We start from the raw sequence: 42,852 nt of genomic DNA on the forward strand, positions 1-42,852 counted from the left end.
GGATCTGATTAACTTCGTCATTACCAATGTCAGGGCCGAGAATGTCTTCAACGCTGCCGCGGACATCAAATGGACCACTTCGGAGGCGGCTACCAGCACTGTCTATTATGACACCCTCACCTCGGTCGGAAAGAAGACTACGGATGCGGATCAGGATATTCCCGCCGGCGAAGTGAAGAGCCACGTCATAACCCTGAAGGGCCTGACGCCCAACCGCCTCTATTATTACGACGTGGAATCCAAGGACCATGCGGGCAATATAGTCCGGGATAACAACGGCGGCCGGCATTATACCTTTACCACTACCAACAACTGGGACGTGCTTTATGTGGACGGCTCCGGCTATCCCGTTGACGTCAGACCGGCTTATCAGAATGCGCTGGCCAAGTTTAGTTGGGGATATGACTCCTGGCTTTCCGGAAGATCTGCCGGCGGCCAGCCCGATACCGCCTATATGAACAAATTCAAATGCGTGATCTGGAGCGCCGGCTGGTATCTGGATCCGGAGGATACCGCTACGGTGAAGAATTATATGAACGGCCCGAAGGCCCTGTTGGGGATGTTTACCCAGGACACGCCCTGGTATTATGGTTCTGGCGACTACTATGGCGCGGCATTCAAAACATATCTAGAAAACGTCCTGCACACGATCTACCGCAGCGATCCGGTCAGCATAGCCCGTAAATATTACCGGGGCTATGCCTCTGACCCCATCTCCGACAAGTGGTCCGGAACCAAGGACAGCATGTATATCTATTGCAACGACGGCATGGGCGGCAACGGGGGGAATAAGGAATGGGGCGACTTCATCAAGGCCAATACCAACGGAGTAGGCTTTATGTGCCAGGATTCCTCCAGTTCCAAGAGGGACACCTGCGGCATCCGCTGGACCAGCGGCGGCGACCGATTGTTCCTGTCTACGGCCGAGTTTGCCAACATGAACGACACTTCCTCTACCGGCCCCTGGCAGAGCGCGGATCGGGATACCTTTATGAACAAAGCCGTGCTGTGGCTTTTGGGCCGCACCGAGGTTAAGCCGGTGATCTCTATTTCCGTGCCGGCCGGAGGTAACACCTATACCAGCAGCCCGATTTCCATAACCTGGAGCGTAACCTATGGCGGCAGCCTGGCCCAGGACTCCACCTTCATTTATTACAGCGACAATAACGGCGACGCCTGGTACTTGATTACCAAGGGCGTCCTGACCTCGCCCTACGCTTGGGATATCACCGCCCGTTTGAACGGCGCCAAGTATAAGATAAAAGTGGTGGTCCGGGATAACGGAACGCCAAAGCTTACCGGCGAGACGGCCACCGGCGCTTTTACCATCAACCGTTCGGGCAACGATACCAAGGGGCCGGTGATGGTCCGGCATTCAATGAAGACGGACAAAAATCCGGTTCCGGGAGGCGCCAAGTTCAGGATTGACTGCACTGCCAGCGATTCCTTATTCGGCCTGTCCAACATTCAGGCAGTCAAGTGTTCTCTTACCGGCAGCACCGTGACTGCTCCGGTGGTGCAGAATATGAAGGCGACCGATGGAACCTTTAACGCCATCATAGAGCAAGCTTTCGACTCCATTGCCACCGAAACCGGCAGCTGGTCCTTATCTTACAGGATTTACTTCAGGGCCCAGGACGCTTCGGCGGCCAAGGGGGGAAAGTCGGCCAATAACTGGGGCGGATTGGATAGCAATGATGTGGTGATTGCCGGCGGTAAAATTCCCAATGCCCAGCCATTAGCGGTAACTTTAACCTTGTTTACCGCCCAAACGGCTCAACCCGGGGTGGTATTAACCTGGACCACGGCTTCCGAAATCAATTCCTTAAGCTGGCAGGTAGAACGCAGCCTGACGGCAGACGGGGATTACCAGAAGATCGCCGAAATGCCGGCGGCCGGAAACTCCAACCAGGTTACAGAATACACCTATACCGACCTAACGGCCCTGCCTAACCAGGGATACTATTACAAGTTAGTGAACATCAGCAAGGACGAACCGCAATCGCGGGTGGTATACGGCCCCATCCACGCTACGGCCGGCGGAATTGCGGCTCCGAAGTTTTTTGCCCTGCAGGAGGCCAGGCCCAATCCCTTCGGCGGCATGGTGGACATCGGCTACCAGTTGCCGGAGAAGGCCCAGGTTTCGCTTAAGATCTACAACATCGCCGGGCAAGTGGTCCGCACCTTTGAAGAAGGCTTAAAGGATGCCGATTATTACACGGTCGTTTGGAACGGCAAAGACGACAACGGTAAGATATTGTCCAACGGCGTCTATATCTACCGGTTAAGCGCTAATACCATAAGCGGCCGGCAATACCAGACGGCCAAAAAGGTTACCTTGCTGAAATAGTTTCAGCGGAAACCTAAGTGCTTAGTCCTTAGCCCCGCCCTTAAGGGCGGGGCTAAGGATTTTTAGTATAACTTTTTGAATGGAGAGGGCCAAATAAAAAATAATGAAATGAAAAGATTCATCCCTCAGGCAATGATGTTGGCCGCGGTTTCGGCCGGTCTCGCAATCTCAGCCGGGGCCGAGGTGCCGGACACAACCAGGACGCCGATATTCCGAATGCGGGGGATAGTGGTTACGGCCAGCCGCACGCCTGAAGAAATCGCCAAGGCCCCGGCCGCGGTAACGGTAGTTACGGCCCCTGAGCTTGCCCGGCGCCAGCCCCGCGCCACGGCCGAAGTCTTGCGGGAGGAAACGGGAATTACCGTCCAGAAGACCAACCACAATGGCGGGTCGCCGGTCATCAGAGGAATGATGGGAAATCAGATCCTCCTTCTGGTGGATGGGATTCGGTTGAATAATGCCATATACCGTTACGGGCCAAACCAGTATCTGAATACCATAGGAGCCGCCGGGCTCAAACGCATTGAGGTGGTGCGGGGCCCAGGCTCGGCATACTACGGTTCGGACGCCATGGGCGGAGTGGTCAATGCCCTTACCAAAGAGCCCCGGTTCAGTTCCTCGGGGTTATGCCTTGGCGGCCGAGCGGAAGGGCGATGGAGCTCCACGGATAGGGGAAGCCTTTTTGGCGGCGAGGTTTCCGTGGCCGGCTCCAAAATCGCTCTGGCTTTTGGCGGAACCCATAAGGAGGTGGGCGACTTTACGGCCGGCCGCGGATTCCAGAGAAGGGATTCCAGCTCCCAGGTCTCTCCCTCCTCGTGGCGGGAGAAAACCTTTGACGCCAAGCTGGCGCTGATTCCTTTAATGAAGCATCGGCTGGTCGCGGCTTTGCAGGATGTCCGCCAGCGCAATGTGGAGTTTTACCACACTCCGGACCGTCTGGATCCCTATCAGGACCGGACGCTGGCTTATGTCAAGTGGACCTGGGAAAATCCCCTTTCTTTCCTGGCTCAACTTGAGGCCCGGGCTTCTTGGCAGGTTCAAAAGGAGAAATGGACCCGGAAGAAATCCGACCCGGATTATAGTCTTATTTACGGTTCAGCCAATGAGGTTGGAACCCCCGGCGCTTCCTTTCGGACACAAACCAAACCCTGGAAAAGCGTGGAGTTCACATTGGGGGTGGAGTCCTACCGGGATAAAGTTACCAGTTCCGGTTTTCGGGACAGCACGGTTCTGACCGCCGGCGCCGTGAACCGGCGGAGTGCGCGCGGAGACTATAGTAATGCCGTTTTGGAAAACAGGGGAGGCTTTTTCCTATCCCGGGCGCAACCCTTTTCCAAACTTGCTCTTTTTTCCGGAATTCGCTACGACAGGTTCAAACTTAGTTCTTCCCCGGACTCTTTGGCGGTGCCGTTTGGGATAGTCCAAAAAAACTCCGCGCTTACGGGCGGCGGCGGAATGCGCTGGGAAATCAAAGGCCCGCTGGCCCTGGCGGCCAATATCGCCACCGCTTTTAGGGCGCCCAATGTGGATGATGTCCTCCGTTTCGGCCCGGTGGAGAGAACTTGGTTTGAAGTGCCCAATCCCGGCCTCAAGCCGGAGAAGAGCGCCACCGTGGACTATGGCCTGCGCTGGGACGGCCCGGCGCTCGCTTTAAGCCTGACCTTCTACCATGCCGGCTTGCGGGACCTGATTGACCGCCGGCCTGCAAGTTACAACGGAGATACGCTCTACTCCGGCCGCAGGGTTCAGCGCCGGGAGAATGTAATCCGGGCGAGAATTGATGGCCTGGAGGCCGAGGTTGAAGTTTTGCTGACCAACGAAGTTAATTTTCGCGGCGGGCTTTCCAGCGCCTATGGTCAGGATCTGACCGCCGGCGTCCCCTTGCGGCGCATCCCGCCGCTTTCGGGATATGTTGCCTGTCAGATCGCCAAGCCAGATGGACGGCTTTGGGCCGAAGCCACCGCGCGCCTGGCAGGGGAACAGTCCCGCTATGCCCCGGGAGACCGTTCGGACCTGGATATGCAGCCCGCGCCGGGACGCTATGTGACACCCGGTTACGCGATTCTCAACTTCCGTTTCGGCTCCAAAGTTACAAGATTTCTCGAGGCCACCCTGGGAATCGAGAATATCGCCAACCGCAATTACTGGGAGCACGGCTCGCGGGTTCCGGCCAGCGGAACGAATGTAACCCTTGGGCTGGCGCTATCCGGAGATAGGAATTTCTGAAGGCGAAAGGGGAGTGCCTGCGCTGTAGTGTAGCTTCTCGGCGCTTCCTGCCCGCCGGCAGGCGGGGAAGACGCTGCTCTTGTGAAGCGAAAGCGGTGGCGCGCCCGGCGCCTTCGGCATGACGGCAACTTCAATGACGGCTATGAATTTTATATATTTTTTTGATTTTTTTCTTGACAAATAATTTTGGAACTGTTAAACTACTGAGGAGCCATAATTATATGCAAAAACAAATATACGAGGAGACATATCATGGGTTTAGTGAATGCTACAATTATTTTAAGAAATCCGAAAGAAGATGAAATTAAAGAAATGGAGGTTGAAGCGTTAGTAGATTCAGGAGCATTGCATCTTTGCATTCCAGAGAAAGTTGCTATTCAATTGAATTTGAAAGAATTATGTAAAAGAGATGTTACTACTGCGGATGGGAAGGAACATTTATGCTCCTATGTTGGTCCTATTGAAGTAAAATTTGAGAATAGAGGTTGTTTTACCGGAGCGCTTATATTGGGAGACGAAATTTTACTTGGCGCAGTTCCAATGGAAGATATGGATGTTTTAATTTCTCCGACGCAGAAAAAACTAATTGTTAATCCCAAAAGTCCGAATATTGCATCTTCAATAGCAAAAGGATTAAAGAAATTAAAAACATCTAATAAGTCAATGAAGCTGACCGCTTAACTGCACCCGCTAATTTTGTGGTATTTAGAGCATTAGTGATGAGTTCACTGTAAAAAGTCTTATTTCAAAAAATCGAGCATTGGAAATCCAATAAGTTACAACACCCCAAAATGACAAAAGTAAACTCAGGGATGCTTTCAACATTATGTGCCAGTTCCACTACGCGGCAGTTTCTCTCTATCGTTCAACGTCAACATTAACGTCAACATTTAAGGAGGGATTACCATGAAACATCAAAGAATGCGGGCAGCTATAACGGGAACACTCGTCTTAACATTCCTTATTTCAGCCGTTCCTTTGGCCGGACAACGGTTGGGCTACAATTCCTTTAATGCCGGAAATATTTCATCTTTGTTTTACAATAACGGTTTTATCGGGGATTCCACCAACGCCCTTCCTTCCGGTTGGTGGCCCAGCAACGCCAAAAACTCGTATTTCAGCCGAGGCGGATTGTGGATCGGCGCCAGCAAAAATGGCGGGGACACTTATTCCGTTTCCACCGGTTGTCCGGGAGAATTTTTTCCTACGGCAGATTGTTCAACCATGGTTTCTATCCGTCCCGGCAGCCGGGCGACTCAAGAGTTATGGGCCAGGTTTGACGACGCTAATCCGCTTTACAATCAGGGCGCGATTCTCAATGCGCAAGTGACGATGCGCGGTTATCAGTGGAGTTTTTCGCCGGTGGACAATTTTTACATCACCGAGTATCAGGTAAAAAATAACGGCAGCAATTATTTATCCGGCGTCTATGCCGGCTTTTATTATGACGGGGATGTGGTTACGACCCCAGCTGCTGATTCTAAGACCACAAATTACACCGACTTTGATGTTTCTCCCGACGACAGCACCGGCCAGCCCCGCAACTTAGTGTGGATGACCGGTGACTCTGCCTGGGCCCAAAGCGTGGTTGGCTTTCCGGTGGGGTATTTGGGAATGCGCCTTTTGGAAGCCCGCAAACCCAATGGCAGCGCCATCGGCGTCTCATCGGCCAGAAGTTGGAAAATCACGGCGGATCCCGCCAGCGATGCCAATGCGCTGGATCTCTATAATCGCTATCGGTATTTATCCGCCAACGTTACCGATGCCGACGCCAAGCGGGTGATAAACGATTTTAGAATGACCACGGATTCGATTCACCTCAAAATACCCGCCTACCTTATTAAAAATATTGAGGGGGTTTATCGAATAAACGACATCTTGCACGGGGGCACGAACTATTTTACCGGAGGCAGTTTTAATCGGGCCGGCTGGATTACTTTGGGAAAACCGGCTCCGGATGTGATAAAGGAAGCGTATAATCAATCCACGGACGATATTCAGACCAATGGCGCAGGAGATACCGTTACCGCGGTTCATGTTTCCAGCGTCCCGCTTGATTCAGTGGCCGGGGTTTGGCTGGCAAATGACGCCTCTCATACCGGCACAAATTATTATACCGGAGGGAGTTTTACATCCGACGGCTGGATTTATTTGGGAACGCCCATTGAACTCGCTATACTTACGGATTATCCGATTGCCTGGTGGTTTTATAAGGATAATAATGTTACGGTTTCATTCTGGAATCGGTATTGGAACGAGTCGGATTCCCCCAGCGACAATACCCATGTAACAGTAGGGATGACCACCAATTTCGACGAGGTGGAAGGCGTATATCTTCAAACAGACAGCCTTCATACCGGAACAAATTATTATACCGGCGGCAGTTTTGACAAAGCCACCGGCGCGATTACTCTGGGGACAGCCCTTCCAACTTTAGACCCGGTGTGGGTTTGTTATCGCACCTATGCTATCGCCGACTATAAGATGCTTCTTAACGCCGGTCCCTTTGCCTTGGCTCCCAATGATTCTATAAAAGCGGTCTACGCTACTGTAGCCGGCCAGACATTAGCCGAGCTTCGGAAAAATTCCGATCTGGCCCAGTATATGTGGGATCATCCGGGCTATGTTCCCGCCTCCACCTATGGCTCAATATCGGGAAGAATAAAAAGGACCGACGACGTTACCGGCATTGAAAATGCTTTGGTCAAAATTTTTCAAGCGGGCCTGGCAAAAGACAGCGCCTGGAGCGCGGTTGACGGCGGATATGCTTTAAACAGCCTGGAGGCGGGCAGCTATGATTCTCTGAGGGCAGCGCGCGCCGCTTATGCGGACAGCAACATTACCGGCCCCATTTCGGTAATCGGCTCGAAGGACAGCCTGGGATTTGATCTGGCCTTAAGGTATCAATATGCCACGATTAAGGGCAAGGTTACCAGAACCGATGGCGTTACCCCCTTGGCCGGCGTTTACCTCGAATTAAAAGGCTCCCAATATCAAAGCGCTTACAGCGATAATGAAGGCGGATATATATTTCAATCTGTAAATCCGGCCGTGGGCGATTCGATCGTGGCCTCTTTGTCGGACTATCAGGGGAAGATAGTCCCGGGCGTAGTAACGGCCAACGACTCGGTGACCGTGGTAAATGTTCAAATGCAGTATTTGTATGCCAACATCACCGGAAAGATAACCGGCACCGATGGTCTAACGCCGGTGGCCGGGGCTTCGGTGACGGCCAGCGGAAATAATTCCTACAATACCCTGGCCAATTTCGAGGGTTTTTATGACGTCAAAGGAATGGCGGCGGACACCTATAAAGTGATTGTTTCGGCCTGGGGATTTGGTTCCGACTCGGCGATGGCCGTAATCGCAAAAGTCGATTCGATATCCCGGATTGATTTTTCTTTGCATCAAGCTTCAGCCGACGGCTCGATGCGCTGGGCGGATAAAACATCGCTGTCAACCAAACGTTATGGGCTGGGTTCGGCAGCGGTTGGGGGAAAGATTTACGTCATTGGAGGAATGGGCGAGAATGAGGCGGTATTAGTCACAGTTGAAGAATATGATCCGCTTGCCGATACGGTAAACGGCCTGCCCTGGTCAACCAAGGCTTCCATGCCCGCACCCCGCTATGGTTTGGCCTGTGTCTCTTTAGGCGATTCTATTATCTATGCCATCGGCGGATATGATGCCTTGGAAAACGCTTTAAGCACAGTTGAGGCTTACAAACCTAAAACCAATACTTGGCTTGCCGGATTTGCGCCCATGCCTACGCCCCGGGCATATTTGGGGATTGGAGTTCTCAACGACACCATCTATGCCGTGGGCGGGGAGAATAATAGCATCGCCGGCCTGGATACCGTAGAAGCTTATGACCCGATAAGCAATTCCTGGACGACGAAGAAATCGCTTTTAGGAGGACCGAATTCTGGCCGTTCCGGCTTAACCTGCGCTACTCCCGATAGCGCCGGAATTATCAGGCTCCACGTTGTTGATGGTAAAAAGGTTGACGGAACTTATATGCAGACGCATCAGAAATATAACCAGGCTGCCAATACTTGGGTTGCCCGAATGGCGCCGCCGACGCCTCCCATGGCATTTTTAGCCAGCGATGTGATTTACGATAGCATCTATTGTTTGGGAGGGCGAGACCTTTCCGGCTATTATAACTCCGCCGTTACCTATAACCCTTACAGCAACACTTGGCGGACTGAAACTCCCCTGCCCAGTCCCAAAGCATATTTTGGAGCAAGGGCAATTGAAGGCAATGGCATTTATGTCATGGGGGGAAAATCCGATGATGTAACCATAGTGGGGACGGTAAGAAAGGGCTATAGATATGGCTCTATTTCCGGAACAGCAACAGTCAAAATTTCAGGCGCCGCCATCGCCGGGGCGTTGGTGGAATGCGTCCAAGGAGGAAAGACTGCCGGCAGCGATTATACCGATAACAACGGTTTTTATGTTCTCTCAAACCTTGAACCGGGGCTTTATAATGTCCGCTTTTATAAGACCGGCGATGTTGATAGTACGATTAACAATGTGAATGTGCTTTGGGGGCAGAATACCGTTTTAGATTTTGTCGGCGTGGCAGGTAATAGGCCTACCGAACTTTCCGCTTTAATCTTTGCGTTATATCCTGCCTACCCAAATCCAGTACGGAACCAGGCCGTTATTGGCTATCAAATTCCGGCCAAGGCATTGGTGAATTTATCGGTTTACAACGTGCTGGGTCAAAAGGTAAAAACCCTGGTCAACGGCAGTCAGAATGCGGGATGGCATTCGGTGACCTGGAACGGACGGGATAACGGGGGCCGCAAGGTAGCCAGCGGCATTTACCTGTATCGCCTGACCACCGGCTCCGAAAATGCGGTTAAAAAACTAGTGGTGATAAGGTAGTCGCAGCTTAAACTGAAATGGCACGGCCAGAACCTTTTGTTTTGGCCGTGCCGAATTTCTTAATTATTTGTTGCTTTATCTCTTGACAAATGCCGGTTTGTATGTTAAGATACGGTAAATAAGAGGAGACGAAATTAGCGCCCGGTACATGTAAGTAAAACAGTTCGGAAACTAAAACTAAGCCGCCAAGGGCGGGGCTGTTTTATAGCAATGATGCCGGTCGTTTACCCTTCGGACCAGAGCCAACCTGGCTGGCATCATTTTTAAAAATGATGCCAGTTTTTTATTTAAGGAGGTTTTGTCATGCGTAAATTTATTATTTTAGCCCTGGCTTTGGCCGGGCACGCTTGGGCCCAGCAATGGTCGCCCGCCATCAATCTTATGCCCGGGGATCCCGGATCCTCCTGGACCGCCTCAAACCAAGCCCACAGCCTGGCGGTTCGGGGAGATACAATTTATCTGGTCTGGTACAATTCAACCTGGGGACCGGTAAATATGGGACATCAAATATATTATAAAAAGTTTGATGGAACCGCCTGGGGCCCGGTCAATATACTAGTAAACGACACCTTAAACTGGCGGAGGCACAGCTGGTATCCCTCGTGCGCGCTGGATGTTGCCGGTAATCTGCATGTAGTTTGGGAGTCTAACGACTTTGGTCAAATCTCCAGTTACGATATCGCCTACCGAAAGTTGAGCAGTAACGGTTCCTGGAGCGGAATAACCAGGGTTACTTCCAACAGCTCCCAGGGATATTCCTGGCGGCCGGTGATCGCCTGCGGTACGGATAACCTGATCCACATAGCCTGGCAGGACAACCGGCAGGGAACTTATAAAATATTTTACAAATCTTCGACCGGCGGCGGCAGCTGGGGCAATGATCTGTGCCTCAGCCCCCAGGGGGTTTATGCCGGGTTTCCCAGCATCGCCCTGTCCGGCAGCGAGCCGGCTGTAGCCTGGCAGGATTTCCGGGACGGCGTCCACCAGATATATTTTAAGAAATATTCAGGATCCAGCTGGGGAACAGACAGCGCCATCAGCCAGAGTTCTTACGGAGCCTTTGCCCCGTGCCTGGCCGGGGACCAGGCCGGCAACCTGCATGCAGCCTGGGAAGATCTGAGAGACGGCAATTACGAGATATATTACCGTAAGTTCACCAGCCAGACCCAAAGCTGGGGTAATGTCATCAGGCTGACAAAAGATCCCTATTATTCCCGCCAGCCGTTTTTACTGTGTCAGGGCGACAGCACGGTAAATCTTTTTTGGTCGGATGACCGCGACGGCAGTTATGAGATATATCGCCGTCAGTCGGTTAACAATGTCTGGCAGCCCGAAACCACCCTTACCAACTTTGACGGCTCGGCCTCGATGTGTCCTTCGGCCGCGGTAGATTATCTGGGCAATCTGCATCTGGTCTGGTCGGATTTCGGCGTTTCCTACCAGGCCCCGGATATATTTTACATGTCGGGCGTCTACTCTAAAAAATCATTGTCAGGAAATCAGGCGGCCATTCCTGGATCAGCAGGCTTGGCCATGCTTCCGGCCATGCCCAACCCCATGCGCGACCGGACTAAAATTGCAATGATGATTATTCAAAGCGGCTGGGCCAGGGTCAGGGTCTATAATATTGCCGGACAATTGGTGAAGGAATTGTATCAGGGTCACTTGGCCGGCGGGTTGCATGAATTTGATTGGGACGCTAAAGACGGGAACGGCGCCAGGGTCAGCAACGGACTGTATCTTACCCGGGCGGAATGTTCGGGAAGCTCAGCTACCGGGAAAATAATGGTGGTGAGGTGAAGATGAGATATAAAATCATCATACCGCTTTTTTGGGCGCTGGTTACGGCCCCGAATACAGTCTGGGCCGGAGTCAAGGTGTCGGAATCCACCGACCAAGGGATAGTATTGGAGCTTTCCTGTCCCCAGCCCCAATTTGAAAAGGTTCTAATAAAGGGGACGGAATACTTCAGGGTCACGGCCGCCGGCTGTCCTGGCCTGACCGAACCCGGCCGTCCGGCCTTGCCGGTAATTGGCGCCATGATACTGGTGCCGCCCAACGCCATTCCAGAGATAGTATCAGCCGAGCCGGCCGAGACCGTGAACTATAAAAAAATACCGGCTCCGGCTCCCGAAATACTGCTGGACAAGGAAACCGTTCCCGATCCGGTTGTTTACCGGGGAGGCCAGGTTTATCCGGCAAACCTGGTCAGCCTTTCCCGGCCGGTCAGGGCCGGCCTCCACAAGATGGCTTTCATTTCCTTTAACCCGGTGCGGTTTTATCCGGCCGGCGGTAATTTATCCTATGTAAAAAGCATCAAGGTCCGGGTTCGATTCAAACCGTCCGGCTTGGGCGACCAGCCGCTGGCACCGGGGAAAGCCGATCAGCTGACCGCCGGGATCGGGATGATCGCCGCCAAGAGCGCCGCCAATCCAACTCAGATGGCCGGCTGGGCCTCCCGTCCCGCTTCCGGCAAAAAAACAAAGTCAAGCGTCTGGGCCGATACCCTGCCCTATAAAATATTGATAGAGGAAGAAGGCATTTATAAAATCGGCTATTATGATTTGTTGCAGGCCGGACTCAATCCCGGCTGGTTCGATCCCCGCAGTTATAAATTGTTCAACCAGGGCCGGGAAGTCCCGATTTATTTCAAAGGCCAGGCTGACGGCGTATTTGACCAGGACGATTATTTTGAATTCTACGGACAGCGCCTGAAAGGCGACAGCAGTTATTATCACCCTTATTCCCGGGATAACGTTTACTGGCTGGGGGCCGGCGGCAGTTTTGGGGCCAGGATGATCGAGGAGGATGGAAGCCCGTTAAATCAAAACTATGTCCTGCCAGGCTCCTGCCGGTATAAAATGCATTTGGAAAAGGACAGCCTTTTTTACCGGCTGAACAGTCCTTCCAGCGATCAAACCGATCGCTGGTTCTGGCAGCGGATAGATAAAAGCGACAGCATGGTTCTAAGTTTTTCTCTGCCCGGCCTTGATAGCGGAGCCATTGACAGCGTCAATCTAACCATAGGCCTGCACGGCTACACAGAACTTGACGAAGACTCTTTTCCTGGAAACGATCATTGGGCTATAATCACTTTGAACGGCAAATCATTAGATAATTACGTGCGCTGGGACGGCCAGACTCCGCATATATTTGAAACGAAGTTAGATCCAGATAGGTTGGTTGAGGGCCAAAACCGGCTGGTGCTTAAACACGGTCCGCTGGGCACCAGCGACACTTATTTCTTCAACTGGATGGAGGTGGAATATTCCCGGCGCTATGTTGCCAACGGCGGAAGCGTGGCTTTCAAGGCTCCTTCCCAGGGCTCGGACAGCTTGTTCCGTTATGAAATAAAGGGATTTGAGAATCAGAGCATAGACCTGTATAAGCTGGGGGTCAGTAAAATTACCGGAACCGTGGTGGAGCGCGATCCTGACGGAATAACCTACCGGCTGACTTTTGAAGACCGGGCCTCCTCCCAAACCGGTTATTATGCCGTGCAAAACGATGACCGGCACAAGCTGAAACCCAAGGCCATTGTGGCCAATCATATCCCGGCCCAGGCCCTGACCGATCCCTCCCAGTCCGCCCAATATCTGATAATAACCACGGAAGAATTTTTGGCGCCGGCCGCAAGGTTGGCCGCCATCCGGGGAACCCAATTTAACGGGTCTAAGGTTGTTCTGGCTTCGGATATTTACGATGCTTTTAATTACGGAATACCCCAGGACCGGCCGATCAAGGAATTTTTGCGCCAGGCTTTTATGACCGGGCAGGTTCCGCCGGCCTATGTCTTGCTGTTGGGAGGAGGAAGCTGGGATCCCCGCAACCTGTCGGGGCATTCTTATTCCGATAAAATTCCGGCGCATTTGACCCGGACCTCTGATTTTGGCCCGACCGCGGACGACAATTATTATGCCGACATATTGGACGACGATCAATTTCCCTCGCTGCCGGATATCGCGGTGGGCAGGATCCCGGTAAATAACGCTAACGATTGTCAGATCTGGGAAACCAAACAATTGTCCTACGAGCAACAGCCGCTGCTTGATCAGTGGCAGCGTGATTTTATGCTGATAGCCGGAAGGAATGTGAATTCCGGGGACAATTTCGACGGGGAAAGCAATCTGCTGGCGGCCTCATTAGATACCAGATACACTGTTTCAAAGGTCTACCACAGCAATCCCGCCACCACCCAGGATTTGATAGATCAGTTCAACGAGGGTTCTGTGCTGGCAGGATTTAACGGGCACGGTGGCGGTCAGGTATGGTCCCACGACAGTTTTTTCAGACTTGACGAGGTGGCTATGTTCAATAACTGGGGCCGCTGGCCGTTGGTGGGTTCATTCACCTGTCACAGCGGCGCTTTCGACATTCCTGATACGGTGTCCCTGTCCCAGGCCATGCTATTAAAGACCTATAGCGGTGCAGTAGGGGTATTTGCCAGTTCAGGGCCATCCTGGGAGAGCGTTATAGAACAGGCATTTTTTGGGGCGGTCGATGATTATGATCTTACAAGATTTGGCGATATTTTGATCAGCTCCAAGTTTGAACTGGCCGCTAAGACAGGTATGTCGGTACATGCCGGAGAGATGATAACCAGCTATAATCTGCTCGGGGACCCGGGCATGCGCCTGGCTGTTTCCCACCGAAATATTGAAATGACGCTGATCCCGGCTTCGCTTTTGCCGGGAGATTCCCTGACGGTTACCATCAGAGGCGGCTTCAAAGCTGGGAGCATCACTTTGCTCTCGCTGTGCGACTCCGTCGGCAATCCGGTTGTTAATTCTTCGCTGTTCTCCGACACGGTCGGCAAAGTTGCAGCCAGGGTGAAGGTTCCGGACTCCATGTCGACTGGAAAAGCGCTGATGAAGGCCTTTGTCAAAGATGCCGACAGCAGTTGGATTGCCTGCGGGGAGATGGGAATTAACCGGCCGGTTATTTACGGCATAACCGCCACGCCGGCCCGGCCGGTCAATCTGGTTGACAGCGTTGATATAGTTGCCGGAGCTTCCAGCCTGTGGGGAATAGACAGCGTCTGGTGCGAATGGCGCACCTCAACAATCAGGTCTGATACCGGACTTCTCCAGAGCACATTGATGGACAGTTCCGCGCCCGGTTGGTTCAAATTACGAACGAAAATCATCAATGTCGGGCCTTCCGACACTGTGCTCAATTACCGGATCTGCCTTTCCGGGCCAGCCGCAGCCAAGTTGGTAAGCAGTTGGAAACATCATCATCTTTTGACCCGCCCCGACCTGACCCCGAGGGAAAAGATAAACAGTAACGATAACTCATATTTTGGCGGGAAAAGGCGGCTGACCATTTTTACTGATATCTATAATAATGGAGAAACCAGGGCCGACAGTATCCCCCTTCATTTTTACCGCTATAACAACGAACTTCCTCCGAAGGATTCAGTAACCGTGATGCTGGATTCAATTTTACCGGGAACTAAGGCGGTGGCGGCTGTTCCCTGGACCCTGGATCCGGGAAAAGAGGCAGATACAATCAAACTGTCCATAGACCCGTATGCCAAATCCTGGCCGCCGGAACAGGATACCAGCAATAACCATTTTGCCTCAAACTCTTATGATCTGCCAAAGTACCCGGACGAAAAAGTATACCGCCAGCTGGGCCTGCTGGGAAGCGTTGACACTGTTTCCTTGTCCAAATATCCGGTCAGGTATTTCCTGCCCGACTCCAGCCTTTTAGACAGTGCCGTGGCGGTAGTGGGGTATGAACCAGTCAATCAAACTTCGCCCTTAAATCCCGTCCGCCAGCCGGGCCTTAAGCTGATCGGCGACCAACTGCGGGATGTTTATTTTATGACCATTACCGATTCAACCCGTGGCTTGTCCAATGGAAAAAAATTATGGATCAGCCTGGATTGGCCCCAGTTGGATGAAATCAGCGATCTGAGCCTGGTCAACCTTTACCGTTTTAATACCCGCCAGGGTTTATGGCAAAAAGTTCCCGGAGAAGCTGATACGGTTAAAGTATGGGGTTTCTCGGATTCGCTGGGCACTTTCATGCCCCTGATCGGAACCGACACCACGGCGCCTTTAATCACCGCCCGACTGGAACAGCAGGCCACGGGTTGGGGGCAAACAGTCAAAGTATCCCGCCCCCAATACTCGGTATTGATTGAGGACCCCAACGGCATCAATCTGGATTCGGTCTGGGTTAAAAAAGACGTGGCGCTGGTCCCCCGCAATGAGTATAATTTGCCGACCCAGCCCCAGGATCATACCAGCGTGCCCCTGGCCTATGCCCCGTATCTGACCGACGGCCAGCATACTTTGGAATTCGGGGCCTGCGATAATCTGGGCAACAGCTCGGCGGTCTCGGTTCAATTGACGGTGGCTGCCGAGTTTGGGCTTTATTACCTGGCCTGTTATCCTACTCCCGTCGACGGGAACTATGCCACTTTTTACTTTTTTGTGGGCGATCATGCCGATCAGTATGAGCTTAAAATATATACCGTGGCCGGAAGGCTGATCAAGACCTTCAAAGGCGGGTATGTCCCGGGCGAAAAGCGGCTGAACTGGAATGTTGATGATGATTCGGGACAAAGGGTGGCCAACGGGGTTTATTTTTATACCGTAGAAGTCTGGTCCGACGGAAGATACCAGAAAAAGACCGAAAAACTGGCCGTTTTACGATAAGGAGAGAAGATGAAAAAGATATTATTCATAATGCTGGGATTGGCAATAGCGGCCTCGGTCAGGGCTGAAAGTTACGGCGGGGAGTTTTTGAATCTAGGTGTGGGGGCCCGGGCCCAGGGTATGGGAGGGGCATACGGACCTTTGGCGAATGATGCCAGCGCCATTTACTGGAATCCGGCCGGGCTGTCAGGAATAATCCGTCCGGAAATAATGTTCTGCCACACCCAGCTCTTTGGCGGGCTGGCCAATCATGATTTTCTTGGCCTGGCCTGGCCTTTGAACAAACGACTTAGCCTGGGACTGGGTTGGATCCGGCTGGGGGTGGACGATATTCCCCGTTTTTCCTACAATGTGGGAACCATGCCTGAAGGCAGTTTTGGCGACAATGAGAACGCCGTCTACGTCTCGGCTGCTTTCCAAAGAGAAGTCGCTCCTTGGGGCAAGCCATTAAAACTTTCGGCCGGCGGAAGCGTCAAGCTGATATATAATAAGCTTGATGACCGTCAGGCCAGCGGGCTGGGGCTGGATTTCGGCCTGCAGGCCAAGCTCTGGCTGGCTGAGTGGCTGGCCGTAAGATCCGCCAACCAGGTGATCGTCGGCATGGAGCCGGCCGTGGTGGAACGGTCAAACTGGGGGACCATAGGGATTAGCCTGGCAGCCCAGGATATAGGCGGGACCAGCATTTCATGGAATACTTCAAGCCAGCATAACGATATTAAGCCGGCCGGATATAAGGCCGGAATATCGTATGCCCAGCCAATTTTTCCCTGGCGCAGTCAGATTATCTTATCTGCCGAAGTCGCAAGCCAAAGCTACCAAAAAGGCCGGCTGGGATTAGAGGTTGACTATCGCAATCTGCTGACGGCCCGGCTGGGCCGGGATCAAAAGGATCTGGTCTGGGGCGGAGGTGTGACCGTGTGGAGGTTGAAATTCGATTGGGCCTACGCACCCCACCAATTGGGAAGCACTCATCGGGTGGGCTGCAGCTTTAAACTCTGATGCCGGTCATCGGAAGGTTTTGGCTCAAAGCGCCGCCTTAGGAGGCGGCGCCTTTTTATGTTTTATGCTTGCAAGCAAAAATTTAGTATGATAAAATGTCCGATGCCTACAGAAACCGGGACCACCGGTCCTAAAACATTGAGCATTAATAAAATGAACGCCAAAGAACAACTGCAGACCATAAAACGGGGAGCCCTGCATCTGATGCCGGAGGACGCCCTGCTGTCAAAATTGGAGAGGGCCATAAAAGAATCCCGGCCTTTGGTTATCAAATACGGAGCCGACCCATCGGCTCCGGACCTGCACCTGGGGCACGCGGCCTGCTTTAAAAAACTGAAGGAATTTCAGGAGCTGGGGCATCAGGTGATTTTCGTGATCGGCGACTTTACCGCCATGATCGGCGACCCCACCGGGCTGTCCGAGACCCGCAAGCCGTTGTCGCGGGAACAGGTCAGGGATAACGCGGCCACTTACATGGAACAGGTGTATTTGCTGTTGGACAAGGACAAGACCAAGGTGGTTTTCAATCACGACTGGCTGTCAAAGCTGAACCTGGCCGAAGTCATCAAACTCAGTTCCAAGTTCACCGTGGCCCGGATGCTGGAGCGCGACGACTTCAGCAAGCGCCATAAAAGCCAGGCCTCCATCGGGGTGCATGAGTTCCTTTACCCGGTGATGGTGGCCTACGACTCGGTCCACCTCCACGCCGACGTGGAGGCCGGGGGTAACGACCAACTGTTCAACTTTCTGGCCGGCCGGGAACTGATGCAGGAACTGGGGATGGAGCCCCAGGCGGTTTTGACCATGCCGATCCTGGTGGGGACCGACGGCTTCAACAAGATGAGCAAGTCGCTAGGAAACTACATTGCCATCAAGGACACTCCCAAGGAGATGTTCGGGAAAACCATGTCCATCCCCGATTCCGCAATTTTAACGTACGCTCAGTTGGCGGCCTTTTACAACGACGGCCAGCTTAATAAAATAAAGGAACGGCTGGAAGCCCAGGAAAATCCCAGAAACATCAAGTTCCAAATCGCCCGGGATATCACGGCCATCTATCACGGGACCCAAAAGGCGGATAAAGCCTCGGCGGAGTTTGACCGGATGTTCAAAAATGGCGGGTTCCCGGAAAACCTGCCGGAATATGATCCCGGAGCCGATAAAATATGGATTGTCAAGCTGGTGACAGGATCAGGCTGCGCCAAAAACAGTTCCGAAGCCCGGCGGTTGATAGGGCAGGGCGGGGTCCATCTGGACGGAGAAAAAATCACCAGCGTTGAAGCCGAGGTGGAAATAAAAGACGGAGCCATCCTTAAGGTGGGAAAGAGAAATTTTGTGAAGCTAAAAAGATGAAATTATCCGACGTTAAAAAATCAGCCTTGAATCGTTTTAGACCGGCGGCATTTATAGACCGGGACGGGACCATCAACTACGATACCAACTACGTCAACCGGCCCGATCAGCTGAAACTGTTGCCCGGGGCGGCCGCGGGGATCCAGCTGCTGAACCAGAATAATATCTTGACGGTGGCGGCCAGCAACCAGTCCGGGGTGGCCCGGGGGTATCTGACCCTCAAGACGCTGGAGTTAATCCACCGCAAGCTGGTCCGCCTTTTGCCGGTATCGGGATGGCCTTGGCGGCGCAAAAAGATCTGGGGATAGACCTTTCTCGCTCCTACATGGTAGGGGACAGCCAAAGCGACATGGAATTCGCCCGCAACCTGGGGGCTAAAAAAGTGCTAGTCTTAAGCGGCAAATCAAACGGCCGGGAGGCCTGGGTTAAAAAGATCAAAGTTGACTGCCTGGCCCAGGACCTGCTGGGGGCGGCCTGGTGGATAGTAGATGACCTGAAATCTAAAAAGGCCGGCCGAAGTATAAGGCTTCAGGCCGCCGGATGCAAACTGGCAGGCAGAAAGTCAAACCCTGAATGATTATAGATAACCAGAGCCAGAAAAGTAGAGGTTTCTGGCTCTGGTATTATTGTTGCCGACGGCGGTAAATATTTCAGGAGGAGCAAAGAGATGAAGATCTCGGCCACGGTAATTACTAAAAACGAGGAAGTTAATATCGAGCGCTGTTTGAAATCCCTCAGTTTTGCCGACGAGATAGTGCTAGTGGATTCCCAAAGCAGCGATCAAACAGTCCGGCTGGCCGAAGCCTATGCTTCCCGTGTCATCACCAACCCCTGGCCGGGGCACATCCAGCAGAAAAACTTTGCCATCGGGCAGGCCGCCGGGGACTGGATCCTGTCCCTGGACGCCGATGAAGAAATTACTCCGGAGCTCAAAAACGAAATACTGCAGGCCAAACAGAACGGTTTTTACGGCCGGGCCGGGTTTTATTTCCCCCGGCAATCCATGTTCCTGGGACGGTGGATGAAACACGGAGGATGGTATCCCGATTATCACCTGCGGCTGTTTAAAAAAGAATCCGGGCGTTTTGGCGGGATGAATCCTCACGATAAGGTAATTCTGAACGGCCGGGCCGGTCATTTCAAAAATCATCTGCTCCATTATACCTATCCATCTTTAGAATCGTATTTCAGCCGCTTCAATTCCTATACCGGGATCGCGGCCCGGGAACTGTTCAACCACGGCCGCCGGCCCTCGCTGGCCCAACTTTTATTCTCGCCGCCGGCCGCCTTTGTTAAGATGTATCTGTTAAAACTGGGATTTTTGGATGGACTAGAAGGCCTGATGCTGAGCGTCTTTTCGGCCTGCTATGTGCTGGTGAAGGACCTGAAACTTTGGGAACTGGAAAAAAGCGAAGGCAACGGTTAAGAATGGGAAAAGAACCAAATAATATATTAGTCATCAAAATGCTGGGAGTGGGTGACGTGGTCTGGACCACGCCCCTGCTGAGCAATCTGCGGCAGGGTTTCCCTAAGGCTAAAATATCCTTCTTGTGCCGGAGTTTTTGCGCCCCGGTTCTGGCCAACAACCCCGACCTGAACGAGGTCATTCCCTTTAGTTCCGGGAGCCGCAGGGATCAATTTATGTTCATCAGGGAATTAAGACGTCGGAAGTTTGATCTGGTCATCGATCTTTTCGGATCGCCCCGCACCGCTTTTCTGTCGCGGGCCAGTGGGGCCAGGACAAGGATAGGGTTCGATTTTGGCTACCGCCGGCTGTTTTACAACAAAGTACTTTCGGCCAAAGCGGCCAATCAAGGACACGAAGTAGAGTTCCATCTTTTTGCGCTGAAAACCCTGAGGATCCCCGTCAGATCGAAAGAATTGGTCTTTAATCTAAGACCTGAGGAAACAGCCTTCAAAGAGCGGCTTTGGCGCGAGTGGGGCATTAAAGCGGAAGAAAAAATAGTGGGGTTGGCCGCCACCAGCGGCTGTTCCTGCCGCCGGTGGCCGGAGCAGAATTTTTCGGTTTTGGCCCAAAAGCTGTCCGCTAAGAAAAATATCAGGGTCATACTATTTTGGGGATTGAAATCCGAGCTGGAAAGCGCCCAAAGGATAGCCAAGGGATCAGAAGCCAAAGTCCAAATAATTCCCAAAACCAGCCTGGGACAGATGGCCGCCCTGCTGGCGGGGTGCGACCTGGTGATCGGCAATAATTGCGGCCCGGTGCAGATAGCCACGGCTTTCAAAGTTCCCATAATAAATTTTCACGGGCCCACCCGTCCATTGGGCCAGGGGCCGTGGGGAGTGCCTCATGTAATATTAAGGAATGAAAGCCTGTCCTGCCTGGAGTGCAACAAGACCAACTGTCCTGATCCAAAATGCATGACCGGGATCAGCGTGGGGCAGACCATGGAAGCGTTCAACCGTTTGATGCCGGGCCGGCTTGAAAAATAAAACGCGTACCGATCAAATCAGCCGGGTCCACCGCCGCCTGATAGAATGCTACGGTCTTCCGGCTCCCAAAACATATCACCGGATACTGGACGCCCTGATAGAGACCATCCTTTCCCAGAACACCAGCGACATCAACAGTCACCGGGCTCACCTGTCTCTAAAAAAGCGTTTTCCTGGCTGGAAGGAAGCGGTTTCGGCCAGGCCGCAGGCCATTGCAACAGTCATCAGAACCGGCGGCCTGGCCGGGATAAAATCCCGGCGGATCTCAAAACTGCTGAAATTGATAAACGAAGAGCAGGGCCTGGTATCATTGGAGTATCTTAAGAAACTATCCCCTGAACAGGCTTACCACAAATTATTGTCCTATGACGGAGTGGGGCCTAAGACGGCCGCCTGCACCCTGCTGTTCGGGGCCGGGATGCCGGTGTTCCCGGTGGATACCCACGTTTACCGGGTCTGCCAAAGGCTGGGCTGGGCAAGGCCAAAGGAAAGCGCTGAAAGTTTCCAGGAACGGATTGGGGTGATCATACCGCCAGCCCAGGTATTCAATTTGCATGTGAACCTGATTAGCCACGGAAGGCAGACCTGCCAGCCCCGACTGCCGGACTGCAGCCGGTGCTGCCTCAGAGAATATTGCAAACACCTTAAGGACAGCAAACCAAAGAACCTAATGGAGGAAAGGCCATGAACCTGAAATACCAGTCGCTTGCCATCTTGCTTTTTGCCGCCCTTTCTTTATGGGGCTGCCAGGCAAAACCCCCGGATGAATTCAAGAACAAAGCCCAAAAACCCATCAGTGTTAAGGCTGACAGCGCCGTGGCGGTAAAGCCCGACAGCGCCAGGGTCATACCCATTCCTGCGGGCGTGCAGTTCGGTTTTTCCCTGGAATTCCTGGGGGCCGCCCAGCTTGATTTTTACGACGAAAGCGACCGCCACACCGGGCCGGCCACCAAGGAGGAATATCTTCCCATACTGGAAACAATTCTGGCCCAGCCGGGGTTGCACGAACAGGAGAAGGCCAACCTGGAAGCCCAGAAGCAGAGGATCATCCTGACTGGTAGCGCCGCCGAGTTCTTTATAAGCCGGGGTATACCCAATCTACAGTTCAAATCGTCAGCCGAGAAGAAGGAAGCCGGTTTCAAGGGCGGGGATGAAATAACGATGAACATCAGCAAGACCACGGCCGGCAAATTTTCCCTGACACTCAAGGTCTGGAACCACCAGCAGGCCAAGGAAGCGCAATATGCCATAGAGGCGGGCGACGAGCAAAGCGGAGAGATCAGCATTTCCTCCACCATGGACGATTTTACCCTGGATTGGGACGAGAACAACGACGGCCAGCCGGAGCGGACCATCCAGCCGTTCAAACTTGACAGCATGGCCGTGGTCAAGCCCCCGGTTGCTAAACCTGGGAAATAAGGGCCTGGTCATTTTCATGGAACGCCTGATAGCCCACGTGGATATGGACTGCTTTTACGCGGCGGTGGAGGTCCTGGACGATCCGGGACTTTTGGGGAGGCCTGTGATTGTGGGGTCGGACCCCAAAGGAGGAAAGGGACGGGGCGTGGTCTCGGCCTCATCCTACGCGGCCAGGAAGTTTGGGGTGCATTCAGCCATGCCCATCTCCCAGGCCTTCAGGCTTTGCCCTAATGGAGTATTTCTACCGGGCCGGATGGGCCGCTATGTCGAGGTCTCGGACCAGATCATGGAGATACTTTACGGCTTTACCCCCCAGCTGCAGCAGATCTCGGTAGATGAGGCTTTTCTGGATATGACAGGATGCCGGAGGATCTTCGGCGACCCGGAACAAATAGGGAAAAGGATAAAGCAGGCCATCAGGCAGAAGAGCGGCCTAAGCGCCTCGGTGGGGCTGGGCTCCAACAAGCTGATAGCCAAGATCGCCTCCGACCTCAAAAAACCGGACGGCTTGGTAGTGGTGCCACCCGGCGGCGAAGCTGAATTCCTAAGCCCCCTGCCGCTGCGCAAACTATGGGGCATTGGCCCCAAGATCGAGCAAAGGATCAGATCGCGCTTCAAGGCGGAGACCATCGGGCAGCTGGCGGCCATCCCGGAAAGATCTTTGGCCCAAGAGTTTGCGGTGATGGGAGAATATCTGCACCAGAGGGCCAACGGGGTGGATGACGACCCGGTCTGCGACGAGCGCCAGGCCAAATCCATCAGCCGGGAGAACACCTTTGATGAAGACACCGCCGACAAGGAGATATTGCTTTCCACCCTGCTCTACCTGTGCGACGACGCGGCCGGCAGCTTAAGGAACAGCCAGTTTGAAGGAAGGACCATCACCTTAAAACTTCGTTACTCAAACTTTGAGACCCACACCTACGGCCGCACCTATTCCCGGCTGCCGGCGGCGGCAGGAGAGATCTTCAAGGCGGCCAAGGCGCTTTTCTTAGACAACTGGCGCAAAGGCCAAGCAGTCAGGCTTTTGGGAGTGTCGGTCTCTAACTTCGAACAAAAACCGGAGCAGATGGGGCTGTTCACCGGAGATGGCGCCAATGACAGAAAGGCCGAGAAACTGGAAAAGGCGGTGGATGCGGTGCGTAAAAAATTAGGCAAAAGGTCCATCGTCCGTGGCGGTACGATGGAGCGATAAAACCGGTAATACGGACATTGATAGACACTGATTGTTATTTATGTGCCTGGCAGTTAATTGTCGCAAAGTGTCAATCAGTGCCACAAACATACATGGTTCAGTTTTTACATTTATCAAAAACCCTATGCGAGTACTGCACATAGTCACCGCCTTTCCCCGCCACGAGCAGGATGTAATAACCCCCTGGCTGGTGGAGATGCTTAAGAAGCTCAAAGTCCAGGGCGCCGAGGTCGAGGTGTTCACTTCGTCCTACCAGGGACTGAGCGATCAAACATTGTTCGGAATTCCGGTACATCGGTTTCGGTATTTCTTTTCACCCTGGGAGAACCTGACCCACGAAGAGATGGCCATAGACCGCATGACGCGTTCGCCGCTGTACAAAATACTGCCGGGTTTCTATCTCATCGGCGGTCTGATCGGTGCACTCAAACTGTGCCGCAGGAACAAGTACGATGTGATCCACGTCCACTGGCCCATGCCGCACGCCGTGTTCGGCTGGGCGGCCAAGAAGGCCTGCCGGGCTAGGCTGGTGACCACCTTCTACGGCGCCGAGCTGCGCTGGGTGAAGAACTTACTGCCTTTCCTGAAATGGTTCCTGCGCTGGGCCATAAAAATATCCGACCGGGTGGCGGCCATCTCCACCTTCACCGCTTCCGAGGTCAAGAGCATCTCCGATGTTCCGGTGGAAGTGATACCGTACACTGTGGGCTTCCCCACAAATTCAAAATTCAAAATTCAAAATTCAAAATTCGGGGAACCAGTAATCCTGACGGTGGGGCGGATGGTGGAACGCAAAGGGGTGCGGTACCTGATAGAGGCCATGCAGCAGCTGCCGCAGGCCAGGCTGGAAGTGGTGGGAGGCGGCCCACTGCTGGAAGAGCTTCAATCACTGACAAAACATCTGGGAGTGGCGGACCGGGTGCGCTTTGCCGGCAAGATTTCAGAGCAGGAGCTGATAGACCATTACCGCCGGGCCGCGGTCTATGTCCAGCCGGGCATCATAGACGCGCGGGGCGACACCGAGATGCTGGGGGTGGCGCTGTTAGAGGCCATGAATTATCATGTCCCGGTCATAGGCTCTGACCTGGGCGGGATTACCGACATCATCATCCACGAAAAGACCGGCCTGCTGGTGCCGCAGAAGGACCCGCAGGCTTTGGCCCGGGCCATCCAAAGGATACTCAGCGAGAAGGGGCTAGGAACAAAGCTAGCTGATGAAGCCTACCGGCATCTTACCACCAATTTCAGTTGGGATAATATTGTTTCCAGGTGGATGGCGATTTACCGATCATAAGCAATAAGTAATTCATTGTAAACCTTACTAACCACAAAGGGCACACCCATTAAAAGGCACAAGTCAAGAGGAAAATAGTTTCCCAAGGGTAAACGCTCAGCGCAGTTTATCCCGGCACGTTACGCCAGAGACCGAGTTACCGCTCGCGGCAGACGTTCGATGACTACTGGATGCATCTATAGCGGTGTCAGCCGATTCGACTGCACCATACAAAGGGATATATAATATTTATAATGGCCGGCTTTTTTTGGGGGATAGCTTTTCATGCATTGGCACTGTGGTTTATTTTCAGCGGGTTGAGAGTTCATAGACAACTTAAGTAGGTGCGTTGTGCTTGGTCATCGCGAGAAGGCTGGCGGGGCTGACAGATGAAGCGATCCATGTCTAAAGAAAAACACAAACTGATAAAACAACTTTTCAAAGGAAGCGTTATGCGCTTCCTTTTTAGTTTTTCCTCAATAATATGGTTATTCTGCCAAAAAACGGGATAAAATCCAAGATCACAACTAAAACTTCAATATAATCATATAACTATATGTAAAATAATGACATGGTAATAAAATTCTTAAAAGTTATAATATTTTGTAACACAATGCAACTAACATACCTTGATGCCGTTTAAAGGCTTAAAATCTGCCATAAAAATGTTTTAGTTTGTATGATTTTTCCCTTGACAAACGCCTACATATAGTGGCATAATTAGACCCTTTCTACAAAATAGAGGATATCCCCTAATGAAATGTCCATCCTGCGGTTTCCCCAAAGACAAGGTGATAGATTCCCGTCTCTCAAAAGACGGGCAGGCTATCCGGCGCCGCCGTGAATGCCTGCAGTGCCGCCGCCGCTACACTACCTACGAGTACATCGAGTCCTCCCTGATGATAGTGAAAAAAGACGGACGGCGTGAGTCCTTTGACCGCCAGAAGATCATGTCCGGCCTGCGCAAGGCCTGCGAGAAGCGGCCCATCGGCATCGACCTGCTGGAGCGTCTGGTGGACAATATCGAGAACGAGATCCAGGCCCAGGGCGTCAGCGAGGTCCAGGCCCCGCTGATCGGCGAGATGGTGATGAACGCCCTGCAAAAATTAGACGGGGTGGCCTATGTCCGGTTTGCCTCGGTCTACCGCTCGTTCCGGGAGGCCTCCGATTTCGCCGACGCGGCCAAGAGCTTTGCCCAGAAAAACGAATCCAAGAAAACCTAAAGCCCTATTGAGACACTGAAGACACTGCGGGGCACCTATTGTTAGAAAATATCAGTGTAATTCAGTGTCCAATCAATTGCATAGAATCAACTTGTAACCAACTAAGGAGCGCCATGAACCCGCCCGATGCCGAATTGTCCGCCAAAAGCCAGTCGCCCCAGGATTCCGCCGAGATCCCCAGGTTTTTGATGGTGGAGAATGCCAAGGACAAGCCGATAGACTCCGAACCCATAATGCCGTTCAACGTGGTCCAGAAGCGCAGCGGCGAGATCGTCAATTTTGACCGGCGCAAGATCACCGAAGCTATCTTCAAGGCGGCCCAGGCGGTGGGCGGGGCCGACCATCTGCTGGCCGACGCCCTGGCCGAGCAGGTGGAGCTGCTGCTGCATTCGGCCAAGGGCCAGCATCTGCCCAACGTGGAGGAGATCCAGGACGCGGTGGAGAAGATCCTGATCGAGCGGGGCCATGCCAAGACCGCCAAGGCCTTCATCCTGTACCGCGACCAGCGCTCCAAGCTCCGCCGCCAGAATTTCAACATCCGCCAGGTGCAGATGGGCGAAGTGGTGCGGGATTCCGACGCCACCGACCTGGCCCTGTTCATCCAGACCTCCGAGGATAACGTGGCCCAGTGGGACCGGGAGAAGATAGTCAAAGCCCTTAAAAAAGAGGCCGGGGTGGCCGAGGACACAGCCCAGAAGGTGGCGGTGGAAGTGGAACAGCAGATCGTAGACGCCAAGGTCAAGCGGCTGACTTCGTCCTTAGTGCGCGAGTTGGTGGACGCCAAGCTGATAGAATACGGGCTGGAGGAGGCCCGCAAAAGGCATTCTCGGCTGGGCATGCCGCTGTACGATGTGGAGAAGGTTTTAACCGACCGCAATCGCGAGAACGCCAACATCCCTCACAACCCCGAAGCCACCAACATGACCCTGGCCGAGACTATCAACAAGCAGTTCGCCCTGTTCCGGGTCTTTTCCCCCGACGTGGCCGACGCCCACAGCCGGGGCGACATCCATCTGCACGACCTGGGATTCGTCAACCGGCCGTACTGTTCGGGACAAAGCCTGGAATACGTCAAGAAGTTCGGCCTGTCCCTGCCCAACGCGCTGTCCATAGCCAAGCCGGCCAAGCACGCCGACACCCTTTTGGCCCACATGGTGAAAATGTCAGCCGCGCTGCAGGGGCACTTTGCCGGGGCCATCGGCTGGGACGCGGTCAACGTCTTCTTTGCTCCGTTCCTGGTGGGAATGTCCGAGCGGGAGATCTCCCAGCTGGCCCAGATGATGATCTTCGAATACAGCCAGCAGTCGGTGGCCCGGGGCGGCCAGGCCATATTCTCCGACCTCAACATCTACTGGGAGACCCCCAAGCATTTCGAGCACGTGCCGGCCATCGGGCCGGGCGGCGAGTACACCGGCAAGAAATACGGCGATTACTTGAAGGAATCCCAGCGCTTTGCCTGGGCCCTGTTCGAAGTTTACAAGGGCGGCGACGGCACCGGGCGGCCCTTCTTCTTCCCCAAGCCCCAGGCCCATATCACCGAAAAATTCTTTTTAACCCCGGGGCACCAGGAATACCTGGAGCTGATCTGCTCGGTGGCCGCCGACAAGGGCAACACCTATTTCGTATTCGACCGGGGCGAGACCGCCAAGATCTCGGAGTGCTGCCGGCTGGCCTTCAAATTAGACGACCGGGACCTGATGGACGCCAACACCCCCTGGAAGATGCGCTATTCGGCCCTGCAGAACATCACCGTCAACCTGCCCCGGATCGCCTACCTGGCCAAAGGCGACACCAACCAACTCTACAAAAAAATAGACGAGTTCCTGCACTTGGCGGTGAAAGGCCACCAGCAGAAGCGCAAGTTCATAGAGAAACTGATGGCCTTAAAAGACCAGGGGCCTTTATCCCTTTTGGCCATGGAGAAGGACGGCGAGCCTTATCTTCGGATGGGCCGGGTTACCTTCCTGATCGGGATGCTGGGGCTCAACGAAATGGTGCAGCACCACACCGGACAGGAGATGCACGAAAGCGAAGAAGCCTTCAAGTTCGGGCTGAAGATGATAGCCTACATGCATCTTAAAATCAAGGAACTGGCCAAGGAATACGGCATGAAGTTCGTGCTGGAGCAGACCCCGGCCGAGAGCACCGCCTTCCGCTTTGCCAAGTTAGACCTGCAGCAGTTCCCCAAGGACGCCGAGAAGGCGGTCAAGGGCAGCCTCAAGGAGGGCACCGTCTACTATACCAACTCCACCTACTTAAACGTGGCCTGCCAGATGAACCCCATCGACCGGGTGAAGCAAGAGGGCAAGTTCCACGACATGATAGAGGCCGGGGCCTTGACCCATATCTGGCTGGCGGATTCGCATCCCAAGGCCAGCTCCATCGCCAATTTTGTGGTCAAATCCTTTCGCCAGACCCGCAACGCCCAGATCGCCTTCAGCCCTGAGTTCACCGCTTGCAACAGCTGCGGCAAGGTCTACCGGGGACTCAAAGACGAGTGCCCCAACTGCAGCCGGAAGACGTTCGAGGGGATCAGGAGGATCAAGTAGATTGAAGGCAGGAAGCAAAGGCAGGAAGCAAAGGCAGAAAGCAAAGGCAGAAAGCAAAGGCAGAAAACAAAGGCAGAAAGCAAAGGCAGGAAGCAAAGGCAGGAAGCAAAGGCAGAAAATGGAGCCGGTAGACAGTAGCCGGTAGGTTAGGCCGGAACTCAACCCCAACCCTTCTCTTGGGTAAGAGAAGGGAGCAAGGGATGAGTTCTAAAGGCTATAAAGCAGGAGCAGGCGTTGCTGGGCGCGTTCAGCCCGGCGGTAAGCAAACAAGCCTTGGCAGGTTGTAAACAGGCTACCGCAGGTTAAAAGACGAGTGCCCCAACTGCAGCCGGAAGACGTTCGAGGGGATCAGGAGGATCAAGTAGGAACAATAGAAAAATTGTCACCGCGGTGATATAAAATAATTCTGCGAACTAACAATAAATATCTGCCCAGATTAAAGGTGTACTATGTTAACAGAAGTTAAGACGAGAGCGATAGAACTTGATTTTACCGCCCAAAAAGCTTCAGAAGGCCGGGCAGCCATACACGAGTACCCCGCGATGCTGCATTATCTTTTGGTTGATAATTTACTTTCGCTTTATGCGCCCAAAGATAGTACAGTTTACGATCCCTTTTGCGGCAGCGGCGTTACGATTATTGAAACTCTTAAAACTTCTAGGAAAGTAATTGGTACTGATTTAAACCCATTGGCACTTTTAATAGCCGAAGCCAGGACGCTTAATCTGTATCAGGAAAAAGTTGCAAGTAACCTAAAAAAAATAAAAAACGATTGGGGCAGTAATACTGCCGATGTGCCGGAAATAACGAATATAGAATATTGGTTTAACCCTGACGTAATAGAAGGGCTAGGAAAAATTAGAAAAAGTTTACGGGCAATAGACGATAAAACTTATGGGTTATTTTTCAAAACTGTTTTTTCGCAAACAGTCAGAAATGTTTCAAATAATAAAAAGGGCGAGTTCAAACGCAATCGCATTAACAAAGAAAAATTAGATATATATAGGCCAAGGGTATGGGAAACCTTTGAACGAATAGCTTTAAAATACAGTCAAATTCTGACTGATCCCCTACTTTACAGGGATTTTAAACTGTTTAGACATGATGCAAGGCAACCCCTACCTTTCAACGACAAGGTTGATATTGTGATTACTTCGCCGCCATACGGCGATTCAAAAACCACGGTTGCTTACGGCCAATTTTCCAGTTTTAGCATGGAATGGATTAAAGGTTTGAATCCTTATGGCGACGGCGATTTAACGTTAGATGGCAGGTTGCTTGGCGGCAAAAAGGGCATTTTTGGCGCAACACCTTCGGTATCCTTGAAGCAAACGCTGAATAAGATACAGGATGAAAATCGCAAGGAAGAGGTAAACATCTTTTTTTCGGATCTTTTTTTATCCTGCAATAATATTATAAAGTGTCTTTCCGACCACCCTACGGTTTGCCTCGTGGTCGGCAACAGAACCGTCAACGGAATAACAATTCCAATGGACGAAATTGTAAAGGAATTTTTTGAACATTTTGGTTTAAAGCATTTAAAAACATTAGTAAGAAAAATTAATAACAAGCGGATGCCCGCTTTGAATTCGCCATCAAACGTTAAGGGCTATTTATCACCAACAATGACGGCCGAATATATAGTTATAATGAAAGGATGAGATGACTTTACAAGAAATTACAAGAAGACTTATTACTTTGAATGAACGAGGCTTTATCTCGTCATTGCGGAAGGGATCAACTGGTGTCGGACATACTTTTGAACATGAAATGGGTTTACAAGAAACCAACATACCGGTGCCTGATATTGGGGGTAGAGTAGAAATAAAAACAACGAGAAGAGAATCCAAATCGTTAATTACTTTGTTTTGCTTTAATAGGGGCGTTTGGCAAATAACGCCACGCCAATTAATTGAAAGATATGGTTATTTAGATGAAAAAGGCAGGAGAGCGTTAAAAAATACAATTTTTTTAGGCGGTGAAAGTTCACAAGGCTTAAATCTGCGCACAAATGAAAACAATACCATTAGCCTTGTTGATAGAAGCGGCAATATATTGGCAATCTGGGATGTATTTATTTTAGTCGGGAAGCTAATGACAAAATTAACCAGGGTGCTTTTTGTTATTGCCGATAGAAGATACAATGAAGGACATGAAGAATTTCATTATAATGAAGCGATGATTTTAACAGAACCGCAGCATAGGAACTTTATTGAAGCTTTCAATGCCGGAATAGTGGGAATAGATTTAAGAATGCATTTAAAGGAAAATGGTGCGGTTAGAAATCGAGGCACAGCTTTTAGGATCAGGGAAATAGACATGATAAACTTGTATTCAAATGTGAGAAAGCTTGAAATTTAAAAACAGCCGATAAATTTTGCGGCAATTAAACAATTTTACACTCTCTAAATAAGCCCTGGCGATGAGCAAACAAGCCTTGACAGGTTATAAACAGGCTTCCGCGGGTTCTGAACTGACACCCGCAGAGTTTGAATAAGCATCCGAAAGTTCTGAACTGACATCCGCAGGGTTTAAATAGGCTTCCGTGGGTTCTGAACAGTCTACCGGAAAGTTTGAACAGCCTACCGGAGAGTTTGAATAGCCTACCGGAGAGTTTGAACTGGCATCCGCGGGTTGTAAATAAGCCTTCGTAACACGTAATGGCCGAATTTATCGGCCCCAACAGTAAGGACACGGCACGCCGTGTCCCAACAGGATATAAAGCCTTAAAAACTAAAGTAAGGACATGGCACGCCATGTCCCGACAATACAGTAAGAGCCGATCTGTCGGCCCCAACAGGTATAAAGACTCAATAACCAACGTAATGGCCGATTTATCGGCCCCAACCAAAGGAGATGGAAAACATGGAACTGCAGGAACTGAAGGACAAGCTGACCTCGGAGAAACAGTCCTACGAATTCAACGAAGAGGACGGCGGGGTCTACATCCGCAACAAACGCTACGACACCAAGATCCACGCTACTTACGATGCCATCGCCAAACACGAATGGAACACCATCAAGGCCCAGTCCGTGGGCGGCCGCGACGTCAACCACATCACCCGGGTAACCGGCTACTTTACCATCGTGGAAGGATGGAACAAGGGCAAGATCGGGGAACTGCGGGACCGGTATAAGTCGCAGGTGAAGTAGGGACTGGAAGTTGTCATTCTGAGCAGGGCATCGTGCTTGGCAGGTCGAAGAATCCACTTTTAACTGAAGGGATCCTTCGGTTTGTAAAGCAAGCAAGGCTTCTCAGAGCCTGCACTGAGATTGGCTATTATTTTGCACCGAAGTGATGACACCGTCAAAAGTATGAAACTATTAAGAGGGTAATAATGCAAATAAAAGTATTCGGGCGGCCCAGCTGCCAGGTCTGCAAACAGGCCATCGAAAAAGTAGGCTATTTTTTGGACAAATGGAAATACACGGAACAGGTGCCGGTCAACTATTTCGACATGGATACGCTGGACGGCCTGACCGAGGGAGCCTTTTACGAGGTTTCCGACATTCCCACGGTGGTGCTGGAATATAAGAAAGAGGAGTTGGACCGCTGGGTCAAGCGGCCGCCGCTTTCCAAAGAGCTCAAGCCCCATCTGGACAAGGCCTTTAAAGGTGAGGCCGGCCCGGACGAGGAAGACTGATTACGGTTGTGATGCAATAGGGACTACAATTGGTACACAATTGTTTGGCCAATAGTATCACCACCGTATAACCACTGTATGGACTATTGCCGGACATGCATTAATGCTTCGTAAGGTAAGATGGAAATAAAAGGTTTCATAGAGACATCGCTGATTGACTGGGACGGCAGGCTGGTCTCAGTCTTTTTTTTGCCCGGCTGCAATTTTCGCTGTCCCTTTTGTCACAACCACCGGTTGTGGAAGGAGCCGCAGAAGATCGCGACCGTTCCCTGGCAGAGGGTCAGCGATTTCCTTAAAGGCAAGAAAGGCTGGATCGACGGAGCGGTGATCACCGGAGGCGAGCCCACCGTCCATGACGACCTGCCCCAGTTCATCCAATCCATCCGGGAGCTGGGTCTTCTGATAAAACTGGACACCAACGGCGCCAATCCCGAAATGCTGCAATTGCTGTTGGACAAGAAATTAGTGGACTATGTGGCCATGGACCTGAAGGCTACCCTGGATCCGATATACAGCCAGGCGGCCGGGACCAAGGTCAACCTGGACGACATCAGACGCTCGATAAAAATACTGATGACCGGCAAAACGGATTACGAATTCCGCACGACTTTAGTGCCCGTGTTTCACAGATTAGAGAACGTCAAACAGATGGGCAAAAGCATCAAGGGGGCCCAAAAGTGGGCGCTGCAGCAGTTCGTGCCCCAAAACTCGGAGCAGGAGACGCTCAGGAACATCTGGCCCTATGCCGAGGAGTACCTGGTGAAAATGCAGCAGGAGGGAAGCAAATGGGTGGAAAGCTGCATTTTGCGGGGGATAAGCGAGATCGCCGCCGAACAGTTCTAATTTCCTTCCTCCGCTTTCTCTTTGAAGAGAAAGCTTCAAAGTCCTCCACGGGCGGATCCGCTCGTGCCAAAGGCAGACCAGCCTATATGGTTTTACTTGCCCACGGCCCCGCTGTAAGCGGAGCCTCGCCGTCCTCCTTCGTTCCCACTACGGGGGGCAGGTCGGCGGGGCGTGGTGGTGGCCGGCTATAGGGACATACTTACGGTGGCGGAAGAACTTTCGCTCAGCGCTGCTTTGAAGTCATAATATCCAGCTGCCTGAATTTATTGACCCGAAAATAAGGCATAATACTGGCAACAAATTCTTTACCTGACTTTCAGTCGGCTAAAACGGCAGCCTTTGCTAGGCAAGCACCGCTGAAAGCGAACCTGGGACCACTTCCTGCCTGACGACATCCATCCCCAGTACGGGAAGGGAGTGAGGCTATGTTTGTCGCCCCGCCTTTAAGCGAAGCGGCTATACTTCAGCCCCGATAAAGCCCCGCCTTGGCGGGGCCGGGGCGTATGCCTTGCTTTCCGCGCAGCTGGGCTTCGGCGTGAGCTCAGCCGAACGGCGGTAAAGACTTCTTGGCATACTTTATTAGTCATAAGAAAGTATGATAAAGAAAATAGCAGAGCGTCTTTCGGATAAAACTTTGAACCAGTACATCAAAATAAAAGCCGCCCCTTTGACGGGGGCAGCTTTCTTGTCGCCGGTTTATAGGTCTAACCCTTGTTGAAGATGATGGCGCTGGTGGAGAACTCCGGATCCATCTGGTGCGATTCGCTTAAAGCCACTTTTATCCTTTTTGGTTTCAGCACTGAAAATATCTTTTCCTGCTGGGAAAGTTTTGGCCAGACCGGGTAGCCGGGGCTGAGTCTGATAGTATTTTTCCATCCCGCCAGTTTGTTTACTTTGGCGTTGCTCCATTTGGCCAGGGCCTCGGTCAGCTCGGCGGCCAGGCCGTGCAGCAAAAATTCCTTCTGCACTTTTCCGTCTTGGTTGAACTTGCGGCAGCGCTTGCTGACTTTTTTGCCCAGGGTCACTAACTGCAGGACCACGGTCAGTTCTTCTTGGGAACCGGAAGGCCAGCTGTCGCGGATCTTGTCCGAAAAAGTTAAAGTCATCCATTCCTTCTTGGACTTGGGCTTTAAAATTACCAGCTGCGAACCCTTCCATCTGGCCCGGTAAAACCCGTAAACGGTCTTGGGTCTAAGTATGTCCTTTTTAATGGCCATCTCCCAAAGCTCGTTGAAGGCGGTCTCGGCTGAACTTGTCTGCCGTTCGGCCTTAGTTTTGTCTGCTTTCCCCGAGACCATCTGCCAGCGCGACTGGTACAAGGCCCGGCGGTTCAGATGATCCAGCAGAAGGTGGAGGGGGATTTTTTTCTCTATCTTGCTTCCCTCAAAGGGGAGTTTTTGTTTGGCCGGCCTCTTAACCGACAGTTCTCGGGGGCGTTTGAAGGGGGCTTCTTTGCCGGGTGAAGCAGGTTTAAAAGGTTTAGTAGGTTGAAGAGGTATTTTGAGAGTCAGCTTGTTGTTTTCCACAGGCTGCGGGATAGCCTCTGTCTCCGAGGGTTTGGCCGGGGTGGTAAGCTGCTGCATCACTTTAAACCCGTCCATAGCGTCCTTGGCGTAATGGACCGCCGGGTAAAGCGGGCGCATGGTCTTTTCCAGGTAATCGGAGCTCAAAGCCGCGCCGCCGCAGATCACTGGCAGGCTTAAGCCCTGGGCCTTGAAAACCTCAAGATACTCGGTCATGGCCTTGACCGATTCCACCAGCAGGCCGGAAAGCCCCACGGCGGTGGGTTGATGCTCCTTGACGGCATTGATGATCTGCTCGGCGCTCTGCTTGACTCCCAGGTTGATCACCTTGAAGCCGTTGGCCTCCAGGATCATGGCCACTAAGTTCTTGCCGATGTCGTGGATGTCGCCCCGGACCGTGGCCAGCACTATGGAACCGCGGGCTTCGTTCTTCTTTTTCCCCAGCATTGGTTTCAGGAAATCCGAGGCGCTGCGCATCACCTCGGCCGAGCGCAGCACAAAGGGCAGCTGCAGCTTGCCCTGGCCGAACAATTTTCCTACCTTATCCATGGCCGGGAGCAGGTCTTCCCGGATGATGTAAAGGGGAGTCTCTTCCTTCAGCAGGGCCTTCAGGGTCTGCTCCAATCCCTGGCTGTCGCCCGACAGCACGTGCTGTTCCAGCCGCTGGGCCGGGGGCACAAAATTCTGGTGAGCCACGCTTTCCTCCCCGATCTTGTGATGGGAGAAGAAGGCCAGCAAAGACTCCAAAGGCGGCTTGGACCCGGACTGCCGGTTTAGTAGCAGGTCGTCGCAGAGCTTTACCAGCTGGGGCGGGATCAGGTGCAGGGGCATGATGCGCCCGGCGTGCATGATGGCGGCGTCCAGGCCCTTTTCAATGGCCCGGCGCAGGAAAACAGAATTCAAGGACTTGCGGGCCTGGGGCGACAGACCGTAGGAGACGTTGCTTATTCCCAGGATGGTGTGGGAACTGGGGAATAGGGATTTAATCTTTGTGATGGCGTCTAAAGTCTCTTTGGCAGAGGGTTTTAATGATTCGTCCCCGGAACCCAGGCTGAAGGTCAGAAAGTCGAACAGCAGGTCCTGCTCGGACAATCCGCATTCAATGGCCATCTGGTAAAGGCGCTGGGCGGCGGCAATCTTCCGGTCCGCGGTGGAAGCCATGCCCTGCTCGTCTATGGTCAGGCAGACTACCGCCGCGCCGTACTGCCGGCAAAGCTCGAATGTCTCCCTGGCCCTTTTCCCCCCGTCCTCCAGATTGACCGAGTTGACGAGACAGCGCCCGGCCAGTCGCTTCAAGGCTTCCTCCACCGCTTGAGGGCTGGTGGAGTCTATCATCACTGGGAGCTGCAGCCGGGTGTTGAGCCTGGAACAAAAGACCTGGTAGTCCAAAACCTCCGGCCGCCCGGCCGCCGCCAATGAAAGATCTATGGCATGGGACTGCTCGGCCTGCTGTTCCAGGGCCGCTTTCATCATGCCTTCGTAGTCGTCCTTCTGCAGGCATTCCCTAAAAAGTTTGCTGCCCGTCACATTGGTCCGTTCACCGATGATCAGCGGCTTGGGCTCGGTCTTTATATCCTGGGCCTGATAGAGCGAGGAAATGCGGGCCGTTCTTGTTTCCAAGGGCTTCCGGGCCGGGATATCTTTTAAGGCCAAGGCCAGTTCCCGGATATGCCCGGGGGTGGTGCCGCAGCAGCCGCCGGCGATGTTCAATCCCACCGCAGAGGCGAAGTTTTTCATCTGCCCGGCAAAATCTTTGGGTGCCAGGTCGTAAACTGTCCGGCCGTCAACCAATTTGGGCAGGCCGGCGTTGGGCATCAAAAATAAAAGTTTTGATGAATGCCGGGCCAGGTAGTAGACCGCCTCAGTCAGCCCTTTAGGCCCCAGGCTGCAGTTGATCCCGATGGCGGCCAGGGGCAAGGGTTCCAGCGCGGCCAGCGCCGCTGCGATGTCGCTGCCCAAAAGGATCCGGCCGCTCTGGTTGATGGTCACCGAGCCGATGATGGGCCGGAACTGATCTTGTTCTTTGAGCGTCCGGTCAATCGCTATTACCGCAGCCTTGAGTTGGAGCAGGTCCTGGCAGGTCTCCACTATAAAGCAGTCGGCTCCGCCAGCCAGCAACCCCTGGGCCTGGGGCAAATAACTCTGCACTAATTCGTCGAATGATATCTGTCCCAGACCGGGCAGGCGGGAGCCAGGCCCCAGGGAGCCGGCCACGCACCTGGGATCATCTGATTTTGAGAATTCACCGGCCGCCTGCTTAGCCAACTGGGCCGCTTCCCGGTTCAACTCAAAACATTTTTCGGCCAGACCGTGTTCGGCCAGGATGTGCCGGGCCCCGCCGAAACTGTCGGTCTCGATGATCTGGGCGCCGGCCGCCAGATAATCTTTATGGATATTTAAGATGACCTCGGGCCGGGAGAGACATAAAAACTCATGGCAGCCTGGATGGCCGCCGTAATCCTCGTCCTTTAAGCCGACCGCAAAAAGCTGGCTGCCCATGCCGCCGTCCATTATCAGGATCCTTTGGCGGGAGTTTTCCAGAAAGCCTTCCGGGTTCTGTTTCATATTATCCCTTTTTGTTTCAGATTGGAAAGCACTCCGGCCACGGCCTGGCCCTTGCCCATGGTGTAAAAATGGAGGCAGGGGACCTTCTGTTCATACAACCCGGCGCAGAGCCCAGTGGCAAAATCCACTCCGGCCCAGCGGGCCGAGGCCGGATCAGGCGCGCTCAATATCCGCTCCACCAAGCCTTGAGGCAGGTTGACGTGGAAGTCGCGGGGGATGGCGGTCAGCTGGCGGGGGCTGGCGATGACCTTGACGCCGGGGATCACCGGAACGTTGATGCCCTCGGCCCGCACCCGGTCCAGGTAGTTCTTGAATATTTCGGCCGAGAAAACCATCTGGGTGATGATGTAAGAGGCGCCGCGGGCGATCTTCTCCTTCAAATGCCTGATGTCCTCGTCCAGATTGGGGGCCTCGTAATGTTTTTCGGGGTAGCCGGCCACCCCAATGCAGAAGTTGGTGGGGTCGGCCACGTCCAGCTCTTCCAGGTATTTTCCCTTATTAAGATTGGCTACCTGCTCCACTAATTCCGAGGCGTAGCGGTGGCCGTCTTTCTCCGGCTCAAACTCGCCGATGCCCGGCGGGGGATCGCCCCGCAGCGCAAACAGGTTGGTGAAGCCCAAATAATGGAAGTCTATCAGCGCGTCCTCGGTCTCGTATTTGTTGAACCCGCCGCAGATCAGGTGGGGCACGGTCTCGATCTGGTACTTGTTGGCCAGGGCCGCGCAGATGCCCACGGTGCCAGGCTTCTTGCGGCGGGGGATCTTTTTGATGACCTCGTCCACTTCCTCGTAGACGATGCTCTGCTGGTGGTAGGTGACATTGATGAACGAGGGGTTGTAGGGCTTGAGCAGATCCACCGCTTGGTAGATGCTCTGGATGCTGTGGCCTTTTTCGGGCGGGGTGATCTCCAGGGAAACCAGGGTCTTTTTGCGGTTCTGCAGGTATTCGGTGATGTGCATTGTTATTTGATAAGCTCTCAAGTGGTTTAGGGGGATTACCTTTATAAGGAAGGCAGGAATACAGGAAGGATAGTTGAATTTGTGCTACGAATTATAAAATCGTGCTACGGTCTATGCGGAAATAAAAGGCAAGTTACTTGCTATTGTCAAACCGATGGATTGGTCCATGCCAACCGCCGCAACCATTAGACAAGTCTTCAAAATTACCTTGTGTGTAGTCTGAAATAATTTTACGCCAAAATGCCTGGGCCGGTTTGTTTTCTTTGCCCACGGCTATTTCCCAAGTGCCGTGAAACTTATCTAACAGACAAAACGCGGCTTGTTTACTTATTCCGGTAAGACGATATTTTTTCAAAATAAAGAATTCAGCCATGCTGTAATCTACATGTTTCCCCGAATTGCTATGCTGGTTAATTAATGCAAAACCAGCCAAGTTCTCGTTAACTTTAAAAAGAAACGGAAAGCGTCCTTTTTCTATCCAGTAGTGATCCAGGTAATTGTAATTAAACAAACCGTGGGCGTCTAAAGGGATAGGCTCATATTCCGTTAAATCATACAAATACAATTGCATTAAATTCCGAATGATTGGTTTGTCGGAAAGAGAAGCTTCAACTATGTCAACTTGCATAAGGAATTCCCTATGTAAATGTTTTGTCCCGTTTTGGAGAGAAAAAAAATAATGAAAACTGAAACAGCCCAGAAAAGGCTCCGCCGTATAATTCTTAATGATATAATATAGCTTTCGGCTATGTCAAGCATAAAATGAGCTTTGGGTGGGCTTTTTGGGGTTAAATTGGGGGTAATGCGGCAATTTCCGATTATTTACAGGTTTTGTATGATTTTTTAATTGTAAAATTTTAATTGTTAAAACATCTTGACATTTATGCTGTAAATATTATATAATTAACATTTCAGTCTTTTACAAAAATTTTTGACAAAATATTTCCGTTTTCGTCGCGGCGATGAAAACCGGACGGGGGTGTTTTTGTCTTTAAAAATTACCTTATAGGGCAAGGAGAATTAATGCCAACCATCAGCCAACTGATCCGCAGCGGGCGCAATTCCAAACGCAAGAAGACCAAGGCCCCGGCCTTGAATTCCTGCCCCCAGCGCAAGGGCGTGTGCCTCCGGGTCTACACCACCACCCCTAAAAAGCCCAACTCGGCTTTGCGCAAGGTGGCCAAGGTTCGCCTGACCAACGGATTCGAGATCCTGTCCTACATCCCGGGCGAGGGGCACAACCTGCAGGAGCACTCCATCGTCATGGTGCGGGGCGGCCGCGTCAAGGACCTGCCCGGCGTGCGCTATCACATCGTGCGCGGCACCCTGGATACCTCCGGGGTGGAGGGCCGCAAGAAGAGCCGCTCGCTGTACGGCGCCAAACGGGTCAAGGCCGGCGCCAAGAAGTAACCTGCCTCAGCCACAGAGACACCCTTCAATTCATCAGGATAAACTCCGGCACAGAGGTGCTTCCAAATGCGAATCGTGAATTGTAAATCGTGAAATGTGGCTCCCCGGTAAAAAATCCAAATAGAAATCAGAATATTAGGAACTGATATAAAATGCCAAGAAGAAAAAGAGTCATCAAACGCGAGGTCCTGCCGGATCCCAAATACCACGATACCATGGTCACCATCTTCATCAACAACATCATGAAGTGCGGGAAGAAGAGCGTGGCCGAGAAGATCTTCTACCAGGCGGTGGAGCTGGTGGAACAGAAGCTGAAGCTTCCGGGGATCGACGTCTTCAAGCAGGCCCTGAACAACATCAAGCCGGTGCTGGAGGTCAAGCCTCGCCGGGTGGGCGGCGCCACCTACCAGGTGCCGATTGAGGTCAAGCCCGAACGGCGCACCGCCCTGGCCATCCGCTGGATGATCGCCGCGGCCAAGGCCCGCTCCGAAAAGACCATGCGCGATCGCCTGGCCGGGGAGATCATGTCGGCCAACAAGAACGAGGGCGGGGCCGTCAAAAAGAAGGAAGACACCCACAAGATGGCCGAGGCCAACAAGGCTTTCAGCCACTACCGGTTCTAAAGCCCGACCTGTACCGAGACTGCACCAGGGATTTTTAACGGACACTGACTGCGACAGGCTCAGTCGAACGAATTACACTGACATTGCTTTGACATTGGCTTCACCCCAAGTTTATTACCAATAACAAAACGTTATAAAATCATTTCCCGCAGTGTTTGTTCGCTTACGCTTCTTGCTTGCCTTCCCTTGGGGGCCATAGCTTTAGCGAAGGTATCAGTGTCTAAAAAGTACCGGATCCCGTTCGGATGAAAAAAGATTTTTGACTTTTAAAAAAATTAAGATTTGTAAAATGAGAAACCTGACGCCATTTGTAATTCCCGACGAAAAAAGATAACTTTCAGCCCGCCGCCTTCCTTCAGGCGTTGGTTGAAGGGATGGCGGACGGTTAAAGGCAGAAAGTAAAGTTGGAATACAGATGACCCAGGCTTCTTCGTTAAATAAGACCAGGAACATCGGCATCATGGCCCATATCGATGCCGGTAAGACCACCACCACCGAGAGGATCCTGTTCTACACCGGCAAGGTGCACCGGATCGGCGAGGTCCACGACGGCGCCGCCACCATGGATTGGATGGAGCAGGAGAAGGAACGCGGCATCACCATCACTTCGGCCGCCACCACCTGCGCCTGGAACGGGCACCGCATCAACATCATCGACACCCCGGGCCACGTGGACTTTACGGTGGAAGTGGAACGCTCTTTAAGGATTTTAGACGGGGCCGTGACCCTGTTCTGCGCGGTAGGCGGCGTGGAGCCGCAGTCGGAGACGGTCTGGCGCCAGGCCGACCGCTATCATATTCCCCGGATCGCTTTCATCAATAAAATGGACCGGGTGGGAGCCGATTTTGACGACGCGGTGGGGATGATGCGGGAACGGCTGGCCGCCAAGGCGGTGCCCATCCAGATGCCTTTAGGCAGCGGCGAGACTTTTTGCGGCGCGGTGGACCTGGTCAAAATGCAGGCGGTGAGCTACAGTGGCGTCGAGGGCGAAGAGCCAAAACCTGGCCCCATCCCCGAAGAACATCAGGCCCAGGCCCGGGCCGCCCATAATTTCCTGGTGGAACAGGTGGCCGAGTACAACGAAGAGGCGCTCAACCTGTATGTAGACGGGAAGCCCATCCCGGCACAGCTCCTGATGAAGGCCATCCGCCGGGGGACCCTGGACATAAAAATTTTCCCGGTGCTGTGCGGGTCGGCCTTCAAGAACAAAGGGGTGCAGCCTCTTTTAGACGCGGTAGTGGATTACCTGCCGGCCCCCACCGACCTGCCTCCGATCTCCGGACTGAATCCGGACACCGGCCAGCGCGAAGAACGTCACGACGACTCGACCGAACCCCTGGCGGCGCTGGTCTTCAAGATTGCCGCCGATCCCTACGTGGGAAAGATTTCATATATCCGCATTTACTCCGGCGCCATCGAAGCCGGCCAGGCGGTGTATAACAGCAACCTCGGCAAGCACGAGCGGATCAGCCGCCTGCTTTTAATGCATGCCAACAAACGGGAGGACGTGGACAAATTAGAGGCCGGAGACATCGCGGCCGCGGTGGGTTTGAGGGACAGCAAGACCGGCCACACCCTGTGCGAAAAAAAACATCCCATCATTTTGGAATCAATGAAATTTCCCGATCCGGTGATTTCGGTGGCCCTGGAGCCCAAGTCCAAAGCCGATGAAGATAAATTAGGCAACGCTCTTTCAAAATTATCCGAGGAAGACCCCACCTTCAAGGTCAAGACCGATGAGGAGACCGGACAGACCATCATCTCCGGCATGGGCGAGCTGCACCTGGAGATCATCGTAGACCGGATGCTGCGGGAATTTTCGGTGCAGGCCAACGTGGGCAAGCCCCAGGTCAGCTACCGCGAGACCGTCCGCAAAAAGGCCAAGGCCGTGGGCAAGTTCATCCGCCAGAGCGGCGGCCGGGGGCAGTACGGGCACGTGGAGATTATACTGGAACCCCAACAGCCGGGCCTGGGTTTCGAATTTTCCAACGATATCATCGGCGGCGCCATCCCCAAAGAATACATCAACTCGGTGGAGAAGGGGGTCAAGGAAGCCCTGGAGGCCGGGATCCTGGCCGGGTATCCGGTGGTGGACGTCAAAGTATCGCTGATAGACGGCTCCTATCACGAAGTGGACTCCTCGGACATCGCCTTCAAGGCCGCCGGCTCGCTAGCCGTCAACGAGGCCCTGCGCAAGGCCGGCTCGGTGCTTCTGGAGCCGGTGATGAGCGTGGAAGTAGTGGTCCCGGAACTCTACATGGGCGAGGTGATCGGCGACATCAACGCCCGGCGGGGCAAGATACTGGGATTAGTAAAGCGCAAGGACGCCCAGGTGATCGCCTCGATGGTCCCGCTGTCCGATATGTTCGAGTATGCCACTAGGCTTAGATCCTTGACCCAGGGTCGGGCCATCTATACCATGCAGTTCCATCATTACGAAGAAGTTCCCCGCTCAATTTCCGAAGAGATCATGGCTAAAAGCGGCGGGAAATAAAACCCCGGCACGATAATCATAACCCAAGATTTCAAAATCCCAAATATAGGAGAAACCATCATGGCCAAGCAGAAATTCGAGCGAACCAAGCCGCATGTCAATATCGGGACGATCGGGCATGTGGACCACGGCAAGACGACCCTGACCAGCGCCATCACCAAATATTTGTCGGAACAGGGGCTGGCC

Annotated in this window: 30 protein-coding genes; 27 read left to right on the forward strand and 3 right to left on the reverse strand. The window is 52.8% G+C overall.

Annotation, left to right across the window (positions count from 1 at the left end; all coding sequences use genetic code 11):
- The 23 genes from HY768_08350 to HY768_08460 form a co-directional block, all read left to right on the forward strand.
- A partial coding sequence (locus HY768_08350; GenBank protein MBI4727213.1) for a T9SS type A sorting domain-containing protein occupies positions 1-2,350 on the forward strand: 2,350 nt, incomplete at its 5' end.
- Between the two features lie 108 nt (positions 2,351-2,458).
- Positions 2,459-4,576, forward strand: coding sequence for a TonB-dependent receptor (locus HY768_08355; GenBank protein MBI4727214.1), 2,118 nt, complete (start codon positions 2,459-2,461; stop codon positions 4,574-4,576).
- 252 nt (positions 4,577-4,828) lie between these two features.
- Positions 4,829-5,257, forward strand: a complete 429-nt coding sequence (locus HY768_08360) for a clan AA aspartic protease (GenBank protein ID MBI4727215.1) — start codon at positions 4,829-4,831, stop codon at positions 5,255-5,257.
- A gap of 225 nt (positions 5,258-5,482) precedes the next feature.
- Positions 5,483-9,472, forward strand: a complete 3,990-nt coding sequence (locus HY768_08365; GenBank protein ID MBI4727216.1) for a carboxypeptidase regulatory-like domain-containing protein — start codon at positions 5,483-5,485, stop codon at positions 9,470-9,472.
- Positions 9,473-9,775: 303 nt separating this feature from the next.
- Positions 9,776-11,272, forward strand: a complete 1,497-nt coding sequence (locus HY768_08370; GenBank protein MBI4727217.1) for a hypothetical protein — start codon at positions 9,776-9,778, stop codon at positions 11,270-11,272.
- Between the two features lie 2 nt (positions 11,273-11,274).
- Positions 11,275-16,140 carry a hypothetical protein gene (locus tag HY768_08375; protein ID MBI4727218.1) on the forward strand — a complete coding sequence of 1,622 codons (4,866 nt, stop codon included), beginning with the start codon at positions 11,275-11,277 and terminating at the stop codon, positions 16,138-16,140.
- Positions 16,141-16,149: 9 nt separating this feature from the next.
- Positions 16,150-17,139: a hypothetical protein gene (locus tag HY768_08380; GenBank protein ID MBI4727219.1), complete on the forward strand. Its 990-nt coding sequence runs from the start codon at positions 16,150-16,152 to the stop codon at positions 17,137-17,139.
- A gap of 153 nt (positions 17,140-17,292) precedes the next feature.
- Entirely contained in the window at positions 17,293-18,492 is a 1,200-nt protein-coding gene (locus HY768_08385; protein MBI4727220.1) for a tyrosine--tRNA ligase, read from the forward strand.
- Positions 18,489-18,800: an HAD-IIIA family hydrolase gene (locus tag HY768_08390; protein MBI4727221.1), complete on the forward strand. Its 312-nt coding sequence runs from the start codon at positions 18,489-18,491 to the stop codon at positions 18,798-18,800. Before HY768_08385 ends, HY768_08390 begins: the two co-directional genes overlap by 4 nt.
- Positions 18,773-19,069 (forward strand): HAD hydrolase-like protein, encoded by a 297-nt coding sequence (locus HY768_08395; GenBank protein ID MBI4727222.1) that lies wholly within the window; start codon positions 18,773-18,775, stop codon positions 19,067-19,069. Before HY768_08390 ends, HY768_08395 begins: the two co-directional genes overlap by 28 nt.
- A 90-nt stretch (positions 19,070-19,159) precedes the next feature.
- Entirely contained in the window at positions 19,160-19,918 is a 759-nt protein-coding gene (locus HY768_08400) for a glycosyltransferase family 2 protein (protein MBI4727223.1), read from the forward strand.
- Between the two features lie 2 nt (positions 19,919-19,920).
- Entirely contained in the window at positions 19,921-20,946 is a 1,026-nt protein-coding gene (locus HY768_08405; protein ID MBI4727224.1) for a glycosyltransferase family 9 protein, read from the forward strand.
- Positions 20,936-21,634 (forward strand): endonuclease III, encoded by a 699-nt coding sequence (locus HY768_08410; GenBank protein ID MBI4727225.1) that lies wholly within the window; start codon positions 20,936-20,938, stop codon positions 21,632-21,634. Before HY768_08405 ends, HY768_08410 begins: the two co-directional genes overlap by 11 nt.
- The gene (locus HY768_08415) at positions 21,631-22,365 is read left to right on the forward strand and encodes a hypothetical protein (protein MBI4727226.1); all 735 of its coding nucleotides are present in this window, start codon (positions 21,631-21,633) and stop codon (positions 22,363-22,365) included. The genes HY768_08410 and HY768_08415 overlap by 4 nt, the downstream gene beginning before the upstream one ends.
- A gap of 16 nt (positions 22,366-22,381) precedes the next feature.
- Positions 22,382-23,560, forward strand: a complete 1,179-nt coding sequence (dinB, locus tag HY768_08420; protein ID MBI4727227.1) for a DNA polymerase IV — start codon at positions 22,382-22,384, stop codon at positions 23,558-23,560.
- A gap of 124 nt (positions 23,561-23,684) precedes the next feature.
- On the forward strand, positions 23,685-24,854 hold the full coding sequence (locus tag HY768_08425) for a glycosyltransferase family 4 protein (protein MBI4727228.1): 1,170 nt from the start codon (positions 23,685-23,687) through the stop codon (positions 24,852-24,854).
- Between the two features lie 734 nt (positions 24,855-25,588).
- Positions 25,589-26,056: a transcriptional repressor NrdR gene (nrdR, locus tag HY768_08430; protein ID MBI4727229.1), complete on the forward strand. Its 468-nt coding sequence runs from the start codon at positions 25,589-25,591 to the stop codon at positions 26,054-26,056.
- Between the two features lie 113 nt (positions 26,057-26,169).
- A complete protein-coding gene (gene nrdD / locus HY768_08435; protein ID MBI4727230.1) occupies positions 26,170-28,605 on the forward strand; it encodes an anaerobic ribonucleoside-triphosphate reductase in 2,436 nt (811 codons plus the stop codon).
- Positions 28,606-29,054: 449 nt separating this feature from the next.
- The gene (locus HY768_08440) at positions 29,055-30,266 is read left to right on the forward strand and encodes a DNA adenine methylase (GenBank protein ID MBI4727231.1); all 1,212 of its coding nucleotides are present in this window, start codon (positions 29,055-29,057) and stop codon (positions 30,264-30,266) included.
- Between the two features lies 1 nt (position 30,267).
- A complete protein-coding gene (locus HY768_08445) occupies positions 30,268-30,966 on the forward strand; it encodes a hypothetical protein (GenBank protein MBI4727232.1) in 699 nt (232 codons plus the stop codon).
- Between the two features lie 504 nt (positions 30,967-31,470).
- Positions 31,471-31,758 (forward strand): hypothetical protein, encoded by a 288-nt coding sequence (locus HY768_08450; protein ID MBI4727233.1) that lies wholly within the window; start codon positions 31,471-31,473, stop codon positions 31,756-31,758.
- 185 nt (positions 31,759-31,943) lie between these two features.
- On the forward strand, positions 31,944-32,249 hold the full coding sequence (locus tag HY768_08455) for a hypothetical protein (protein MBI4727234.1): 306 nt from the start codon (positions 31,944-31,946) through the stop codon (positions 32,247-32,249).
- A 120-nt stretch (positions 32,250-32,369) separates the two neighbouring features.
- Positions 32,370-33,092: an anaerobic ribonucleoside-triphosphate reductase activating protein gene (locus tag HY768_08460; protein MBI4727235.1), complete on the forward strand. Its 723-nt coding sequence runs from the start codon at positions 32,370-32,372 to the stop codon at positions 33,090-33,092.
- Positions 33,093-33,796: 704 nt separating this feature from the next.
- Here HY768_08460 and HY768_08465 read toward each other — a convergent pair.
- The 3 genes from HY768_08465 to HY768_08475 all read right to left on the reverse strand — a co-directional run bounded on the left by HY768_08465 (position 33,797) and on the right by HY768_08475 (position 38,767).
- Positions 33,797-37,180: a homocysteine S-methyltransferase family protein gene (locus HY768_08465; protein ID MBI4727236.1), complete on the reverse strand. Its 3,384-nt coding sequence runs from the start codon at positions 37,178-37,180 to the stop codon at positions 33,797-33,799.
- Complete coding sequence (locus HY768_08470) at positions 37,177-38,139, reverse strand: methylenetetrahydrofolate reductase (GenBank protein ID MBI4727237.1); 963 nt, start codon at positions 38,137-38,139, stop codon at positions 37,177-37,179. The genes HY768_08465 and HY768_08470 overlap by 4 nt, the downstream gene beginning before the upstream one ends.
- 133 nt (positions 38,140-38,272) lie before the next feature.
- Positions 38,273-38,767, reverse strand: a complete 495-nt coding sequence (locus HY768_08475; GenBank protein MBI4727238.1) for a GNAT family N-acetyltransferase — start codon at positions 38,765-38,767, stop codon at positions 38,273-38,275.
- Between the two features lie 395 nt (positions 38,768-39,162).
- Here HY768_08475 and HY768_08480 point away from each other — a divergent pair, with 395 nt between their 5' ends.
- From HY768_08480 to tuf, 4 genes are all read left to right on the forward strand, one after another.
- Positions 39,163-39,549: a 30S ribosomal protein S12 gene (locus tag HY768_08480; protein MBI4727239.1), complete on the forward strand. Its 387-nt coding sequence runs from the start codon at positions 39,163-39,165 to the stop codon at positions 39,547-39,549.
- Positions 39,550-39,701: 152 nt separating this feature from the next.
- Entirely contained in the window at positions 39,702-40,172 is a 471-nt protein-coding gene (rpsG, locus tag HY768_08485) for a 30S ribosomal protein S7 (GenBank protein MBI4727240.1), read from the forward strand.
- Positions 40,173-40,587: 415 nt separating this feature from the next.
- Positions 40,588-42,666 (forward strand): elongation factor G, encoded by a 2,079-nt coding sequence (gene fusA / locus HY768_08490; GenBank protein ID MBI4727241.1) that lies wholly within the window; start codon positions 40,588-40,590, stop codon positions 42,664-42,666.
- A gap of 60 nt (positions 42,667-42,726) precedes the next feature.
- Positions 42,727-42,852, forward strand: a 126-nt coding sequence (gene tuf, locus HY768_08495; protein MBI4727242.1) for an elongation factor Tu, incomplete at its 3' end; no start/stop codon positions are given.

The organism is candidate division TA06 bacterium, assembly GCA_016208585.1.
Classification (GTDB): Bacteria; Edwardsbacteria; AC1; order AC1; family EtOH8; genus UBA5202.

Coding starts and splice junctions, on each gene's coding strand:
- HY768_08355 (MBI4727214.1), top strand. CDS start 2,459: ATGAAAAGATTCATCCCTCAGGCAATGATGTTGGCCGCGGTTTCGGCC.
- HY768_08360 (MBI4727215.1), top strand. CDS start 4,829: ATGGGTTTAGTGAATGCTACAATTATTTTAAGAAATCCGAAAGAAGAT.
- HY768_08365 (MBI4727216.1), top strand. CDS start 5,483: ATGAAACATCAAAGAATGCGGGCAGCTATAACGGGAACACTCGTCTTA.
- HY768_08370 (MBI4727217.1), top strand. CDS start 9,776: ATGCGTAAATTTATTATTTTAGCCCTGGCTTTGGCCGGGCACGCTTGG.
- HY768_08375 (MBI4727218.1), top strand. CDS start 11,275: ATGAGATATAAAATCATCATACCGCTTTTTTGGGCGCTGGTTACGGCC.
- HY768_08380 (MBI4727219.1), top strand. CDS start 16,150: ATGAAAAAGATATTATTCATAATGCTGGGATTGGCAATAGCGGCCTCG.
- HY768_08385 (MBI4727220.1), top strand. CDS start 17,293: ATGAACGCCAAAGAACAACTGCAGACCATAAAACGGGGAGCCCTGCAT.
- HY768_08390 (MBI4727221.1), top strand. CDS start 18,489: ATGAAATTATCCGACGTTAAAAAATCAGCCTTGAATCGTTTTAGACCG.
- HY768_08400 (MBI4727223.1), top strand. CDS start 19,160: ATGAAGATCTCGGCCACGGTAATTACTAAAAACGAGGAAGTTAATATC.
- HY768_08405 (MBI4727224.1), top strand. CDS start 19,921: ATGGGAAAAGAACCAAATAATATATTAGTCATCAAAATGCTGGGAGTG.
- HY768_08415 (MBI4727226.1), top strand. CDS start 21,631: ATGAACCTGAAATACCAGTCGCTTGCCATCTTGCTTTTTGCCGCCCTT.
- dinB (MBI4727227.1), top strand. CDS start 22,382: ATGGAACGCCTGATAGCCCACGTGGATATGGACTGCTTTTACGCGGCG.
- HY768_08425 (MBI4727228.1), top strand. CDS start 23,685: ATGCGAGTACTGCACATAGTCACCGCCTTTCCCCGCCACGAGCAGGAT.
- nrdR (MBI4727229.1), top strand. CDS start 25,589: ATGAAATGTCCATCCTGCGGTTTCCCCAAAGACAAGGTGATAGATTCC.
- nrdD (MBI4727230.1), top strand. CDS start 26,170: ATGAACCCGCCCGATGCCGAATTGTCCGCCAAAAGCCAGTCGCCCCAG.
- HY768_08440 (MBI4727231.1), top strand. CDS start 29,055: ATGTTAACAGAAGTTAAGACGAGAGCGATAGAACTTGATTTTACCGCC.
- HY768_08445 (MBI4727232.1), top strand. CDS start 30,268: ATGACTTTACAAGAAATTACAAGAAGACTTATTACTTTGAATGAACGA.
- HY768_08450 (MBI4727233.1), top strand. CDS start 31,471: ATGGAACTGCAGGAACTGAAGGACAAGCTGACCTCGGAGAAACAGTCC.
- HY768_08455 (MBI4727234.1), top strand. CDS start 31,944: ATGCAAATAAAAGTATTCGGGCGGCCCAGCTGCCAGGTCTGCAAACAG.
- HY768_08460 (MBI4727235.1), top strand. CDS start 32,370: ATGGAAATAAAAGGTTTCATAGAGACATCGCTGATTGACTGGGACGGC.
- HY768_08465 (MBI4727236.1), bottom strand. CDS start 37,180: ATGAAACAGAACCCGGAAGGCTTTCTGGAAAACTCCCGCCAAAGGATC.
- HY768_08470 (MBI4727237.1), bottom strand. CDS start 38,139: ATGCACATCACCGAATACCTGCAGAACCGCAAAAAGACCCTGGTTTCC.
- HY768_08475 (MBI4727238.1), bottom strand. CDS start 38,767: ATGCAAGTTGACATAGTTGAAGCTTCTCTTTCCGACAAACCAATCATT.
- HY768_08480 (MBI4727239.1), top strand. CDS start 39,163: ATGCCAACCATCAGCCAACTGATCCGCAGCGGGCGCAATTCCAAACGC.
- rpsG (MBI4727240.1), top strand. CDS start 39,702: ATGCCAAGAAGAAAAAGAGTCATCAAACGCGAGGTCCTGCCGGATCCC.
- fusA (MBI4727241.1), top strand. CDS start 40,588: ATGACCCAGGCTTCTTCGTTAAATAAGACCAGGAACATCGGCATCATG.